At 69.3% G+C, this 54091-nt stretch carries 56 protein-coding genes (1 of these 56 cut by a window edge); 30 read left to right on the top strand and 26 right to left on the bottom strand.

Annotated features, from left to right (window positions below; genetic code table 11):
• The 4 genes from EXE41_RS12410 to EXE41_RS12395 all read right to left on the bottom strand — a co-directional run.
• Positions 1–456 carry the 5' portion of a bacteriorhodopsin gene (locus EXE41_RS12410; protein WP_086216779.1) on the bottom strand. It extends 288 nt beyond the left edge of the window, so the window shows 456 of its 744 coding nt (coding positions 1–456); its start codon is at positions 454–456; its stop codon lies beyond the left edge, outside the window.
• Entirely contained in the window at positions 453–1997 is a 1545-nt protein-coding gene (locus EXE41_RS12405) for a methyl-accepting chemotaxis protein (protein WP_049931314.1), read from the bottom strand. The genes EXE41_RS12410 and EXE41_RS12405 overlap by 4 nt, the downstream gene beginning before the upstream one ends.
• A gap of 105 nt (positions 1998–2102) precedes the next feature.
• A complete protein-coding gene (mutL, locus tag EXE41_RS12400) occupies positions 2103–4484 on the bottom strand; it encodes a DNA mismatch repair endonuclease MutL (RefSeq protein ID WP_137691175.1) in 2382 nt (793 codons plus the stop codon).
• A 455-nt stretch (positions 4485–4939) separates the two neighbouring features.
• Positions 4940–6073: an ABC transporter ATP-binding protein gene (locus tag EXE41_RS12395; protein ID WP_086219653.1), complete on the bottom strand. Its 1134-nt coding sequence runs from the start codon at positions 6071–6073 to the stop codon at positions 4940–4942.
• A 204-nt stretch (positions 6074–6277) separates the two neighbouring features.
• Between EXE41_RS12395 and EXE41_RS12390 the strand changes: the two genes are divergently transcribed.
• From EXE41_RS12390 to EXE41_RS12380, 3 genes are read left to right on the top strand one after another with little or no spacing between them, the layout of a single operon-like run.
• Positions 6278–7555 carry an extracellular solute-binding protein gene (locus EXE41_RS12390; RefSeq protein ID WP_176450630.1) on the top strand — a complete coding sequence of 426 codons (1278 nt, stop codon included), beginning with the start codon at positions 6278–6280 and terminating at the stop codon, positions 7553–7555.
• A 15-nt stretch (positions 7556–7570) separates the two neighbouring features.
• A complete protein-coding gene (locus EXE41_RS12385) occupies positions 7571–8566 on the top strand; it encodes a carbohydrate ABC transporter permease (RefSeq protein WP_086215843.1) in 996 nt (331 codons plus the stop codon).
• Complete coding sequence (locus tag EXE41_RS12380) at positions 8563–9645, top strand: sugar ABC transporter permease (protein WP_049931310.1); 1083 nt, start codon at positions 8563–8565, stop codon at positions 9643–9645. Before EXE41_RS12385 ends, EXE41_RS12380 begins: the two co-directional genes overlap by 4 nt.
• Before the next feature lie 182 nt (positions 9646–9827).
• Here EXE41_RS12380 and EXE41_RS12375 read toward each other — a convergent pair whose 3' ends face one another.
• The gene (locus EXE41_RS12375) at positions 9828–10859 is read right to left on the bottom strand and encodes a glutathione S-transferase family protein (protein ID WP_086215844.1); all 1032 of its coding nucleotides are present in this window, start codon (positions 10857–10859) and stop codon (positions 9828–9830) included.
• Positions 10860–11324: 465 nt separating this feature from the next.
• Between EXE41_RS12375 and EXE41_RS12370 the strand changes: the two genes are divergently transcribed.
• Positions 11325–12623, top strand: coding sequence for an FAD-binding oxidoreductase (locus EXE41_RS12370; protein WP_137691174.1), 1299 nt, complete (start codon positions 11325–11327; stop codon positions 12621–12623).
• Between the two features lie 27 nt (positions 12624–12650).
• Here the strand turns inward: EXE41_RS12370 and EXE41_RS12365 are convergent, their stop codons facing one another.
• The 3 genes from EXE41_RS12365 to EXE41_RS12360 all read right to left on the bottom strand — a co-directional run bounded on the left by EXE41_RS12365 (position 12651) and on the right by EXE41_RS12360 (position 13753).
• Complete coding sequence (locus EXE41_RS12365) at positions 12651–13067, bottom strand: Hsp20/alpha crystallin family protein (protein ID WP_137691173.1); 417 nt, start codon at positions 13065–13067, stop codon at positions 12651–12653.
• Positions 13068–13070: 3 nt separating this feature from the next.
• Complete coding sequence (locus EXE41_RS19330) at positions 13071–13226, bottom strand: hypothetical protein (RefSeq protein WP_199240882.1); 156 nt, start codon at positions 13224–13226, stop codon at positions 13071–13073.
• Positions 13227–13303: 77 nt separating this feature from the next.
• Complete coding sequence (locus tag EXE41_RS12360; RefSeq protein WP_137691172.1) at positions 13304–13753, bottom strand: hypothetical protein; 450 nt, start codon at positions 13751–13753, stop codon at positions 13304–13306.
• 93 nt (positions 13754–13846) lie between these two features.
• On the opposite strand from EXE41_RS12360, the gene EXE41_RS12355 reads away from it, so the two are divergent.
• Both EXE41_RS12355 and EXE41_RS12350 read left to right on the top strand, forming a co-directional pair.
• Positions 13847–15700, top strand: coding sequence for a radical SAM protein (locus tag EXE41_RS12355; RefSeq protein WP_086215847.1), 1854 nt, complete (start codon positions 13847–13849; stop codon positions 15698–15700).
• A 3-nt stretch (positions 15701–15703) separates the two neighbouring features.
• Positions 15704–16567, top strand: coding sequence for an MBL fold metallo-hydrolase (locus EXE41_RS12350; RefSeq protein ID WP_086215848.1), 864 nt, complete (start codon positions 15704–15706; stop codon positions 16565–16567).
• Positions 16568–16598: 31 nt separating this feature from the next.
• Here EXE41_RS12350 and EXE41_RS12345 read toward each other — a convergent pair whose 3' ends face one another.
• Positions 16599–17219, bottom strand: a complete 621-nt coding sequence (locus tag EXE41_RS12345) for an HAD family hydrolase (RefSeq protein WP_049931300.1) — start codon at positions 17217–17219, stop codon at positions 16599–16601.
• Positions 17220–17302: 83 nt separating this feature from the next.
• Positions 17303–17785, bottom strand: a complete 483-nt coding sequence (locus EXE41_RS12340) for a hypothetical protein (protein WP_049931299.1) — start codon at positions 17783–17785, stop codon at positions 17303–17305.
• A 123-nt stretch (positions 17786–17908) separates the two neighbouring features.
• Here EXE41_RS12340 and EXE41_RS12335 point away from each other — a divergent pair, with 123 nt between their 5' ends.
• From EXE41_RS12335 to EXE41_RS12295, 9 genes are all read left to right on the top strand, one after another.
• Complete coding sequence (locus EXE41_RS12335; RefSeq protein WP_086215849.1) at positions 17909–18823, top strand: hypothetical protein; 915 nt, start codon at positions 17909–17911, stop codon at positions 18821–18823.
• A gap of 95 nt (positions 18824–18918) precedes the next feature.
• Complete coding sequence (locus EXE41_RS12330) at positions 18919–19569, top strand: halocyanin domain-containing protein (RefSeq protein WP_049931297.1); 651 nt, start codon at positions 18919–18921, stop codon at positions 19567–19569.
• Positions 19566–19955, top strand: coding sequence for a hypothetical protein (locus EXE41_RS12325; protein ID WP_049931296.1), 390 nt, complete (start codon positions 19566–19568; stop codon positions 19953–19955). Before EXE41_RS12330 ends, EXE41_RS12325 begins: the two co-directional genes overlap by 4 nt.
• Positions 19956–19962: 7 nt before the next feature.
• Positions 19963–20772: a cytochrome bc complex cytochrome b subunit gene (locus EXE41_RS12320; protein WP_049931295.1), complete on the top strand. Its 810-nt coding sequence runs from the start codon at positions 19963–19965 to the stop codon at positions 20770–20772.
• Positions 20773–20776: 4 nt separating this feature from the next.
• Entirely contained in the window at positions 20777–21565 is a 789-nt protein-coding gene (locus tag EXE41_RS12315; protein ID WP_137691171.1) for a cytochrome bc complex cytochrome b subunit, read from the top strand.
• Positions 21566–21648: 83 nt separating this feature from the next.
• Positions 21649–22080: a hypothetical protein gene (locus EXE41_RS12310; protein WP_049931292.1), complete on the top strand. Its 432-nt coding sequence runs from the start codon at positions 21649–21651 to the stop codon at positions 22078–22080.
• Between the two features lie 4 nt (positions 22081–22084).
• A complete protein-coding gene (locus EXE41_RS12305; RefSeq protein WP_049931291.1) occupies positions 22085–22369 on the top strand; it encodes a hypothetical protein in 285 nt (94 codons plus the stop codon).
• Positions 22370–22482: 113 nt separating this feature from the next.
• Positions 22483–23214, top strand: a complete 732-nt coding sequence (locus EXE41_RS12300) for an NAD(+)/NADH kinase (protein WP_137691170.1) — start codon at positions 22483–22485, stop codon at positions 23212–23214.
• A gap of 162 nt (positions 23215–23376) precedes the next feature.
• Positions 23377–23820 (top strand): hypothetical protein, encoded by a 444-nt coding sequence (locus tag EXE41_RS12295; protein ID WP_049931289.1) that lies wholly within the window; start codon positions 23377–23379, stop codon positions 23818–23820.
• A gap of 36 nt (positions 23821–23856) precedes the next feature.
• Here the strand turns inward: EXE41_RS12295 and EXE41_RS12290 are convergent, their stop codons facing one another.
• The 5 genes from EXE41_RS12290 to EXE41_RS12270 form a co-directional block, all read right to left on the bottom strand.
• Complete coding sequence (locus tag EXE41_RS12290) at positions 23857–25179, bottom strand: M28 family peptidase (RefSeq protein WP_137691169.1); 1323 nt, start codon at positions 25177–25179, stop codon at positions 23857–23859.
• Between the two features lie 93 nt (positions 25180–25272).
• Positions 25273–25932: a DUF420 domain-containing protein gene (locus tag EXE41_RS12285; protein WP_137691168.1), complete on the bottom strand. Its 660-nt coding sequence runs from the start codon at positions 25930–25932 to the stop codon at positions 25273–25275.
• Positions 25933–26070: 138 nt separating this feature from the next.
• Positions 26071–27123, bottom strand: a complete 1053-nt coding sequence (locus tag EXE41_RS12280; protein ID WP_049931286.1) for an NAD(P)-dependent glycerol-1-phosphate dehydrogenase — start codon at positions 27121–27123, stop codon at positions 26071–26073.
• A 91-nt stretch (positions 27124–27214) separates the two neighbouring features.
• Positions 27215–27913 (bottom strand): LysE family translocator, encoded by a 699-nt coding sequence (locus tag EXE41_RS12275; protein WP_137691167.1) that lies wholly within the window; start codon positions 27911–27913, stop codon positions 27215–27217.
• Positions 27914–28044: 131 nt separating this feature from the next.
• Positions 28045–28845 (bottom strand): DUF2103 domain-containing protein, encoded by an 801-nt coding sequence (locus EXE41_RS12270; protein WP_049931283.1) that lies wholly within the window; start codon positions 28843–28845, stop codon positions 28045–28047.
• A gap of 137 nt (positions 28846–28982) precedes the next feature.
• Between EXE41_RS12270 and EXE41_RS12265 the strand changes: the two genes are divergently transcribed.
• Both EXE41_RS12265 and EXE41_RS12260 read left to right on the top strand, forming a co-directional pair.
• Complete coding sequence (locus tag EXE41_RS12265) at positions 28983–29672, top strand: hypothetical protein (protein ID WP_086219713.1); 690 nt, start codon at positions 28983–28985, stop codon at positions 29670–29672.
• On the top strand, positions 29669–30304 hold the full coding sequence (locus EXE41_RS12260) for a hypothetical protein (RefSeq protein ID WP_137691166.1): 636 nt from the start codon (positions 29669–29671) through the stop codon (positions 30302–30304). Before EXE41_RS12265 ends, EXE41_RS12260 begins: the two co-directional genes overlap by 4 nt.
• A gap of 28 nt (positions 30305–30332) precedes the next feature.
• Here the strand turns inward: EXE41_RS12260 and EXE41_RS12255 are convergent, their stop codons facing one another.
• From EXE41_RS12255 to aroA, 3 genes are all read right to left on the bottom strand, one after another.
• Entirely contained in the window at positions 30333–31499 is a 1167-nt protein-coding gene (locus EXE41_RS12255) for a TRC40/GET3/ArsA family transport-energizing ATPase (protein ID WP_137691165.1), read from the bottom strand.
• A gap of 98 nt (positions 31500–31597) precedes the next feature.
• Positions 31598–31855 carry a hypothetical protein gene (locus EXE41_RS12250; RefSeq protein WP_049931278.1) on the bottom strand — a complete coding sequence of 86 codons (258 nt, stop codon included), beginning with the start codon at positions 31853–31855 and terminating at the stop codon, positions 31598–31600.
• A 48-nt stretch (positions 31856–31903) separates the two neighbouring features.
• Complete coding sequence (gene aroA, locus EXE41_RS12245; RefSeq protein WP_086215857.1) at positions 31904–33295, bottom strand: 3-phosphoshikimate 1-carboxyvinyltransferase; 1392 nt, start codon at positions 33293–33295, stop codon at positions 31904–31906.
• Positions 33296–33425: 130 nt separating this feature from the next.
• Between aroA and EXE41_RS12240 the strand changes: the two genes are divergently transcribed.
• Positions 33426–33953, top strand: a complete 528-nt coding sequence (locus EXE41_RS12240; RefSeq protein ID WP_049931276.1) for a multiprotein bridging factor aMBF1 — start codon at positions 33426–33428, stop codon at positions 33951–33953.
• Between the two features lie 43 nt (positions 33954–33996).
• On the opposite strand, the gene EXE41_RS12235 is transcribed toward EXE41_RS12240, so the two are convergent.
• Complete coding sequence (locus EXE41_RS12235) at positions 33997–34755, bottom strand: DICT sensory domain-containing protein (RefSeq protein WP_086215858.1); 759 nt, start codon at positions 34753–34755, stop codon at positions 33997–33999.
• A 157-nt stretch (positions 34756–34912) separates the two neighbouring features.
• Between EXE41_RS12235 and tpiA the strand changes: the two genes are divergently transcribed.
• The 5 genes from tpiA to EXE41_RS12210 all read left to right on the top strand — a co-directional run bounded on the left by tpiA (position 34913) and on the right by EXE41_RS12210 (position 40190).
• A complete protein-coding gene (gene tpiA, locus EXE41_RS12230; RefSeq protein WP_049931274.1) occupies positions 34913–35557 on the top strand; it encodes a triose-phosphate isomerase in 645 nt (214 codons plus the stop codon).
• A gap of 190 nt (positions 35558–35747) precedes the next feature.
• On the top strand, positions 35748–37676 hold the full coding sequence (gene dnaK, locus EXE41_RS12225; RefSeq protein ID WP_199240881.1) for a molecular chaperone DnaK: 1929 nt from the start codon (positions 35748–35750) through the stop codon (positions 37674–37676).
• 82 nt (positions 37677–37758) lie between these two features.
• Positions 37759–38934, top strand: a complete 1176-nt coding sequence (gene dnaJ, locus EXE41_RS12220) for a molecular chaperone DnaJ (protein WP_137691163.1) — start codon at positions 37759–37761, stop codon at positions 38932–38934.
• A gap of 97 nt (positions 38935–39031) precedes the next feature.
• Complete coding sequence (locus EXE41_RS12215; protein WP_137691162.1) at positions 39032–39352, top strand: cupin domain-containing protein; 321 nt, start codon at positions 39032–39034, stop codon at positions 39350–39352.
• An 85-nt stretch (positions 39353–39437) separates the two neighbouring features.
• Positions 39438–40190, top strand: coding sequence for a hypothetical protein (locus EXE41_RS12210; RefSeq protein WP_137691161.1), 753 nt, complete (start codon positions 39438–39440; stop codon positions 40188–40190).
• Positions 40191–40217: 27 nt separating this feature from the next.
• Here EXE41_RS12210 and EXE41_RS12205 read toward each other — a convergent pair whose 3' ends face one another.
• From EXE41_RS12205 to aglJ, 6 genes are all read right to left on the bottom strand, one after another.
• The gene (locus tag EXE41_RS12205) at positions 40218–41552 is read right to left on the bottom strand and encodes an ABC transporter ATP-binding protein (protein ID WP_137691160.1); all 1335 of its coding nucleotides are present in this window, start codon (positions 41550–41552) and stop codon (positions 40218–40220) included.
• Complete coding sequence (locus tag EXE41_RS12200) at positions 41545–42603, bottom strand: ABC transporter ATP-binding protein (RefSeq protein ID WP_137691159.1); 1059 nt, start codon at positions 42601–42603, stop codon at positions 41545–41547. The genes EXE41_RS12205 and EXE41_RS12200 overlap by 8 nt, the downstream gene beginning before the upstream one ends.
• On the bottom strand, positions 42603–43787 hold the full coding sequence (locus EXE41_RS12195; protein ID WP_137691158.1) for an ABC transporter permease: 1185 nt from the start codon (positions 43785–43787) through the stop codon (positions 42603–42605). The genes EXE41_RS12200 and EXE41_RS12195 overlap by 1 nt, the downstream gene beginning before the upstream one ends.
• Before the next feature lie 14 nt (positions 43788–43801).
• Positions 43802–44776, bottom strand: a complete 975-nt coding sequence (locus EXE41_RS12190) for an ABC transporter permease (protein WP_049931266.1) — start codon at positions 44774–44776, stop codon at positions 43802–43804.
• Between the two features lie 42 nt (positions 44777–44818).
• Positions 44819–46699, bottom strand: coding sequence for an ABC transporter substrate-binding protein (locus EXE41_RS12185; RefSeq protein WP_137691157.1), 1881 nt, complete (start codon positions 46697–46699; stop codon positions 44819–44821).
• A 340-nt stretch (positions 46700–47039) separates the two neighbouring features.
• A complete protein-coding gene (aglJ, locus tag EXE41_RS12180; protein ID WP_086215863.1) occupies positions 47040–48047 on the bottom strand; it encodes an S-layer glycoprotein N-glycosyltransferase AglJ in 1008 nt (335 codons plus the stop codon).
• Positions 48048–48195: 148 nt separating this feature from the next.
• Between aglJ and EXE41_RS12175 the strand changes: the two genes are divergently transcribed.
• Positions 48196–48576 carry a hypothetical protein gene (locus EXE41_RS12175; RefSeq protein WP_137691156.1) on the top strand — a complete coding sequence of 127 codons (381 nt, stop codon included), beginning with the start codon at positions 48196–48198 and terminating at the stop codon, positions 48574–48576.
• 54 nt (positions 48577–48630) lie between these two features.
• On the opposite strand, the gene EXE41_RS12170 is transcribed toward EXE41_RS12175, so the two are convergent.
• Complete coding sequence (locus EXE41_RS12170) at positions 48631–48990, bottom strand: response regulator (protein WP_137691155.1); 360 nt, start codon at positions 48988–48990, stop codon at positions 48631–48633.
• A 176-nt stretch (positions 48991–49166) separates the two neighbouring features.
• Here EXE41_RS12170 and EXE41_RS12165 point away from each other — a divergent pair, with 176 nt between their 5' ends.
• The 6 genes from EXE41_RS12165 (at position 49167) to EXE41_RS12140 (ending at position 53797) form a co-directional block, all read left to right on the top strand.
• A complete protein-coding gene (locus EXE41_RS12165; RefSeq protein WP_049931258.1) occupies positions 49167–50198 on the top strand; it encodes a phosphate uptake regulator PhoU in 1032 nt (343 codons plus the stop codon).
• Between the two features lie 100 nt (positions 50199–50298).
• Positions 50299–50481: a hypothetical protein gene (locus EXE41_RS12160; protein ID WP_049931257.1), complete on the top strand. Its 183-nt coding sequence runs from the start codon at positions 50299–50301 to the stop codon at positions 50479–50481.
• 80 nt (positions 50482–50561) lie between these two features.
• Complete coding sequence (locus EXE41_RS12155; protein ID WP_004598402.1) at positions 50562–50789, top strand: hypothetical protein; 228 nt, start codon at positions 50562–50564, stop codon at positions 50787–50789.
• Positions 50790–50885: 96 nt separating this feature from the next.
• A complete protein-coding gene (locus EXE41_RS12150) occupies positions 50886–51317 on the top strand; it encodes a CoxG family protein (protein WP_049931256.1) in 432 nt (143 codons plus the stop codon).
• Positions 51314–52120: a carbon-nitrogen family hydrolase gene (locus tag EXE41_RS12145; protein WP_086215865.1), complete on the top strand. Its 807-nt coding sequence runs from the start codon at positions 51314–51316 to the stop codon at positions 52118–52120. The genes EXE41_RS12150 and EXE41_RS12145 overlap by 4 nt, the downstream gene beginning before the upstream one ends.
• A gap of 636 nt (positions 52121–52756) precedes the next feature.
• Positions 52757–53797 (top strand): presenilin family intramembrane aspartyl protease PSH, encoded by a 1041-nt coding sequence (locus EXE41_RS12140; protein WP_086215866.1) that lies wholly within the window; start codon positions 52757–52759, stop codon positions 53795–53797.
• Positions 53798–54091 lie beyond the last annotated feature (294 nt).

Here is a 54091-nt window from a genome sequence, read left to right as displayed (position 1 = left end):
GGGAACGGCCCGCGGGAACACCACGTACAGATACGCGAACAGCGTGACGTGGAAAATCGAGGAGACGCCGAACAGCACCCACTTGAGCGTCCCGCCCGTCACGACCGCCCCGGCGCCGAACGCGATCATCAGCGCGTCGGCGAGCATCACGCCCGCGATCGCGCGGCGGGACGCGCCGGCGACGTAGCCGATGAACCCGACCAGGAGCGGGGTGGTGACGATCCAGTCGACGTAGCGGAGGCCGACCAGCTCGGCCCCGTTGACGGTCACGGTTCCGATACCGAGCGCCATTCCGGCATACGCGAGCCCGGCGAAGCCGGGTATCACCGCCAGCGCGGCCAGGCGACCGCGGTCCTCCGACTCGCCGAGCTTCGCGTACAGCGCCGCGGTGATCCCGAGGCCGACGAGGAAGGCGACCGCCGCGATCCAGTACGCGGCGCTGACCGCGCCCGTCATCGCGCACCTCCGTCGGTCGTCGCTCGCGAGCGCGCCGTTCCGCCCCCGGTGGCCGGCCCGTCGGCGCCGGACGTCTCATCAACGGTGAACGCCGCGACCCGGTCCTGGAGCGTCGTCACGGCGTCGGTCTGGAACTCGCGCAGGGAGTCGGACACGTCCTCGACGACCGACTGGCCCTCCTGTATCTCCGTCGCCGTCTGCTCCGCCGTCTCCGCGGTCTCGGTACTGAGCTCCGTGATCTCGTCGACGGAGCCGGCCGTGTCCTGTACCGTGTCGGCCTGGTCGGCGGTCGTCCGACGGATCTCCCCGAGCGAGCCGCTGATCTCGTCGACGGAGTCGGCGATCGTCTCGATGTCGGAGAGCGTCGACTCGACGGTGTCGGTCCCGGTCTGGACGCGCTCCTGTGTCGACCGGATCGACACCGTCACCTCCTCGGTCTGGTCGGCGATGTCGTCTATCATCGTATCGATCTCGTTCGCGCGCGACTGCGTCTCCTCGGCGAGCTCCTTCACCTCCTCGGCGACGACGCTAAAGCCGTCGCCGGAGCCGTCCGCCCGGGCCGCCTCGATCGAGGCGTTGAGCGCGAGCATGTTGGTCTGTTCCGCTATCTCGCCGATGATGTCGACGATCTCGGTGATCTCGTCCATCCCGTCCTGAAGCTGTTCGACCCGGTCGACGGCCTGCTCCGCCTCCTCCTCGACCTCGGCCATCTCGGCCAGCGCGCTCTGGGAGGAGCTGCGGGCGTCGTCGCTCGTCGCCGCGACCGCCTCGCTTCGGTCCGACAGGTCATCGACGGTCGCCGCGATCTCCTCGGCGGACGCGCTGATGGTCTCGATGTCGGTCGCGATGGACTCGAGCTCCGCGCGCTGGTCGCCCGCCTGTCCCCGGATCGTCGTCGCGCTCTCGGTCGCGCCGGCGACGCGCCGCTCGACCTCGTTGCTCATCTCCGCCATCTCGCCGGCGTCGGCCTCGATCCGGTCGGCCATCTCGCGGACCGTCTCCACCGTCCCCTGGAGGTCGTCCATCATCCGGTTGAACGACTCGCCCACGGTCGCGAGGCTCTCGTCGCTCTCGTCGACATCGACGCGCCGCGTGAGGTCGCCGGTCGCCGCCTCCTCCATCACCTCGGCGTACCGGTCGGCCGTCCGCCGGTAGCGGTCGGCCATCTCGGTCGCTTCCGCCCGCGCGCTCTCCAGTTCGTCTTGGGTCCGTTCCATCTCCGTTAGCCGGTCCTTCAGCGAGACCCGCATCTGCTCGATGGATCCCGCGAGCTCCCCGAACTCGTCGGTCCGGGTGGACTGTACTTCCCTGTCGATGTCCCCGTTGGCGACGCGCCGCGTCTGCGCGCCGATCTCGGTGACGCTGGCGATCGTCTCGGCCGCGTTGATCGACCCGAGCGTCAGGAGACCGGCGACGGCCGCGACGACCGTCGCGTTCGCGTCGTCGGTGGCCAGCCCGACGGCGACGATGAACGCCCCCGTCGCCACGTATCCGACGCCAAGTTTCACCCCGTAGCTGTCTTTCACCGATGCGATCGGCATGTGATCCATCAGGGAAACCGACGTGTTAAACGGCGCCCCAATACTATCAGTTCTGATATCCGGGCGCCTCGCCGAGCCTCGATCCAGGTCCTCGCGCCGCCGGGCTCACTCCGCGCGCCGGCCGCCGTGTCCCGGGTAGTCGCGTTCGAACCGGGACCCGATCTCCTCGCGGTCGATCCGGATCACGACCGGACGCCCGTGCGGGCAGGCGTAGGGGTTCTCGCAGGCGTCGAGCCGGTCGAGGAGGTCGACGACCCGGCCCTCGGTCAGCGAGGTGTTCCCCGTCACCGAGGGGTAACAGGCGAGGTCGGCGAGCAGCTCGTCGACGGCGCCGACGACCGGTTCGTCGCCCTCGGCAGCGTCGTCGACCAGCGCGGACAGGGAATCTCGCAGGAGGTCCGGGTCGAGCGCGGCGTCGAAGACGGCCGGGACCGCCGTCACCGCGACCTCGCGCTCGTCGGCGCGCTCCGCACGGAATCCGATCTCGGTGAGTTCGTCGACGAACTCCTCGAACAGCGCCGCCTCGCGGGCGGTCAACCCGATCCGGACCGGCTCCGCGAGGGCCTGCGCCTCCGCGCCGTCCGCGACGGTCGCCTTCAGCCGCTCGTAGTTCACGCGCTCGTCGGCCGCGTGCTGGTCGATCAGCACGAGCCCGTCCGGCGCCTCGGCGACGACGTACGTCTCATGAAGCTGACCGAGCACCCGCAGCGGAGGCAGCGAGTCGAACTCGCGCTCGGCCTCGGTCGCCTCGCCGTCCAGCGTCCGCTGCCGGGTCCGTGCCCGTGTTCGGGGTGCCGACCGAGCCGCGTCCGCCCGGGCTCCCCTCCGGTCGCCCCCCGCCGCTCCGCTGCCATTCGCTGTCTCGTCGCCAGCCGTCGTTTCGTCTCCGACCGTCGTTCCGTCGCCGACCGTCGTTCCGTCGCCGACTGTCGTTTCGTCCCCGACTTTCGTTTGGTCGCCGACTGCCGTCTCGTCGCTGGTTGCCGCTTCGCCTCGGCTCGGCTCGCACTCCGCGCCGTCGCTCTGCCGGCTCTGCGGACTGGGTCGATCGTCGCCGCTCGCGTTGTGATTCGCGTCGCCGTCCCGGGGCTCGCCCGCGGGCTCTGCCGTTGGTTCGGCCCGGGTCCTCTCCCCCTCGCCGAGGTCGTCGACGGCCCACGCCGCGTCGTCGGACGGGTCCAGTTCGGTCGGCGTCGCGGGGTCGTCGTCGCCCTGACCCGGGTCGGCGTCGGTCACCGAGTCCGGGGTTCGGCCGGGATCTTCAGTGTTCGCCGACGTTCCGGGGTCGCCTGGCGTCCCGGAGTCGGAGACTGCCGCGGACTCGCGCCCCTCGCGGGCGGCGCGCTCGTGGTCGGTGTCCGCGCCGCCCACGGCCTCGGTGTCGGGCGTCTCGGGGGCGACCGCCGTCTCGTCGGGCGCCGACTGGCCCCGGGGCGCCGTCGACCGGATCAGGCCGTGGTCGAGCAGCGCCCCCTCGACGGCCGCCTCGACCGCTTCCCGGACCGCAGGCCCCTCGTCGAAGCGGACCTCCAGCTTGCGGGGGTGGACGTTCACGTCCACGTCGCCGGCCGGGACCTCGACGAAGAGGACCGCGAACGGGTAGCGGTCGGGGGCCAACTGACCGCCGTACGCCTCCAACGTCGCCTCGCGCAGCGCGCTCGCGGTGACGTACCGCCCGTTGACGTACGTCGAGAGGTAGTCGCGCGTCGAGCGCGTCGTCTCCGGGTGCGAGACGAGCCCCGTCACCCGCCGGACCGGTGCGTCGGCGGAGTCGTCGCCCGCGTCGGTTCCCTCCGGCGTCCATTCCACGTCGATCATCGACTCGGCGACCTCGCGGCCGTAGACGGCGAGGACGGCCGAGCGGAGGTCGCCGTTCCCCTCGGTCGCGAACGTCTCGCGGCCGTCGTGTTCGAGCGACACTGCCACGTCGGGGTTCGCCAGCGCGTACCCGGTCACCACGGTGTTGACGTGATCGAACTCGGTCGCGGTCCGCTTGAGGAACTTCTCGCGCGCGGGAGTGTTATAAAACAGGTCGTCGACCTCGACGGTTGTTCCCGCGGGACAGCCCGCCGGGCGGGCCTCGCCCACGTCGCCGCCCGCGACGGTGATCTCCGCGCCGGCCTCGGCCTCCGGGGGGCGCGAACGGACGGTGAGCCGCGAGACCGCGCCGACCGTGTACAGCGCCTCGCCGCGGAAGCCGAGCGTGGCGACGCCGCGGTCGAGGTCCTCGATGTCGCCGATCTTCGAGGTGGCGTGCTCCGCGACGGCCGCCTCCAGTTGGTCCTCGGGGATTCCGACGCCGTCGTCGCGGACGCGGATCCCCTCCGTCCCGCCCGCCTCGACCGAGACGGCGACGCGGCTCGCGCCCGCGTCGAGGCTGTTCTCGACCAGCTCCTTCACGACGCTCGCGGGCCGCTCGACGACCTCGCCCGCCGCGATCCGCTGGACGGTCCGCTCGTCCAACCGCTCGATGTCTGGCGGCTCCATTCGTACGCTCCGTCGGACGAGCGCGCACTTCAAGCCGTTGTCGGCGGTGACGGCGTGAGGGGAGGCGCTCGCGTGGTGCCGCTGTGTATACATGAACTGCGGCGGCGCGTGCCTGCGAGCGGCCGCCCTCGGCGGCCGCGAGACGGCACGCGCGAGGGAGTCGCCGGCTCCCGGAGCGAAGCGGAGGGTGCCAGCGACGAGGTTGGGGAGGGGTGAGGTGCGGTTGCGGTGCGGGGTGAGTCAAAGTGTCAGCCGCGAGGGCGAAGGCGCGCGACGCAAACACCGCAAGGAGCGAGCAGCGCGACCGACTGAGAAGCGCAGCGAGCGTGCGCCCGCCTCGCGACTGGGGCTTTACCGGTGTCTGTCGAGGTTCCACTGGCCTCAAATCACAGCGCGCAGGGAAAGTACGAACGAACGGTTCACAGGTCCGGACTGTCTCCGAAAATCGACCTTATTCAAGCGACCGCGGCCGCGATCTCCTCGTCGGTGAGGAACACATCCTCGCCGGTCTCGGGGTCGAACAGGTGGATGTGCTCCTCCGCGAAGGAGACACCGACCTCGTCGCCGGCCTCCGGCTTCACGTCGGCGGGCGAGCGGGCGAGGAAGTCCTCGGTCACGGTGAGGTGGACGTAGTTGTCGGAGCCGATCGGCTCGACGACCTCGACGGTCGAGCGCAGGTTCTCGTCGCCGCTCGGTGACTCGTCCAAGACGATGTTCTCCGGACGGATGCCCAGCGTGTACCGGCCGTTCCGGAGGTCGTGACCCCGGACGTACTCCGCGGAAAGATCGAGGTCCAGCCCCGCCTCCTCGTTCCGGATCGTCGCGCCGGCGCCGTCCGTCTCCACGTCGACGTCGACGAAGTTCATCGACGGCGAGCCGATGAAGCCGGCGACGAACTCGTTGACCGGGTTCTGGTACACCTCGGTGGGCTCGCCGACCTGCTGGAGTTCGCCGTCGTTCAGGATGGCGAGCCGATCGCCCATCGTCATCGCCTCCTCCTGATCATGAGTGACGTACATCGCGGTGACGCCGAACTCCTTCTGGAGCTTCTGGATCTCCGCGCGCATTTCCGTGCGGAGCTTCGCGTCGAGGTTCGAGAGCGGCTCGTCGAAAAGGAACACCTCGGGCTCGCGCGCGATGGCGCGGCCGAGCGCGACGCGCTGCTTCTGCCCGCCCGAGAGTTCGTCGGGCTTGTCGTCGAGGAGGTCCTCGATGCCCATCATCTCCGCCATGTCGCGGACGCGCTCGTGGCGCTCCTCCGTGGTCATCTCCGTGCTCATCTTGAGCCCGAACGCCATGTTCTCGCGGACCGTCTTGTGGGGGTACAGCGCGTAGTTCTGGAACACCATCGCGACCGGGCGCTCCTTCGCGTGGATGTCGGTCACGTCTTCGTCGTCGAAGTGGACGGTTCCGGACGTCGGCTCTTCGAGGCCCGCCACCATTCGCAGTGTGGTGGTCTTCCCACAGCCCGACGGTCCGACAACGGTCACGAACTCCCCGTCGTCGATCTCCAGATCGAGGTCGTCGACGGCGACGATGGTTCCCCGGTCGAACTCCTTTCGGAGCGTATCGAGCGTGACGCGTGCCATTTCCCTGATGGCGGGTCCGCTGGCATATGAGTTCTTTGCTGTTTTCTTGATATATGGTGAAGGATCTCTTCTCAAATATCGGCTTTTCGCGTCGGTCCAGTCGATCGTCGAGTCCTGAACTCGACGCAGATCGATCCGGATCGATCGGGACGTACCCCAAACACTAAATGTATGAAAATATAATTCATCATTTGTTCTAGTCACATGAACGAGAAACGTAGAACGCTGCTCAAGGCGGTGGGGGGATCGACTGCGCTCGCGGCGCTCGCGGGCTGTATCAGCACCGGCGGCGACGGCGGGGACGGCTCCGACGGCGGAGACGGATCGGACGGCAGCGACGGCTCCGACGGCGGCACCACCGGCTCCGCGCGGCTGTGGGCCGACCTGGCCGACGCGGAGGACGAGGCGCTGACCGACTACATCGACCAGTACGAGTCGGATACGGGTAACACCATCAACAAGGAGGCGCCCGGCGGCGAGCTCGACCAGCAGCTCGAAACCGCGATCCCGGCCGGCGACGGCCCTGACTCGTGGATCTGGGCGCACGACTGGGTCGGCCGCTTCGCGGTCCGCGAGGACCCGCCGTTCCTCTACGACGCGAGCGACGACGTCGACGTCTCGCTCGACAGCTACACGCAGGCGGCGCGGGAGGCGGCGCAGTTCAACGACGGCCTCTACGGGCTCCCGTTCGCCTCCGAGACCGTCGCGCTGTTCTACAACGAGGACATGGTCGACGAGCCGCCAGAGACCATGGAGGAGATGGTCTCGATCATGGAGGAGTACCACGACCCGGAGAACGGGGAGTACGGCCTCTCGTACCCCGTGACGAACCCCTACTTCGTCAGCGGGTTCATCCAGGCGTACGGCGGGAACATCTTCGACGAGGGGAACCTCGAAGTCGGCGTCGACAGCGACGCGTGTAAGCGGGGCATGGACGCCCTCGAAACGCTGTCCGACTACGTGCCGGCCGACCCCGGCTACGAGTCGCAGATCGTCGCGTTCGCCGACGGACTCGCGCCGTTCGCGATCAACGGGCCGTGGGAGCTCGGCAACCTCAGCGGCGAGGTCGAGAACCTCGGCGTCACGACGCTGCCGACCGTCGACGGGAACCACCCGCGCTCGTACTCGGGCATCCAGCTGTTCTACTTCAGCTCGATGCTTGCCGACGCCGACCAGTCCACGGTCGACGCGGCGACCGGACTCGCCGAGTGGTACACCACGAACGAGGATATCATCCAGACCAACGCCGAAGAGCAGGGGTACATCCCCGTGCTGGCCGACGTCGTGGGCAACGACGACCTCTCCAGCGAGGTCCAGGCGTTCGCCCAGCAGGTCGACCACGGCGTCCCCATCCCGACGCACCCGGACATGGACAGCGTCTGGACGCCCGTGACGGAGGCGTTAGAGCGCGTCTTCAACGACGAGCAGGACAGCGACGCCGCGCTCGACCAGGCCGCCTCCGAGATCCGGGAGGCGCTGTAGGCACCCCTCGGAGCGATGGCCTCTTCGCAACCTGGAACCGGCGTGAGCGGGCTGGCGCGTCTCCGATCGGCGCTGCCGTTCTCCAGTCGCGACTGGGGGCTGCTCCTCGTCGCGCCCGGCGTGCTGCTCTTCTCGAGTTTCATGCTGTACCCGATCTTCTACCTCTTCTACATCTCGCTGACCGACGCGACGTTCGCGGGGTCCGTGATCGGCGGGGGCGCCGACCTGATCGGGCTCGCGAACTACGCCCAGCTGATCGGCGACTCGCAGTTCTGGACCTCGATGACGACGACGTGGCTGTTCGTCGCCGTCTCGCTCGTGATCAAGGTGTTCCTCGCCGTGGGGATCGCGCTGCTGCTCAACCACGTGCGCGTCGCCGGGAAGCGCTACATGCGCGCGGCGGTGATCGTCCCGCTGGGGTTCCCCGGCATCTTCACGATCACCGTCTGGCGCGGAATGTTCAGCGACGCGCGATACGGCGTGTTCAACACGATACTGGGGCGATACAACGAGCTCATGTCGTCGCTGTCGGCGCCACAGGCCCTGCTGTTCGACGTGCCAATCGGCTTCCTGAGCGGCCGCTGGGAGGCGTTCTTCGCGTACGTCACCACGGAGGTGTGGCTGGCGTACCCGTTCATGGTGATCATCATCGTGAGCGCCTTACAGGACGTGCCCCGGTCGCTCCACGAGGCCGCGATGGTCGACGGCGCGGGGGCGCTCCAGCGGTTCCGCACCGTGACGCTGCCCGCGATCAAGGGACCGGTGCTGTTCGCGTCGATCCTCACGGCCGCGACCTCGTTCCAGCAGTTCCTGATCCCGTGGGTGTTCAATCAGGGCGGGCCGTCGAGACAGAACGAGCTGATCATCGTGTACGGCTACCGCGAGGCGATCACGTTCAACCAGTTCGGCCTGTCGGCGGCCATCCTGATCGTCGGGATCGCGTTCGTCGGCATGTTCATGTACGTGGCCGTGCGCTACGGCGGCCTCGCCGAGGGGGTGGGTGACGAATGAGCCCCCTCGAGTCCGCGGTCGCGCTTGTCGGTTCCGCGGTCGCGCTGGTCCGCTCGAAGCTGGTCGCGTTTGCGACCGCACCGAAGCGGTTCTCCGTGATGATCCGGCGCGCGATCTACGACGTCCGCACGGGGAAGCGCAGCTCGTGGGACGTGACGAAGAGCGTCCTGATGACGTTGTTCGGGCTCGCGATGGTGCTCGTGCTGCTGTTCCCGCTGTTCTGGATCACGACCGCGTCGCTCGCGGAGGGCTCGCGGCTGTTCAACACGAGCGGCATCTTCCCGGACCCGTCGACGTACAACCTCGGCGCGTACCGGTGGGTGATCTTCGAGTCCGACTTCTTCTTCGTCGACGGCGACTGGGGGTACCCCCAGCTCGTCCTCGGCGGGAGCGGCGGGCTGGTCAGCTTCCGGTGGGCCGGGACCGACACCGGTCCGGGCGCGGTGTTCAACAGCCTCTACATCGTCAGCGTAACGCTCGCGGCCGGGTTCGGCATGATCGTCCCGGCGGCGTACGCGTTCTCGCGCCGACAGTTCGTGGGGCGCAAGCGCATCCTCTACGGCTACGTGCTGTTCACGCAGATCGGCGCCGGGCTGTCGATCGCGACGCTTGTGGCGCTGTACTCGCTGTTCAGCTCCTACGGGCTCACGAACAACCTGTTCATCCTCGGGTTGTTCTACGCGGCGTCCGCGATCCCGTTCAACACGTGGCTGCTGAAGACGTACATGGACAACATCCCCGTCTCCTACGAGGAGGCGGCGATGGTCGACGGCGCGAGCTTCTTGGAGACGATCCGGGAGGTGATCCTCCCGCTGACGAAGCCGGGACTCGCGGTCGTGCTCATCTTCGTCTGGCTCGCCGGGTGGAACGAGTTCATCATCGCGCAGACCCTGCTGCGCCCGGAGAACTACCCGCTCTCGGTCGAACTGTACAACATCGCGACCGAGGGCCGGTTCTCGACGCCGTGGACTCGGTTCGCGGCGTTCGCGAACCTGTTCGCGCTGCCGGTCGCGATCGTCTACTTCGCGGCGCAGCGCTCCGTCGAAGACGGCCTGTCGTTCGGCGGCATGGAAGGGTAGCCCGGCCTCCACGCGGACCGTTCTCGGTTCTCCCTTTGTTCTCGTCGTCTCCTCACTCTCGGCCGCCCCGCTGACCGACGGCGTCGCTCCGGGGCGAGTCGTCTGGTAACGGGGCCGGATTCACCCGGTCAAAGAACCAGATGTATCCGGTAACAGGCGGAGCCGCCCGGAACCGCCCTCGCTCAGTCGTCCGCCGCCGGCGCCGGCGGCGCGCCCGTGAGCCGGTCGCGGTCGTGGTCGGCCTCGAAGTCGAGGTCAGGGCCGCGCGCGATGATGCGCGTCGGGGTCACGTCGGGGTGGGTGGTGTAGTAGTGCTCCTTGATGTGGTCCATGTTCACCGTCTCGGCGACGCCCGGCGTCTGGTAGAGGTCGCGCAGGTACGGCCAGAGGTTGTCGTACTGGTGGATGAACTGCTGGTTACACATGAAGTGGGTGTGGTACACCTGATCGAAGCGGACCAACGTGGTGAACATACAGATGTCCGCCTCGGTGAGCGAATCGCCGACGAGGTAGCGCCGGTCCGCGAGCCGGTCGTCGTAGCGGTCGAGCGCGCCGAACAGGTCGTCGATCGCGTCGTCGTAGGCCGCCTGCGAGGTGGCGAAGCCCGCGCGGTAGACGCCGTTGTTGATCGGCTCGTAGATGTCCGTGATCACCTCGTCGACCTCGGCGACGGTCGCGTCGTCGTCTTCGTCGGGGAGCAGCGAAACGTCGTTTCCGAGGTCCGCGAACGCGGTCGAGAGCATCCGGAGGATCTCCCGCGACTCGTTGTTGACGACGGTCTCCTCCTCGGTGTCCCACAGCACGGGCACGGTCACCCGACACGTGGCGTCCGGGTCGGCCGCGACGTACAGCTCGCGCAGGTAGTCGCTGTCGTGGAGACGGTCGGGCGTACAGCCGTCCTTCTCGGGGGTGAACTGCCAGCCGTCCTCGTCGCGGTACGGGTCGACGACCGAGACGCCGATCGCGTCTTCGAGCCCCAACAGCGACCGCGCGAGTAGCGTGCGGTGCGCCCACGGGCACGCGTACGACACGTACAGGTGATAGCGACCGGCCTCCGGCTGGAAGCGCTCGTCCGGCTCCGCGTCGACGTGGTCCGGCACGTCGCTGCCCGCGATCCAGTTCCGGAACGTCGTCTCGCCGCGCTGGAACGCGCCCTCCTCGTCGGTCGTCTCGTAGGTGTCTGTGCGCCACTCGCCGTTCACGAGCTGGTTCATACTACATGCGTGGGCTTCGACGCGTATAACCTGGCCGGGGACACGCGTGTCACCCGCTGTATGTGGTGTGTAGATTCATATCACGATCTTCCCATTCACGACCGAGAGGCGGTGGATCGACGGCGAACTCCTCCGAAGCCCCAGCCGCGAGGCGAACGCACGCCCGCTGCGCTCCTCGCTCGGTCGCTCACTTCGTTCGCTCTCTCGTTGCGGTGCTTACGTCGCCCGCGTTCGCCTCGCGACTGCCCCTTCGAGTCCCACCTACCGCAACCGCACCGCAACCGCATCGCAGCCTCACCCCTCCCCAGCCTCGCGGTTCGCGCTCTCCGAGCGCTCACCGCCCCCTCGCGCGTGCCCCTCGCGGCCGCCGCTTCGCTCCGGCCGCTCGCAGGCACGCGCCGCCGCAGTCGATCTGCCCTCTCGCCGTCCCGGTGGCTTTTCCTCGTCGCTCGCGTGTCCTGACGCATGACCGACCCAGACGAGGCAGCGCCGACGGTCGCCGTCGTCGGCGGCGGCGCGGTCGGTGTCACGACCGCGCACGACCTCGCGGCGCGCGGCGCCGACGTGACCCTCTACGAGCGCGGGGAGCTCGCGGCCGAGAGCTCCGGGCGCGCGGCTGGCCTCCTCTACGACGCCTACGCCGAGGACGTCGACGCCGCGGTCGGCGCCCGGTCGATCGAGCGCTTCCGAGTACTCGACCGGTCGCTGCCCGGCTTCTCGTTTTCGCCCTGCCCGTACGTGATCGCGGTGCGCGAGGGCGACCCCGACGCCGACGCCGTTCCCGGGATGGTCGATCGCATGCGCGGCCACGGCCGCGACGTCTCGCTCGTCGGCCCCGACGCGCTCGGCGAACGGTTCCCGCCGCTCCGCACCGACGACCTCGCCGTCGCGGCGGTCGCCGAGGGGGCCGGCTGGACCGACCCGTCGAGCTACGTCCGCGCGCTCGGCGACCGGGCCGGTCGCGAGGGGGTCGCGATCGAGACGAACACCGCCGTCGCGCTCGGGCCGCGGCCCGGCGCGAAACGACACATCCGAGTCGGTGACGACGGAGCCGACGGCGATCCGGCGGCCGAGACGCGCGCCTTCGATGCCGTCGTCGTCGCCGCCGGGGCACACGCTCGGTCGCTCCTCGCGGACGCGGGCGTCTCCGTCCCGGTCGTCCCCTACCGGGTCCAGGCGCTCGTGACCCAAACTGACTACGACGGGCCGATGGTCTACGACGCCACCGCGGACGCGTACCTCCGCCCGCACCCCGACGGCCTGCTCGCGGGCGACGGGACTGAGCCGGTCCCGGCCGACCCCGACGACTACCGCCGCGAGGCCGACGACTGGTTCCGCGAGGACCTCGCCGGCGCCCTCGACGAGCGCCTCGCCCGCGGGGACCGCCTCGACGGGGGCGAGGGACCCGACCGCGGCGAACGGGTCGACCGCGGGATCGACGACGCCCGGGCATGGGCCGGACTCTGTACCGCGACGCCGGACGGCGACCCGCTCGTCGGCCCGGTCGACTCGGAGGCGGGCGATCCGACGCTCTTCGTCGCCGCCGGCTGGCAGGGCCACGGGTTCATGCGCGCGCCGGCCGTCGGCGAAGTGGTGGCCGAGGGCGTGCTCGCGTCGCTCGCGGGCGCCGCCTTCGACGGGCCGGAATCGCCGTGGATCGGCGCGTTCGACCCGACGCGGTTCGGTTCGGATCGGTTCGACGGCGACGAGGCGTTCGAGATCGTCGAGGGCATGTCGCTGTCGAACCGGACGGAGGAGGAATAGCAGCGGCCGCAGAGCCGAAGCCGGGGGTCAGTCGTCTTCTTCGACGACGTCGACGTCGCTCGATCCGCCGCGTTTGGGGATCTCGACGTGGAGCGTCCCGTTGCGCGTGAGCGTCGCGTTCGCGCCCTCGGGCGTCACGTTGGCGTCGCGGGGGAGGTCGACGCTGCCGGTCAGCGAGACGCCGCGGCCCGGAAACACGAGGTCGTAGCCGTCGTAGAAGTCGCGGAAGCGTTCGAGCGAGACCTCGACGGTGCGGTCGAGGAAGGTGACGTCGACGTCCTCGCCGCGCACGCCGGGGGCATCGAAGACCACGAGGTACGCGTCGTCGCTCTCGAGGAGGTCGTGCGAGAGCGGGCGGCGCTCCTGGACGCGACCCCAGCCGCGGCCGACGCGTTCGAGGGCGTTACGGAGCGCGGAGCGACCGCTTTCGACGAGTCCGTCCACCGCTCACACCTCGATTTCGACGAGGTCGTTCCCGCCGCAGTACGGACACGAGAGGTCCTCGACCGCGTGGTCGTCGGGCACGTCGTACGTGTAGTGGTTCTCGAACATGTCGAGCTCGCAGTCGTCGCTGACGCACTTGACCTCCATCGTCGATGGCATACGCGGACGTAGTATCGGCGGCGGCTTAAACGGCGTGGCGGCGGCGAGCCGGGGGTGCGAACCGCGCGATGCGGCGCTCAGACCCCCGCACCGCGCATCCGGTCCGGCACGACGGTTCGCTCGGCGACAGCGACGAGTGCGATACCCAACGCCGTGCCGGCGAGGAAGCCGGGACCGTACGGGCGAGACGGGATTTCGAACGCAAGCGCGACTCCCAGCCCGACGGAGATCGCGAGGATCGCGGCGCCGAAGGCGACGTAGGTCAGCGTCTCGTAGCGATCCGGCGAGAGGCGGTCGCGGGCGAGCCACGCGATCGGGCCGACGGCGACTGCGGTCGCCGCGGCCCAGCCGGCGGCGAGTCCCCACGGTCTGGGATTGGTGCCGAGAAACTGTATCGCGGCGAGCGCGCAGAGCGCGGCGAACGAGACGTAGTTTCCGACTCGCTGCCAGCGAGCGGACTCGTCGGCGCGCGCTGGCGCGCCGTCGCCGGAGGTCGTCTCACCGTTCGGGGGCGTTTCGGAGGGCATGGTCGGGGTTTCCGCGCGTTCCGGCATAAGTAATCCGGCGCGGCTCGGGCGTTCCGCACGCTTTTCCCGTCTCGGTCGAGTACGGACGGTAACATGACCGATTCGCCCGCGTCGGCTCGGGGGTCGCTCCCGGCCGACCCGAACGACCTCTCCGTCACCATCGTCGACGGGTACGTCGACGAGCCGGCCCACTTCGGCGTCCCGCCGTACCTCTCGACGTACCCCCGATACACCGCCGGGGCGCTCGTCGACGCCGGCGTCCCCGAGTCGGCGATCACCTATCACACGATCGACGAGCTCCGCGAGGACCGGAGCAAGCACGCCGACGTCGCCGACGCCGACCTCATGATCTACGTCGGCGGGATGACGGTGCCCGGGAAGTACGTCGGCGGCACCCCCGCGGAGCCGGACGAGGTGCGAGAGCTCGGCTGGACCGCCGACGGCGTGACGCTGCTCGGCGGCCCGGTGCGCTTCGGCGTCGGCGAGGAGAACGCCGGCGCGCAGGAGACCCGACGCGACGACCTCGACTACGACTTCGTCGCGATGGGCGACGTGGAGGCCGCGGCCCACGACCTCGTCCGCGAGGGGCTGGAAGGGTACGGCAACCGGATGCGCACGAACGAGGAGGTCGACCGCTGGGCCCGGCAGGGGGCGTTCGTCGTCGAGCAGCACCCGAACCACCCCGACTACCTCATCTGCGAGATGGAGACCTCCCGCGGGTGCGCCTACCGCTGCTCGTTCTGTACGGAGCCGCTGTACGGCGACCCGGCGTTCCGCGCGGCGCGGTCGGTCGTCGACGAGGTCGACGCGCTCTCGGACCGCGGCGTGCGACACTTCCGGCTCGGACGGCAGGCCGACATCCTCGCGTTCGGCGGCGACGGCGAGGCGCCGAACCCCGACGCGCTCCGGGAGCTGTACGGCGGGATCCGCGAGGTCGCGCCCGACCTCCGGACGCTCCACCTCGACAACATGAACCCCGTGACGATCACGGACTACCCGGAGGCGTCCCGCGAGGCGATCCGCGTCATCGCCGAGCACAACACGCCCGGCGACACGGCCGCGTTCGGGCTCGAATCGGCCGACCCGGTCGTTCAGGAGGAGAACAACCTCCTCGTCACCGCCGAGGAGTGCTTGGAGGCCGTCCGCGTCGTCAACGAGGAGGGCGGCTGGCGCCCGGGCGACGCCCCCGAGACGACGCCCGGCGACCCGGCCCGCGTCACCGGTCCCTCAACCGGACCGGACGCCTCGCCGCGGCTGCCGAAGCTCCTCCCCGGGATCAACCTCGTCCACGGGCTGACCGGCGAGCGCCCGGAGACGTACGAGCACAACAAGCGCTTCCTCCAGACGGTGTACGACGAGGGGCTGATGCTCCGCCGGATCAACATCCGGCAGGTGATGGCGTTCGCGGGCACAGAGATGGCCGAGACGGGGGCCGAGGTCGCACAGGAGCACAAAGACCAGTTCCAGGCGTACAAGCGCGAGGTGCGCGAGACCATCGACAACCCGATGCTCGACCGCGTTGTGCCGCCGGGAACCGTCCTCCCGGACGTGTACCTGGAGTACCACCAGGACGGCAAGACGTTCGGGCGCCAGCTCGGCACGTACGCGCTCCTCGTCGCGGTGCCGGGCGAGCGCGAGCTCGGAACGAGCATCGACGTGGCGATCACGGACCACGGCTACCGCTCCGTCACCGGCGTCCCGTACCCGCTCGATGTCAACGTGGCCTCGATGGACGAGCTCACCGCGATCCCCGGGATCAACCGGAGCACGGCTGGTGACATCGTCGTCGGCCGCCACTACGACTCGGTCGAAGCGGTCGACGCCGGGGTCGCCGACCTCGGGGCGTACGCGGTCGCCGGCGACACCGACGTGCCGATCCCCGGTCGCGAGCGTCCCGGCTCCGGCCCCGGTCCGGCCGCGCGGTCGTCGCTCGGTCGCGGGGACTGAGCGATGCCGGTCGACGATCCCGAAGACCCCGACCGCCTCGAAGGTCCCGCGGTTACCCGGGTCGAAGTCCCCGTCGACACGCGCGCGCCGGGCGGGACCACGAACGCGCACCTGTTGGACGGCCTCCTCGCCGACCCCGCCGCCCGGACCGACGCGCTCGACGCGGCGCTCGCGGAGCGCGGATCGGAAGACGCGGACGCCCCGTCCGTCGAAGCGATCGCCGTCACCCACGCCCACCCGGACCACGTCGGCGCGGTCGCTGACTACGCCGCCCTGACGGACGCGACGGTCGTCGCCCGCGATGACCACGCGGACCGGTTCGCCGCGGCCGCCGGGGTCGAGCCGGACGAGACGGTCGCGCCGGGCGAGACGGTCGCCGACACCGCGGTCCGCGCGGTCGACACGCCGGGACACGCGCCGGACCACCTCGCGTTCGCGGCCGGCGGTCCGGGGACCGAGTCGGGGCGGTCGGTGCTGTGTTGCGGCGACCTCGCCGTCGCCGAGGGGAGCGTCGCGGTCGCCGCGCCCGAGGGCGACCTCGCCGCCTACCTCGCGAGCCTCGAACGCGTGCGCGACGCCGGCTACGACCGACTCCTCCCTGGACACGGCCCGCCGATAGACGACCCGCCGGCGGCCTGCGAGCGGCTGATAGATCACAGGCTGGACCGCGAGCGAGACGTGATCGCCGCGCTCGACGGCGGCGCGTCGGACCTCGACGCGGTCGTCGACGGCGCCTACGAGAAGGACCTCTCCGGCGTGCGGGACCTCGCGCTGGCGACGGTCGCCGCGCACGTCGAGAAGCTGGTCGCCGAGGGACGGGCCGACGAGGCGTGGCGCGCGCGGCTCGCGGACCGCGGGTTCGACTGACTCCGCGGCTCCCGCCGTCCACCGAACGCCCCTACGGCTCCGCCTCTAACTCCGCGACGACCTCGGAGAGCGGCGTCTCGGTCACGTCGACGAAGCGGCCGCCGGCGGCGACGATCCCGCCGTCGGTCTCCGGGTCGTCGCCGACGTGGACGAGGCCGGTGGTGGCCGTTCCGAGCGCCTCCGCCGCGGCCTCGAATGCGGAGGGGTGCGGCTTCCGCCAGCCGCAGCCGACGCTCGTCGTGACCGCGTCGAACTCGCCCCGGAGCCCGGCCCGGATCAGCGTCCGCGGGACGAGCTCGGGGACGGCGCAGTTCGAGAGCAGCCCCACCGGGCCCCGGTCGGCCGCGCCCCGGACCGCGTCGAGCGCGCCGTCGCGCCGGGTCACGTCCGGGTCGAACGCCGCGATCACGGCGTGCCTGGCGACGTTCTGCTCCGCGTCGACGCCGCGGGAGTCCAGCGCCCGAGCGACGTGTGCGGGGAGAGGGACCTCCGCGCCGGCCGGCGCCTCGACGTGCTGCTCGCCGTACGCGACGTGCCAGTCGTCGGGGACCGTTACGCCGCGGGACTCCAGTTCGCGCGCGACCGTTTCCGCCGGGTCGGACGGGTATTCGACGTCGACGAGGGTCCCGAAGAGATCGAAGGTGACTGCCACGATACCACCGTTAGGGACAAACCCGGATTGAAGCTGTCGGTCGGGGGAACGCCTCTCGACGCCGACCGTTCGCGCCGCCGCCGTCAGAACAGCGAGCCGAAGTGGAGCGTGACGAGCCGGTAGAGTCCGGTCACCCACGCGCACAACCACAGGAGCATGAAGCCGGCGACGCCGGCGCGGAGCCGCTTCCGCCAGTGGCTCATGTCCTCGTGGAGCTCGTCGATGTCCACGCTGGGGTCCTCGTAGGCGTCGGCGTTCCGCTTCGCCTGGAAGATCCGCACGATCCCGGTGAGCGCGAACGCCAACAGGGCGTACGCCTGAACGCCGAAGAACGCGTGGAGGATTGCCATGCCGCTCACTTGGTCGAGGACGCGCGGGACCATCCACCCGGCTATCGGGACCGTCGTGAGCACCAGTCCGACGACGATGTACCGCAGGTGGCGCATCAGCACGTTCCACGACACCGTCTCTGCGTCGATCATGATCCAGGCGCCGTACAGGAGGAACGGGAGACTCGTCGTCACGGACATCCCGGCGAGGGCCGCGATGACCGACTCGTCGACCATACCGTCGATACGTGCTCCGGCGCGTAAAGCCCCCCGATCCGCGTCGGGCGCCCGCGGTCCCGCCCTCTCGCCGTCGGGGCGCGGACGAAAACAGTTAGCGTCAGGAGCACGTACCCCGGGGCGATGGAGGACACCTCGACGCGGTCGGAGCCGGAGTCGCCGCCGGAGGAGTCGGCCGACCCGCCCGACAACCCGGAAGCCCCCGACACGGAGCCCGCGGAAGACGGATCCCGGGCGACCGACGGGACTCCGGAAGGGGAGCCCGCGTCGACCGACGCCGACGGCGCTCCCGGAGACGAGGACGACATCGAGGCCCTCCGCGAGCGCGTCGAGTCCGAGTACGACTTCGACGACTTCGGCCCGTCGGACATGGCCCAGATGAGCGCCGAGGAGTGGGACGCCGCCTTCGACCCCGACACGTGGATCACCGGCGACCGGCTCCTCGACCGGGTCGACGCCGAGCTGAAGTCCCGGATCGCGACCCGCGACGTGTTCGGCGTCTTGGAGCGCGTCCGCGAGGACGGCGAGGAGCGCATCCTCGTCTACTCCGACGAGGGATACGCGATCATCCGCCCCACGGGCGAGGTACGCGGCGAGGGAACCGTGCTTCGGGACATCGAACCGGTCGTCGCCTTGGCGGCGATGGACTCGTACGAGGTGCCCGAGCCGCCGGAGGACTGGTCGCTCCCGCACCCCGACAGCGTTCCGGAGGGTTCGGGCGAGTTCGGCAATCTCGTGATACAGGCGGTCGCCGGGATTCAGGTGCTCGCCGGCGTGGCCCTCCTCGTCGCGACCGCCGCAACGGACCTCGACACGATCGTCGCGCCGGCGATGGGCATCGTGTTCCTGCTCGTCGGGGTGTTCCTGTTCGCGATGGTGGCGAACGCGCGGCTCTCGGACCGGTTCCGATCGGAGGAGTACCGCGACCGTCTGCGAGCGCTCCGCGAGGCGAAGGAGCGGCCCGAGTTCGTCCCGGTTGAGGACGGCGTCGTGACCGGCGAGGACGGCGCTACGACCGACCCCGACCGAGACGAGTAATCCGCCGATTTCGACGGTCTCAGGCCCTACAGACACCTCCGCGTCGGCGGTATCAGTCGGTGGGTTTAAGCGCACCCCGTCCTGAGTGAAACTGTATGAAAAGGCGGGACTTCGTGCGGACGGCCGGCGGCGCGACCGCCGCCGTCGCGGCCTCCGCCGGGGCGACCGGAACGGCGGCTGCACAGGAGGTACAGCCCGATTGGCCGAGCGGGGCGGCCAGCGGAAACGTGGGCTCGTACACCGACGCCCGCGGCCAGGACTCGGTGACCATCTCGGTCGGGGCCGGCAGCAACGGCCTCGCGTTCGACCCGACCCTCGTGTGGGTCGACGAGGGAACGACGATCACCTGGGAGTGGACGGGCAACGGCGGCGACCACAACGTCCAGGCGGTCGATGGCGGCGGCCCGGCCAGCTTCGACAGCGGTGACCCCGTCGGCGAGGAGGGGTACACCTACGAGTACGAGACGTCGAGCGAGGACGCCGGGATCACCCACTACCACTGCGTGCCCCACACCGCGGTCGGCATGCACGGCGGCATCGCCGTCGGCGAGGACGTCGCGACCGTCGAGGTCGGCGGCGGCGCGAACACCGGGTGGCCCGAGGACATCGCCAAGGTCGGCGTTCCGCTCCACGCCCACTGGGTCGGTATCTCCGCGATCCTCGGCATCGGGCTGACGTTCGTGTTCACGTTCTACATGCTCAAGTACGGCGAGTCCGCCCACACGGGTCACGGGGGTGCGAGATGAGCTCCGGCAACTCCTCGTACGGCGACATTCACCGGTACGAACCGGCCCGTGAGAGCACCGCCGCCGCGATCGCGATCGTCCTCCTCACCGTCATCGAGGTCGTGTTCGTCGCGCTTTTCACCTACGGGCTGATGTCCGCGTGGGCGTCGACGGAGGCCGGCAACATGTTCGTCGGGGCGCTTCTCGCCCTCATCTTTATTGATCTCGCGTTCATCCTACTCCTGTACCGGAAAGAGTTCCTTCCGGACGTGATGATCGTGAAGAAACGCCGTCGCAAGTGGGAGGACCTGTACGTCCGCGAGGAGGACAAGGACGGCAAAAGCATCGACACCGGCGGGCTGGCGGACACGCTGAAACGGGCTGTGTACCCGTACTACAAGAAGTGATTCGACAATGAGTCTGAAAAAACAAGACGACATGGACCACAACGCGTGGCTCAAGAGTCAGGACCTCACGGCCATCGAGACGGCGTTCCTGACCACGCTTATCTGGCTGGACAAGCGGCTTCGCATCGTCGACTACCTCGAACTGCTGGAGACGATGTACTACCGCGCGAACCTCCAGATGCCGAAGAGCCACACCGAGCAGTACGACCTCGACAACAAGTTCTGGTACTGGTACCCGCTGTACTCGCTCGGGTCCCTCTCTATCATCGCATACCTGCTCGCGGCGGTCTCCGGCGCGCTGCTCGGGTTCTATTACGCACCGTCGACCGCCGGTGCGGCGGCGCAGGGCGACCCGACGGCGGCGTACGACTCGATGGTGATGATCATGACGGACGTCCAGTTCGGGTTCATGCTCCGGGCGATCCACCGCTGGGCGGCGCAGTTCATGGTGGCGGCGGTGTTCCTCCACATGCTGCGCGTCTACTTCACCGGCGCGTACAAGGAGCCGCGCGAGGTCAACTGGATCCTCGGCGTCGTGCTCATCGCCCTGACGCTGCTGTTCGGCTTCTCCGGGTACGTCCTCCCGTGGAAGCAGCTGTCCTTCTGGGCGGCGCAGATCGGCGTCGAACTGGCGCTCGCGACCCCGATCGTGGGCGAGTGGGCGGCCCAGTTGCTGTTCGGCGGCTTCACCCTCGGACAGGCGACGCTCGTGAGAATGTACATCCTGCACGTGTTCGTGCTGCCGTTCGTGGTCACCGCGCTCATCGCGGTCCACGTGGGCATCGTCTGGGTGCAGGGCATCGCGGAACCGCACTAATCCAATGACCGACGACACCACTCCCATGACGGACGGAGGCACCGACGACGAGGCGCGGACCGACGGCGGCCCCCCGGCGACCGTCCCGCCGGACGACGAGACGCCGACCTGGTCGGAGCGCAAGGAGCGCAGCCAGGGGCTCGCACAGCTCACCTACCAGTACTTCGAGCGGTCCCGCCGCGAGGACGAGAACCTCCGCGCGGAGTCCACGTACGTCGAGCGCGACGTGCTCGGCTTCCCGACGTGGCCCCACGAGACGATCCGGAACCTCGCTATCACGTCGTTCTTCCTCGGGATCATGCTGCTCGTGGCGTCGATCCTTCCGGGGCACTTCGGGGACCCAGCGAACCCCGGATCGACGCCGGCGATCATCCTGCCCGACTGGTACCTCTACTGGTCGTTCGGACTGCTGAAACTCAGCCCGATCAACCCCGAACTCGCGGTGTTGGGCGGCAACATCGTCATGTCCAACGAGCTGTACGGGCTCGTGGCCCACGGCGCCATCTTCGGCGTCATCACGCTCGTCCCCTTCCTCAACAAGGGGAACGCGCGGCGTCCCGTCGAGGAGCCGGGCTGGGCGGCGCTCGGGATGACCGGCGTCGTGCTGGCGATCACGCTGGCGGTGCTCGCCATCCAGAACTTCTTCCCCGTCCCGCTCGAGCTGCTGTTCTCGCTCGTGTTCATGCTCCCCGTCGTCGCCGGCATCATCACCTACGCGGTGTTGAAGACGATGCGCGAGGGGTACATGTACGACCTCAACCGCCGGTACTTCATGCTCCGCCCGCCGAAGTAACCGGTCGAGCCCCGCCCGCTTCGCCCCCGTGACCGACGCGCGGTCGCGGTCCGGTCCAGCCGTTCAGACGCTCCGTATCACTCATGTCATCCTCAACAGACGGCGACTCCTCGCAGGCGTTCGACGAGACCGGCGATCCGATCGCGGCCGACGACGACGCCGAGCCCCGCACCGAGCCGACGGGCCCGCGAGAGGGCCCGAGCGGCCGAGAGATCGTCGTCCCGTTCCGGCTGTACAAGGCCGTCACCGTCTTCTCGACGCTCGCCGCGGTCGTCACCTACTTCGTCGGGTTCACCCTCATCGACGCCGCGACGCTCCAGATCAGCTTCGTCCGGACGACCATCGTCTATCTGCTCGACAACGCCGGACTCCTGCCCCCGGAAGACGTGCTGGTGGCGATACTGGCGATCACGGGCGTGGGATTCATTATCCTCGGAACCGCCGTGTACGTGCTCGGGACCCGGTTCCGCGGACAGGGGATGGGAAAGTCTCAAGACGACCCCAGCGAAACATGAGATAATGGCAGACGAGTTCATGAAGGGCTTCGCCCTGTTCGCGATCGGCGGTCTCGGGTGGATCACCTTCGGCGGCTGGTACCGGACGCCGTCGTACTACCAGGTGTCGCAGCTCGTGAACCCGGCGGAGGGCGTGAACACGGCGTACGGCGAGATCGGCGTGTTCGCGGGCGACATGTTCTTCTGGCTGATGGTGCTCGGCGCGGCGACGTTCTGGGTGCTCATCCCGGCCAGCCGCCAGCTCCGCGACGCTCTCAACGGCGGCGACGAAGACGCCGCCGCGAACTGAACGCGAAACGCTCGTCTCGTTTCTCCGCTCTTCCTCGCGCCGTTCACCGGCGACGCGACGGCGACCGCCGGCGAACCGAGGGATTTTCACCGCCGCTCGTCCCACCCACGGCCATGAGTGAGCCGACGCGCCCCTTCGCGGTTCTCGGCGAGGGCGACCCGGCGGCGGCGATCCGATCGGCGGCGACCGACGCGGGCGCCCCGCTCGTCGACCGCGCCGAGGCAGACGTGGTCGTCGCCGTCGGCGAGGCCGCGCTCCGCGAGGCGATGCGCGCGGCCGCGAGTACGGACACGCGCGGCCACCCGATCCTCCCGGTCGGAACGGGCCGTCACGCGGTCGACCCGAGTCTCGTGACCGACCTCGTCGTCGACGGGCCGGCTCCCGAGTTCGACGCGTTCTCCCGCGTCGCTCATCCGGTCGTCGCGGTCGAACGGCCGGATAGTCGCCGCCGGTTCGCGGCCGCCGACGTCGCGTTCGTGACGGCGGCGCCGGCCCGGATATCCGAGTACGAGATCGCGTTCTCCGACGGCGAGTCGGCGTCGGTGCGCGCGGACGGCGCCGTGGTCGCGACGCCGCTCGGGAGTGAGGGGTATGCGGCGGCGGCCGGCGGGCCGCTGGTATCGCCCGGGGCGGGCCTCGCGGTCGTCCCCGTCTCGCCGTTCACGACCGCTCCCGACACGTGGGTCGCGAGCGGCCGCCTCGGGGTCACCGTCGAGCGCGAGGAGGAGTCGGTCGCGCTGGTCGTCGACGGGGACCGCTGGGGGACTGTCGAGCCACATCGCGCGGTCAGGATCGAGGCCGCGACGACGGTCGATCTCCTCGCTCCGACGGCGGAGCGGGGGTGATCCCTCCCCCGGTGGCGGCGACGGCTCGTTCCGATCGCAGCGACGGACGGCTCGTTCCGATCGCAGCGACGGACGGCTCGTTCCGATCGCAGCGACGCCGCCCCTCCCCGCGGGCGCGCCGATCGGAAACACTCTAATACGTCGTGAACGGAAGTGGTGGATATGGACCCACTGCAGTTCCTCGTTCCCCTCGGCTGGCTGTCGGCCGTCGGGCCGGCGCTGCCGTACGCGATCTTCGTGATGACAGTCGCGAACCTCGCCACGCGGCACCTCGCGCACAGGCGGCACGTCGAACAGGGACAGGAGGCGGACAGCGTGGAGGCGTACACGCCGCACGTGTTCACTAACGTCGGGCTCGTCCTCCTCTCGTTCGTCTACATCCTCGGTTCGCCGGTGAGAGGGACGATCCTCTCCGTGCTCGTCCTCGCGATGTTCGTCGCCGACTTCTTCGAGCTGGAGGCCCGCAACGTCGAGGCCCGGAACGACATGACGATCGAGGCGCCGAAGAGCTCGATCGCCGCCTCGCTCGTCGTGTTGGTGTGGTCGTCGTACTTCGCGCTGTTCTTCCTCGTCGAAGGGATCTGGAACCAGTTCGTCGTCGCCTGACGAACCGCGGACCGCCGCTTTCTCGCTCGCCTCGCGTCAGAACGGCCAGTCGCCGGTGAGCTTCATCCCCGTCGCCTTCCCCTCGGCTTCGAGCGCCGCCGCGATCTCGTCGGTGTCGCGGCGGGGAACCGACGCGTCCGCCTCGGCGAGCTCGACGACCAGCTCGGTCAGGAGGATCGCCTGCTCGCGGAGGTTTCGCGACTCCAGCTTATCCAGCGTGTCGGCGTGGGTGTGGCCCCAGCCGCGGCCGCGCCCCTCGGTCTCGCCCGAGACCATGTACCCGGGGATCCCCCGCTTCACGAACGGCCAGTGGTCGCTGTGCGGGACCAGCTCGCTCCCCGTCGCGATCGGGTGGTCGAAGCGGTCGCTCACACGGTCGGCGGCCGCCGCCAGCGCGTCGAAGTCGTGGTGGTCGAGCCGCAGCGTCCGACCGAACACGTTGCTGTCGACGTTGACGACCGCGCGGACCGCCTCCCTGTCGGCCGCCTCGGCGGCCACGGACGAGCCGACGAGCCCGACCTCCTCGGCGCCGAACGCGGCGAACCGGACCCGCACGTCGAGCTCGCCCTCGCGCGCAGCGAGCGCCCGCGCGACCTCGACGATCGTCGCCGTCCCCGCCCCGTTGTCCATCGCGCCCTCCGCGATGTCGTGGGCGTCGACGTGCGAGGAGACGAGCAGGTGTTCGTCGGTGTCGGGGCCGAGTTCGGCGACCGCGTTGCCGCTCGTCGCCGTCGGCGTCTCGCAGTCGACCGCGACGGTCAGGTCGTCGCCCTCGCGTCGCCGCGCCAGCCGGGCGCCGGCCTCCTTCGAGACGCCGACCGCCGGGATCGCCCCCACGGGCGCCTCCGCGGTCCCGACACTCCCGGTCGGCGGGAGGGTCCCCTCGACGTGGTTGGCGAAGACGAAGGCGGCGGCGCCGGCGTCGACCGCGCGGTAGTACTTCTCCCGGCGATGGATGAATCGGTCGACGGCGTCGGGGGTGTCCGACGACACCATCACGACCTTCCCCTCGAGGTCGGCCTCGAAGTCCGCTGGAACGCCGTGACCGAGGTCGACGAACTCCCCGGTCACCTCGGCGCTCGGGCTGCGCGGTAGCGCGATACAGGCGTTCGGGCCGACTGCGACCGGCTCGTCCGTCGCGGCCTCGCGGATCGCGCTGTCGCCGCGCTCCCAGCCCTGTATCTCGAACTCCTCGACCGCGGCGTTCCGCGCGCCGGCCGCGGCGAACGCGTCGCGGGTCAGCTCAAGCGCCTCGCGTTCGCCCGCCGAGCCGGCCATGCGGTCGCCGACGTCGACGAGGTCGAGGAGGTGGTTCCAGCCTGCGTCGCTCGTGAACGTCTCGCCGATCCAGTCGGTCATGGGTGTGGGTGCCGCGGCCGCCGGTCAAGCGTTTCGGTGGCGGCGCGGGCGGCCGGGATCCCCCGGCGAGACGCCGGGGCCGAGAGGGAGGAGTTAGACCGGGACGGCCGGCAGGAGGACCGTCGCGGCCTCGGCGGCCGCGAACGTCGAGTCGTACAGGTGGTTCAAGAGGAGGTAGGTGACGACCCCGAGCGCGAGCGAGAGGATCCACGCGCTCGCGGCGATCCGACCGACGCGCCGGTGTGGCGTCTCCGTCCGGAGCTCCTGTTCGGTGTGGGTGAGCCCGAGGACGATCGCGTAGAGGACGACGGGGACCGAGACCACGGAGAGAACGATGTGGATCGCGAGCATGATCAGGTACGCGGGGTACACCCAGTCCCACAGCGGGACCCACGCGTACGACGAGTCGAGGACGAACTCCTTGGTGCCGCCCCCGGCGACCTTCGGGAGGTACATCCCGAGGAACAGGAGGATGAGGACGAACGACGTCGTCATCGCCGCCGCGTGCTTTTTCACCTCGTCGTTCCGGATCCAGTACCAGCCGAGCGAGAGGGAGATCACGGTGACCGTGTTGACGGCCGCGATGGCGTGCGCGAGCAGATTGACCGTTTCCTGCGTGAGCGTCGGGAACAGCGCTTGGAACTCCGGAACGAGGAACACGCCCCCCACGGCGCCGTAGCCGACGACGGTGAGGAGGACGGTTATCGCGGTGGCCCGCTCTTTGGCCCGGTCGCGAACGCTGGCGGTGGACATATCAGGTGTACTCCCGGGAGCGTTATTGGCCTTTCGAGGTCGGAATCGAGAGCCGGCGATCGGGGACGACGCGGGGCTGTTCCGCGGGGGTGACGCGGGGCCGTCCGGCGGCGTCGCTCGCCGCGCGCCGAACCGGGATCACTCCTCGATGACGCCGGTCGCGGTCGCGACCCCTATCGCCGCCTCCTCGTTGATCCCGCCTTGGAGGATGGTGTAGCGGTCGCGGATCTCGTGGGCGCTCGTGAGCGCGGCGATGAGCTCCGCGTCGTCGATCCCCAGCTCGCCCGCGGTCGTCGGGGCGTCGAGCTCGGCGAGCGCGTCGCGGATCGCCGCCCACCGCCCGTTCTCGCCGCTGTGGAGGAACTCCGTCATGATCGACGCCACGCCGACCTGGTGGCCGTGGAGCGCCTTACCGGGCGCGATGCGGTCGAGCTGGTGTGAGATGAGGTGTTCCGCGCCCGAGGCGGGCCGCGAGGAGCCGGCGATCGACATCGCGACCCCGGAGGAGACGAGCGCCTTCACCACGACCCACGCCGACTCCTCTAGGCCCGGCCGGATCATGTCGGCGTTCTCGACGAGCAGCTCCGCGGTCATCTCCGAGAGCGCGCCCGCGTACTCGCTGTACTCGACGTTCCGCAGGCGGCGGGCGAGCCGCCAGTCCTTCACCGCGGTGTAGTTGGAGATGATGTCCGCACAACCCGCGGTGGTGAGCCGCCACGGGGCGTCCGCGAGCAGCGTCGTGTCCGCCACGACGGCGAGCGGCGGGTCGGCGGCGACCGAGTGGCGCGTGTCGCCCTCTGGGATCGACGAGCGCCCCGAGACGATACCGTCGTGGGAGGCGACCGTCGGGACGGAGACGAAGCCGACGTCGAGGTGGTCGGCTGCCATCTTCGCGATGTCGATCGGCTTGCCGCCGCCGAGCGCGATGAGGTAGCCCGGGTCGACCGCCTCCGCGGTCTCCTTCAGGTCCTCGACGGCCGCGAAGGAGGCGTTCTCCACGACCGCGGTCGCGGGGTCGTCGAACTGGGCTCTGACGCGGTCGCCGGCGATCTCGTTCGGCGTCGGGCTCGTCACGATCAGCGGCCGCCCGGTGAGATAGAGCTCGCCGACCGCCTCCCCGAGGTCGTCGAGGACGTCGTGTCCCACGAGGACGTTCCGCGGGAGCTTGATCCACGTCGTCTTCTCGAACATACGGGACGGTCGCGCCGACGGGTCAAAGCCGTTGTCCATGTACGGCGGACGCGGCCGCCGCGGAGCGGCCGACGGGCGACGGCCGCCCCGGTTACGCCCCAAGCGCGGCCAGCGTCGTCGCCGCGTCGTAGAGGAAGTAGACGCCGAAGCCGGCGAGCACGAACGCCGACGCGACGGCGACGATCGGGGCGAACGCCTCGATCCTGCGCTCCGCGACGACGAGTCCCGTGGGGAAGCCGAGGACCCAGACCAGCACGCCGAGGAAGAACCCGCCGATGAGCGCGGGCGAGCCGGTGGCGACCACGAGCGTCCCGGCGAGGTCGGCTCCGACCACCGGGAGCCGGGACAACACGTCGAGTTCGCCCGGCTGAAGCAGGCCGACGCCGATCGTCAGCCAGAACAGCACCTGGTACGGGTTCGTCAGGGCGAGCACCAGCGCCTTGCGGAACCCCTTCCCCTCGGCCGCGATCGGCTCCTCGCCGGAGGTCGGACGGAACGACGCCCGCGCGCCTTGGGCCGCGCCGACGGCGAAGTACAGCATGAGGACGCCGCCGACCGCGACCATGACGCCCTGTAACAGCGGGAACGACTCCACGACCGCGACGACGCCGACGTACGCGAGGACGAAGAAAATCGCGTCGGCGGTCGCCGCGCCGAGGCCGGCCCGGAAGCCGGCGAAGCGACCGCGGAGGACGGCCTCCTCGGCGATCACCGCGTTCATCGGACCGGGCGGCGCCGCGAGCGCCAGCCCGAAGACGACGCCCGCGCCGAGCGTGACGAGGGAACTCACACCGCTCGCAACGACCGGTCTCGTGAAAAACCCCGCGACAGCGACGCGGTCGGTAGTGGCCGCTTCCGGGCGCTGCGACCGAGATACGGACATCGGACGCCAGATCCGCACACGGCGGGCGGGGCCGGAAGCTACACGTCTTGGAGCTCCGCGTCCCGGAGCGCCTCGTTGAGGTCCTCGCGGACGCGCTCGCCGGTCTCGCGGTCCATCGCCGTGGTGACGATCCGGTTCTCCTGGACGCTGGAGCCGTCTCGCAGGAGTAGCCGGACGTTGCCGTTGGTCCCCGCGCGCGTCGCCTTCGCGCGGAGGCCGGTCCGCGACCCCGTCCCGCCGGCGTCGATGGGACCGGGAACGATCTTCTTCACGTGCGGGTGTTCCGCGACGGTCTGGACGGCCTTCCGCCCCTTGCGGTCGCCGATGAGCGTCGAGTGCGACCCGCCGATCTTCTCGCGCGGCGGGGTCTCGACCACCGCCAGCGACCGGTCGCCGCGACGGTCGAGCACCCACTCTACGAGGGGGCTCACGTCCGGCTTCCCGCCGTCGTCTGCGGGGTCGCTCGCCGTCGTCCCGTCTCGGTCGCTCCCGCCGGCGCCGCCGTCGGGCACCCGGTAGAACTCGTGGTGGAGCTGCGCGCGCGTCTCGCGGAGCGGCTCGCGCTCGCCGGCGGCGTAGACGGTCTCCGGTCGCTTGCGTCGGATCTCGTCGGCGACGCGCCCCGCGAAGTTCCGCAGTTGGACCTCCGTCAGGCGCTCGGTGTCCTCCGGGCGCGTGGTGATCGTCGTCTCGCCGACGACGGCGTCCTCGTCCAACATCGTCAGGTGCGCGCGGTCGGCGTCGAACTCGGCGACGACCGCGTCGGCGTTGGCGGTGTTACAGGTCAAACAGTAGTCCCCCGGCTTCTCTAACGGGGTCCCACACCGCCGACAGTTCATACCGACAACACGGCCGTGGAAGATAAAAGCGCGTCCGTTCGCCGCCGGTCTCGGGACCCGTTCGCCGCCGTACACCGTCGCGCCCACCGCTGATCCGGAGCGACAGCTTATAATCCTCCCCGGCCTCGGTACCGGACATGGACGGAGACCGACGCCGCGACGCCGAGACCGGCTCCGACGCGAGCGTCGGCGACGGGGAGTCCGGCGAAGAACTCGCCGGCACGCTGGGATCCGTCGAGGACAGACTCACGCAGCTGATCCGCGACGGCCGGCTCAACGCCCTCGTCGCGTGGGCGATGATCGCCGTCCTGGGCGGAGTCCTCGTCGAGAGCGCGCTCGACTACGACCTGCTGTCGGCGGCGATCGCGGTCGGACTCGGCGGCGTCTTGCTCGCGCCCACGGTCGCGGCTCGCGACTGGCGGACGATGCTCCCGGCCGAGCTGGTGGGCCTCGCGCTGCTCCCGGTCCTCGTGGGCGCGCTCCTCGGCGGCGAGTTAGGGACGTTCGCGGCGTACGTCGCCATCGCGGCGCTGGCGCTCGTGATCGCCGTCGACCTCCACATGTTCACGTCGCTGCGGCTCACCCACTGGTTCGCGGTCGCCTTCGTCGTGATGACGACGCTGGCGACGGCGGCGGTGTGGACGGTGCTGCGCTGGAACCTCGACCAGCGCGTCGGCACCGCGTACCTGACGACGAACGACGCGCTGATGACCGAGTACATGTACGTCACGCTGGCCGGGATCGCGGCCGGACTCCTCTTCGACGGCTACTTCCGCCGCCGGGGACGCCTCCTCCGTCGCGTCATCCGCCGGGTGGTGCGGCGATGAGGCTGCTCCCTCGGCTCTCGCTCGCGTCGCAGCGTCGACTCACGGGCGCGATGCAGGTCCTGCTCGTCGGTATCGTCGCGTACGGCTTCCTCGCGGGCGAGCAGAAGGCAGTAAGCAACGGGGTCATTGCGCTCCTCGTCACGCTGGTCCCCGCGGCGCTCGAGCGCCGGTACGACCTCCCGCTCGACCCGTGGCTCGCCCTGTGGATCACGACGGCCGTGTTCCTCCACACGGTCGGCTCGGCCGGGTTCTACGCCCGCGTCGAGTGGTGGGACCACATGACGCACGCGCTGTCGGCCTCCCTGGTCGCCGCAGTCGGCTACACGACGCTCCGGGCGGTCGACCTCCACAGCGACGGGATCCGGATCCCGTCGCGGTTCGCGTTCGTCTTCATCGTCCTCATCGTCCTCGCGTTCGGCGTGCTCTGGGAGCTGTTCGAGTTCGGCTTAGACATCGTCGCGACCGAGACCGGCATCGACATGCCGCTCGCGCAGCACGGGCTCGACGACACCGTGCTCGATCTCATGTACAACACCGCGGGCGCGGTGCTGGTCGGGCTGTTCGGACAGGCGCACCTCGCGGGCGTCGCGGAGCTGGTCCGGGACCGGATCTTCGGGAGCGCGACCGAGTAGCGCCGGACGCGAGCCGTAGTCGGACCGCTCAGTCCAGACAGGCCGCGACGACCCGCAGCGCGGCCTCACCCCGGACCTCGTTCGCGAGCAGCGGCACCCGCTTCACGTCCCGGGCGCGGAACAGGTCCGTCGCCTGGCGGAGCGCGCTCTGCTGGACCTCCCACCGGCGGGCGCAGAACTCGCAGGTGTCGGGGTTGGGCTCGACCACCCAGTCGGGGTCGATCCCGGCCCCGTCCCCGCCGGTCACGTCGCCGACGCCCTCCATCACACGGTTGACGACGAGCGTGTTCACCGGGATTCCGAACTCGTCGAGCCGCGCGACGAGCCGCTCGGACTCGACGACGCTCATCTCCTCGGGGATCATCACGACGCGGAAGTCCGTCTTCGCGGGGTCGCGCAGGACCGCTCGGAGTCGCTCGATGCGTTCGCGGAGCTCCTCGAGGTCCGCCGAGGGGTCGGGGTCGTCGTCGCCGCCGCCGAACATCCCCTTGATCCCGTCCATCATCCCGGAGAAGCGCTGCCGGAGCTTCATCACGCGCCCGAGCATCGAGTCCATGATCTCCGGCAGCTGGAGCAGGCGGAGCGTGTGACCGGTCGGCGCGGTGTCGACGACGACGCGGTCGAACCGCGGGTCGTCGAGGTACTCCAGCAGCTGGCGCATCGCCGCCGCCTCGTCGGCGCCGGGCATCGTGCCGCCGAGGAGTCCGCCGAGCCCCTCGCCGTCCTCGCCCTCGGCGCCGCCCGTCGGCCCCTCGCCGCCCATGCCGCCCATCGCGTCGCCCATCTCGCCGAGCCCGCCGAGCGGGTCGCCGTCCGCCCCGAACATCTCCTCGTCGACCGCGGCGTCGGGGTCGATCTCGGCGGCGTACAGGGGCACATCCTCGCGGATGCGCGCCGGCTCGGCGGGGATCTCGGTCTCGTAGGTGTCCGACAGCGAGTGCGCGGGGTCGGTCGAGACGACGAGCGTCCGGACGCCGCCCGCGGCCGAGGCGAGCCCCGTCGCGGCCGCCATCGTCGTCTTTCCGACGCCGCCCTTCCCGCCGTACAGCACGTAGTCGGGCGCGTCGACGCCCGCGGGCAGGTCGGCGAACTCCTCGTCGACGGTCAGCTCCTCGTCCGTCTCCGCGGGCTCGACCGCGGTGTCGTCGTCGGCCTCGTCGACCCGGTCGACGGGCTCGACGTCGATGTCGTCCATACGCGTGCGTCGGTCCGGTGGGCTTGTGTAGCCGTCGGTCCGGATTCGGCGGCGACCGTCGCGCTTCGAGCGGTGACCGGATGACGCCGCGACCGCGGTCAGCCGAGTCGCTTCATCGAGATCAGCGCGGTCGGAATCATTATCGGGATCGTGAGAATGGCCCCAGTGATCACGACGAACGGCGCGACCCCGCCGACCGGGTACGCGAGCAGGTCGACGGCAAGCAGGTTGACCGTGGTCACAGTCACCGTGTACGCGATCACGGTGAGCACCACGATCGCCGAGAACACGACGCCGACGACGACCGCCGCGTTCGGTCCGTCCGCCGCTCCGTTCGACGCCGGATCACCGCTCATCTGCTGTCTGCCACCATATACTATTGTGTGGATTGCGAACGGCTATAACTATTCCCTTCCCCGTGCGTCCCCGCGCTCGACGGTCGCCCCGAGGTCGGCCATCGCGTCGAAGAAGCCGGGGAAGGAGACATCGACGTGTTCGGCGCCGCGGACGGTCGTCGTCCCCTCGGCCGCCAGCGCGGCGACGGACAGCGCCATCACGATCCGGTGGTCGGCTCGGCCGTCGACGGTCGCCCCGACGAGATCGCTTTCGCCTCCGTGAATCGTGAGTACGTCCCGCCCTTCGGTCGTCTCGGCGCCGAGCTTTTCGAGTTCCTCGGCCATCGCGGACACCCGGTCGGTCTCCTTGTAGCGGACGTGCTCGCAGTTCTCGATCCGCGTCTCCCCGTCCGCGACCGCGCCGAGCGCGGCGATCGTCGGGAGCAGGTCGGGCGTTCCCCCCACGTCGACGGTGACGCCGGAGAGATCGCCGCGCTCGACCGCGATCGCGCCGGCCTCGCGGTCCCAGTCGACGGGCGCGCCCATGCGCTCGACGATCTCGACGATCGCGGCGTCGCCCTGCGCGCTCGGCCGGGCGCCCTCGATCCGGAGCGGCTCGCCGGGCGCGGCCGCGACCGCGCCCGCGCCGAGGAGGTAGGAGATAGAGGAGAAGTCGCCGGGGACCGCGTACGTCTCGTCGCTCGGCGCGTACGTCTGTCCGCCCGGGACCGAGAACCCCGCGGCGCCCGCGGCACCGTCGAGCGGATCGCCGTCCTCGTCGACCGGGGTCGCCTCGACGCCGAAGTCGGCGAGCAGTTCGAGCGTGATGTCGACGTACGGCGCCGACTTGAGGTCGGTCGTGAGCTCTACCTCGATCCCCTCCTCGGTGACGGCGCCCGCCATCAGCAGTGCGGTGACGTACTGCGAGGAGACGTCGCCGGGGATGGCGACCTCGCCGCCGGCGAGCGGGCCGGTCACGACGAGCGGGGCCCGCCCGTTCGACCGCGTCGACTCCGCGCGGACGTCGAGGTCGGCGAGCGCGTCGAGGAGCGGACCCTGCGGGCGCGAGCGGAGCGACTCGTCCCCGGTGAGGACGGTGGTGCCGTCCGCGAGCGCGGCCGCGGCGGTGACCAGCCGCATCGTCGTCCCCGAGTTCGCGCAGTCGATCACGTCGTCGGGGACGGCGGTGCGGCCGCCGAACCCCTCGACCGAGAGCGCGTCGGCGCCCGTCAGGCCGGGCTCGCCTTCGGCGGTCGAACTCCCGTCTCCGGCGCGCGCGACCGAACCGCCGAACGCCGCGACGGCGCGGGCGGTCGCTCGCGTGTCCGCGGACACCAGCGGCGACTCGACGGTCGCGCCGTCGCTGTAGCCGGCGGCGAGCAGCGCGCGGTGGGTGTAGCTCTTCGACGGCGGCGCGCGGGCGGTCCCTCGCAGGGTCGAGCGCGTGACGTGGACGTCCATACCAGTCCTGCCGGCCGCGGCGACAAGTCGGTACCGACAGCGGCACGATTGCGGTCGGGACCTCGCCGGCGTGACCCGCGCCCGGCGCCGCGGCACACCCTTTATACCATCGGGAGCGCTAGCGTCGCGTATGCCCCAGTGTGAGATGTGCGGCGCCGAGGAGGCCTCGCTGACGACGACGAAGGTCGAAGGCGCCGAGCTGGAGCTCTGTAGCTCGTGTACGGACTTCGGCACCGAGGTCCGCGACGAGTCGACGAGCTCCGGCGGCGGCAAGTACTCCACCAGCTCCAGCACCGGGAAGTCGTCTTCGTCGTCCGGATCGTCCGGCTCCGGCGGCTCGTCGGGGAGCTCGACTCGCCCCCGCGACATGTTCGACGACATGGACGAGATCGCCACCGACTACGACGAGCTGATCCGCGATGCGCGGGAGTCGCGCGGGCTGAGCCAGGAGGAGCTGGCCGACCAGCTCAACGAGAAGGCGAGCCTCATCCGCAAGCTCGAACGCGCCGACACGCTCCCGACCGACGAGGTCCAGCGCAAGCTCGAGCGCGCGCTCGACATCTCGCTGGTCGAGGGGCAGTCGACCGACGACGCCGACTGGGAGACGGACGACGCCGGCACGATGACGCTCGGCGACGTCGTCAAGCGGAAGGACTGAGCCGCGACGACGCTCCGGCCCCGCCGTACTCGTTATCCCCGGCTCAGACGGTCGCACCGCCGCCGTCCGTCTGCTCCGATCCGCCGTACCGCTCGGTCAGGTAGTCGATGATGTAGTCGACCGTCTCGGGGTCGTAGCTCCAGAACCCGTAGAACTCGCCGGGCGCGCGCTCCTCGGCGAGCAGCGCGCACTTGGCGTCCTCGTAGCCGCCCCCGTCGTACGCGACGAACCACGTCTCGCGGATCTCGGCGGTCTCGCCGACGTGGACCGTGTAGGTGCCGACGTCGGGTGCGTCGCCCTCGGCGGCGGCGTACGCGTGGACGTCGAGCCGGTCCTTCTCGCCGAGCAGGTCGTAGGTGTCCGCCTCCCCGGTGAGGACGTCGAGGGTCTGGAACCCCGCGTGGAGCTCTCCGTCGCCGACCCGCCAGGCGCGGTCCTCGATCTCCCGCGACGCGGCGACCATGTCCTCGCGGGAGTAGGAGGTAAACATCGTCTCGTCGAGGTGATCCAACACCGGCTTCCCGACGTTGCCGGGCGTCTCACCTCGCTCCGCGGGTGTCTCCCCCTCGTCTCCGCCCCGCCCCGGCAGCAGCTCGTCCACGGTGACGCCCGTGACGAACTCGCCGTCCCGCGCCAGCACGGCGAACGCCTCCGGTCCGGAGGCGGTCTGATCGTCGACGATCCGGACGTTGCGGTCGGCGAAATACTCCCGGAGCTCCTCCGTAACCGCCGGTTCTGCGTTGAACACGGTCAGCGTGGCCTCGTGGGCTTCCACGCCGGCGATGAGCTCGATGAGGGACATCTCTTGTCGGACCCACAGCATCGGGGTATAAGGTCGTTTCTGCTCTCCGCCCCCCGGGTCGCCCGGTTCCCGGGGTTGTGAGGGGTCGAAACGACGGGACCCCGAGCGAGCGTCGCGAAGCACGAACCTATTTGCGCCGCGCTCCCCGAGTAGAGGTATGTTCATCCTGGTGAACCTCAAGGCGTACCCGTGCGATCCGATCGAGGTAGCGACCGCGGCCCGCGACGTCGCCGAGGCGTCCGGCGCGCGGATCGCCGTCTCGCCGCAGGCGGCCGACCTCGCCCGCGTCGCCGAGACGGGCGTCGAGACGTGGGCGCAGCACGTCTCGCCGAACGAGCACGGTTCGCACACGGGTTCGACGCTCGCCGAAGCCACCGCCGACAACGGCGCCGAGGGGACCCTGATCAACCACTCGGAGAAGCGACTGAAGCTCGCCGACATCGACGGTTCGGTCCGCGCGGCCGAGCGCGCTGACCTGGAGACGATCGTCTGCGCGAACAACCCCGCGCAGGTCGGCGCCGCCGCCGCGCTCGGCCCTGACGCCGTCGCGGTCGAGCCCCCGGAGCTCATCGGCGGCGATGTCTCCGTCGCCACCGCGGACCCGGGTATCGTCGAGGACGCGGTCGCGGCCGCCGAGGCCGTCGACCCCGCGGTTGACGTGTTCTGCGGCGCCGGCGTCTCCACCGGCGAGGACGTGTCGACCGCCGGCGACCTCGGGGCCGCCGGCGTCCTGCTGGCCTCCGGCGTCGCGAAGGCCGACGACCCCGAGGCGGTCCTCGAAGACCTCGTGAGCGGGATCTGAGCCGGCGAGTCCGGGCCGGTTCGCGTCCGCGAGCCCGAGACCGGCGCTGCGTTTGCGGATCGGTATAAAAACATCGATGTGAGCGACTCACACGATCGAGAAAACGCACGACGGCGGCGGCTTTCTTCTCCCGGGGAGATCGCGGCGTCTAGTAACCTTTAACCGAAACAAGCCGCTATCTGTGACCAAGATGGCGAGCAACAAAATTCTCGGTATCGACCTCGGTACCACCAACTCCGCGTTCGCGGTGATGGAGGGCGACGAGCCCGAGATCATCGCCAACGCCGAGGGCGACCGGACGACGCCCTCGGTCGTCGCATTCGCCGACGACGACGAGCGCCTCGTCGGCAAGCCGGCGAAGAACCAGGCCGTCCAGAACCCCGACCGCACGATCCAGTCGATCAAGCGGCACATGGGCGACGGCGACTACACCGTCGAGATCGGCGACGAGGAGTACACGCCGGAGCAGGTCTCGGCGATGATCCTCCAGAAGATCAAACGCGACGCCGAGGAGTACCTCGGCGACGACGTCGAGAAGGCGGTCATCACCGTCCCCGCGTACTTCAACGACAAGCAGCGGCAGGCGACGAAGGACGCCGGCGAGATCGCCGGCTTCGACGTCGAGCGCATCGTCAACGAGCCGACGGCCGCCTCCATGGCGTACGGGCTCGACGACGAGTCCGACCAGACCGTCCTCGTGTACGACCTCGGCGGCGGCACGTTCGACGTGTCGGTCCTCGACCTCGGCGGCGGCGTCTACGAGGTCGTCGCCACGAACGGGGACAACGACCTCGGCGGCGACGACTGGGACGAGGCGCTCATCGACCACCTCGCCGACGAGTTCCAGAACAACCACGGGATCGACCTCCGCGACGACCGGCAGGCGCTCCAGCGCCTGAAGGACGCCGCCGAGGAGGCGAAGATCGAGCTGTCGAACAAGAAGGAGACCACGGTCAACCTCCCGTTCATCACCGCGACCGACAGCGGGCCGGTCCACCTCGAACAGTCCGTCACCCGCGCGACGTTCGAGAGCCTCACCGCGGACCTCATCGACCGTACCGTCGAGCCGACCGAGCAGGCGCTCGCCGACGCCGACTACTCGAAGTCGGACATCGACGAGGTCATCCTCGTCGGCGGCTCGACACGGATGCCGCAGGTCCAGGAGAAGGTCGAAGAGCTCGTCGGCCAGGAGCCGAAAAAGAACGTCAACCCCGACGAGGCGGTCGCGCTCGGTGCGGCGGTCCAGGGCGGCGTGCTCTCCGGCGACGTCGACGACATCGTCCTCCTCGACGTGACTCCGCTCTCGCTCGGTATCGAGGTGAAGGGCGGCCTCTTCGAGCGGCTCATCGAGAAGAACACCACGATCCCGACCGAGGAGTCGAAGGTGTTCACCACGGCCGCGGACAACCAGACCTCCGTCAACGTCCGCGTCTTCCAGGGCGAACGCGAGATCGCCGAGGAGAACGAGCTGCTCGGCGCGTTCCAGCTCTCCGGCATCCCGCCGGCGCCGGCCGGAACCCCGCAGATCGAGGTCTCGTTCAACATCGACGAGAACGGGATCGTCAACGTGGAAGCAGAGGATCAGGGCTCCGGTAACGCCGAGTCGATCACCATCGAGGGCGGCGTCGGCCTCTCTGACGAGGAGATCGAGGAGATGCAAGAGGAGGCCGAGAAGCACGCCGAGGAGGACGAGGCTCGCCGCGAGCGGATCGAGGCCCGCAACGAGGCCGAGACGACGATCCAGCGCGCCGAGACCCTCCTCGAAGAGAACGAGGAGGAGCTCGACGACGACGAGCTCGTCGCCGACATCGAGGCGGCCATCGAGGACGTCGAGGACGTGCTCGAAGACGAGGACGCCGAGACCGACGAGATCGAGTCCGTGACCGAGGCGCTCACCGAGGAGCTCCAGGAGATCGGCAAGCAGATGTACGAGGGACAGGCCGCGCAGACCGGTCCGGGCGGCGCGGGCGGCGCCGGTCCCGGCGGGATGGGCGGCGCTGGCGGTCCGGGCGGTCCGGGCGGTGCGGCGGGCCCCGGCGGTGCCGGTCCCGGCGGCGACGCGGACGACGAGGAGTACGTCGACGCCGACTTCGAGGACGTAGACGACGACGAGGAGTAACGCCCTCTCACCCGACGCTCGACGCCTCGACCCCGCCGCTTAAATCGACCCGTCGATCAACACCAATTAACAAACGCAACGCATGACCGAAGATTTCTACGACGTCCTCGGCGTGTCGCGGGACGCCAGCGAGGAGGAGATCAAGAAGGCGTACCGCAAGCAGGCCGCCGAACACCACCCCGACGTCAGCGACGACGAGAACGCCGAGGAGCGGTTCAAGAAGATCCAGAAGGCCAAGGAGGTGCTCACCGACGAGCAGAAGCGCCAGCAGTACGACCAGATGGGCCACGATCGGTTCACCCAAGCCGACAAGCGCGGCGCGACCGGCGGCGGTGCCGGTCCGGGCGGCGCCGGCGATCCCTTCGGCGGGGCCGGCGGCGCTGGCGGCGCCGGCGGGTTCGAGGACATCTTCAACCAGTTCTTCGGTGGCGGCGGTCGCGGCCGCGGCGGCGGCGGCGGTGGCGGCGGCAACCGCCCGCGGCAGGGGCGCGACCTCAAGACCGGACTGACGATCGACCTCGAAGAGGCGTTCAACGGGGCGACCAAGGAGGTCACGCTCACGCGACCGACCGAGTGCGACACCTGCGGCGGCGCGGGGCATCCCCCGGACGCCGACGTGGAGACCTGCCCGCAGTGTAACGGCCGCGGGCAGGTCCAGCAGGTCCAGCAGACGCCGCTCGGGCGCGTCCAGCAGACGTCGACGTGTCCCCGCTGCGAGGGCGAGGGCGAGCTGTACAGTGAGGACTGCGCCGACTGCGGCGGCGACGGCGTCGTCCGCGAGGAGGCGACGCTGTCGGTCGAGATCCCGGCCGGGATTCGCTCCGGGCAGAGCCTCCGGATGGAGCGCGAGGGCGCGCCCGGGGAGAACGGTGGCCCGAGAGGCGACTTGCTCATCGAGGTCGATGTCGACGTCGGCGACCGGTTCGAGCGCGACGGCGACGACCTCCGCGTCAACGAGGCGATATCCTTCCCGCAGGCCGTCTTCGGCGACACCGTCGAGGTGGAGACGGTCGACGGAACGGTCGAGATGGATGTCCCCGCGGGGACCCAGAGCGGCGAGACCTTCCGGCTTCAGGGCAAAGGGATGCCCCGCCTCCGTCGTCGCGGTCGCGGCGACCTCTACGTCCAGGTCGCCGTCGTCGTGCCCGAGTCGCTCAACGACGAGCAGCGCGAGGCGCTGGAGGCGTTCGCGGAGGCCGGCGGCGAGGACATCGACGTCGGCGGCGGCTTCTTCGAGAAGCTGAAAAGCTCCTTCTGAGTGGCGTTCGCGGCGCCGCGCCTCTTCCCTCGCGGCCCGTAGCTTTTCGTCCCTCGCGGCCCGTAGCTTTTCCGTCCCTCGCGGCGACGGTCAGCGCATGGGCTACGACACGACGACCTACGACGACGTGGAACCGCGCGCGCCCGGGATGTTCTTCCTACGAGAGGCGCTCGACTGCGAGCGGCTCGGCGTGACCGTCGTCGAGGCCGACGACGGCTGGGAGGGGGTGGAACACGACCACGGCGACGCCGACCACGAGGAGGTGTACCTGCTGCTCCACGGCGAGGCGACGCTCACCGTCGACGGGGACGCCGTCGCCCTCGCGCCCGGCGACGCGGTCCGGGTCGACCCGGAGTCCACCCGCGACCTCGCCTTCTCGGCCGACGGCTCGAAGATGGTGATCGCCGGCGCGCCCTGACGCCGCCCCGACGCAGTCCGGTCGGGCCGCGGGGTCGCCTCCGGGACGCCGCAGCGTTAAGACGCGCGCGTTCCGAGAACCGAGTATGGAACTCGTCGGCGAACTCCTCGCGCGCGACCGACGCAGTCGCGACGTGGCGCTCGTGACGCCGGACGGCCGGGAACGGACCTCCCACGACCTGATCACGAACGGCTACAAGGCGGCGAACGTGCTCCGGTACCTCGGCGTCCGGACGGGCGCGACCGTGGCCGTCGAGCCGATTCCGGGATTCCACACGACGCTCGCGTTCCTCGGCGCGGCCGCCGTCGGGGCGCCGGTCCGGTTCGACCCGGCGGCGGGGATCGACGCCGGCGACCGCGTCGTCCTCGCACCGGTCGCGACCGCGGCCGCGCTCGATCCGGCGCCAGGAACGAACCTCGCCGCCTTCGGCGGCTCGCCCGAGCGTCCCGACACCACGCACTGGGAGCAGGAGCTGTGGAGCGAGAACCCCGGGATGCCGCCGAGCGACATCGCCCCCGACGACGCCGTCGTCCGCGGGGCGGACCTGTCGGTCAGCCACCGCGACCTCTGTTCGCGCGCCGCGGCCGCGGTCGAGGCCGCCGGGATCGGAGACGAGACGCGAGTCGTCCTCAGAGCACCCTTCTCCGGCCCCTCGGCGCTCGCCGCCGGCCTCGTCGCCCCGCTCTCCGCCGGCGGAACGGCGGTGCTCGCGGCGACGGGCGGCGGAGACGCGTCTGGCGACGAGTCTCGCGGCGACGTGGCGGTCGCTCCGGCGGGAAAACCAGTACCGGAGCCGCGGCGGATCGACCCGGCGTCGCTCGCGTCGACGACCGAGTGAGCGGTCCCGGCTCGGTCGCGGCCGGGATCAGTCGTCCGCGGGGCTCGGCTCCGCGGCCGCCTGACCCTCGTGTCGGAGACAGGCGGACTCGTGGTCCGGCGTGTGGACCGTCCGTTCCGGCTCGGTCTCGGCGCACGGCGTCGTGATCGCGTTTCGCAAGACCTCTCCCGCCCGCTCGTCGTTCCCGTCGATCAGGAGATCCAGTGCCTCCGAGAGGGTCCGTTCGAGGTCGGGGTCGTCGACGGTCTCCCCGATGTCGAACTCCCGGCGGATCTCCGCCTGGACCTCCGCGTCGGTCGGGTCGGAGCCGCCGGCGGCGATGTTCTCGCGGACCTGTTCAACGTCGACCTCGCCCGCGCTGACCTTGTCGCGGAAGTTCAACAGCCCGCGCCAGTCGGCCTGATCGACGTCGACGCCGTCCGGTTGGATCACCTTGTGACACCGGGTGTGGAACCGACACCCGCTCGGCGGGTTCGTCGGACTCGGCACGGTGCCCTTCAGCTCGATGCCGCCGACGCTCGCGCGCGGGTCCGGCGTCGGGATCGAGGACAGCAGCGCCTCGGTGTATGGGTGTTGCGGGTCGGTGAAGATCTCCTCCACCGGCCCGATCTCGACTATCTCGCCGAGGTACATCACGGCCACGCGGTCACAGATCTGGCGGATGACGGACATGTCGTGGCTGATGAACAGAAGCGACAGCCCGAACTCGTCTTGGAGGTCGTTGATCAGCGAGAGTATCTCCGCCTGGATGGAGACGTCGAGCGCGCTCACCGGCTCGTCGGCGATGATGAGGTCCGGGTTCAACACGAGCGCCCGGGCGAGCGCGATCCGCTGTTTCTGCCCGCCGGAGAACTCGTGCGGGTACCGGTCGAAGTCGCTCGCCGAGAGCCCGACGCGTTCGAGCAGGTCCTCGACGATGGCGCGACGCCGGTGGCGGTCGCTCATCCCGTGGACCTTGAGCAGCTCGCCGACGGCGTTCCCCACGGACACCCGCGGGTCGAAGCTCGACGACGGGTCTTGGAAGATCATCTGGGCGCCCCGCCGGAACGCCATCATCTCGTCGTCGTCGAACTGCGTCACGTCGTTGGGGTGGGTTCCGTCGGGGTCGCGCGTCGCGCCCCCGCGTCCGTTCCCGTTGAAGATGACCTCGCCCGAGGTCGGCTCCTCCAAGTGGATCACCGAACTCGCCGCGGTCGACTTCCCGCACCCGGACTCGCCGACGAGTCCGAGCGTTTCGCCCTCTTCGATGTCGAAGCTGATCCCGTCGACGGCGCGGGCGGCGCCGACCTTCCGGTTGAACAGCCCCTTCCGGATCGGGTAGTGTTTCTTCAGGTCGCGGACCGAGAGCAGCGGCTCAGTCATCGGCGGGACCCACCTCGCTGTCGCCGTCGGCCGCTCCGTCGCCCGGTCCGAGCCCGTCGCTCCTGACTACCGACGGGTTGCCGCCCGGCCCGTAGTGGACGCAGGAGACCTCCTGGCCCGGCGCCACCTCGACCTCGTCCGGCTGGTCGCCGGTGCGACACGCCTCCTCGGCGTACTCGCACCGTGGAGCGAACCGGCAGCCGTCCGGCGGGTCGTGCGGGTCCGGGAGCGTCCCCGGAATGCCGCCGCCGGATCCCCCGAACTCCGGCAAACACTCCAGCAGTTGCTGTGTGTACGGATGCCCGGGGTGATCGAAGATGTCGAGGACGCCGCCCCGCTCCATCACCTTCCCGGCGTACATCACGACGATCCGGTCGGCGATCTCCGCGACGACGCCGAGGTCGTGCGTGACGAACAGGATTCCCATCTCGAACTCCTTTTGGAGGTCGTCGAGGAGCCGCAGGATCTGCGCTTGGACGGTCACGTCGAGCGCGGTCGTGGGCTCGTCGGCGATGAGCAGGTCGGGGTCCCCGACGAGCGCCATCGCGATCATCACGCGCTGCTTCTGTCCGCCGGAGAACTCGTGCGGGTAGTCGTCGAACCGCGAGCTCGCGTTCGCGATCCCGACGCGGTCCATGAGGTCGACCGCCTTCGCGCGGGCCTCGTCGTCGGAGACGTCCTGGTGGATCTGGAGCGCCTCGGTGATCTGCCACCCGACCGTGTAGCAGTGGTTCATCGCCTCCTGCGGGTTCTGGAAGATGTGTGCGATCTCGTTGCCCCGGATGTTCTGAAGCTCCGATTCGGGGAGCGACAGCAGGTCGCGCCCGTCGTACCGGACGGTCCCCTCGATCTCTCCCGGCGGGGTGTTGATAATCCGCGTGATCGACTCCGTCGCGACCGTCTTTCCGGACCCCGACTCGCCGACGATACACACCGTTTCGCCGGTGTCGACGCTGAAGTCGATCCCGTCGACCGCGGTGAGCGTTCCGTTGTCGGTGCTGAACGTCGTCGTGAGGTTTTCGACCTTGAGTAGTGGCTGATCGTCGGCCATTATTCGTTCTCCGCCTCCGCTTCGGGGTTCAGCGCGTCCAACAGCGCGTCACCGAGGAAGTTGAACGCGAGGATGGTCAGGAACAGCACGATACCCGGCGCTAACACGATCCACGGGGCGAACGAGAGGTCGCTCCGCCCGGCGGAGATGAGCTGCCCCCACGAGGGCACCGTCGAGTCGCCGATCCCGAGGAACGCGAGCTGGGCCTCCGCGAGCAGGAAGCCGGGAATGAGCAGCGTGAGCTGGGTGATGATGCTGCTCGCCGCGTTCGGCACGACGTGTCCGCGGATCACCTGATACGTGCTCGCGCCGCTGATCCGGCTCGCCTTGATGAACTCCTCCTCGGAGATCGACAGCGACTTGCTCCGGATGTAGCGGGCGGTCCCGCCCCAGGCGAACAGCGAGAACACCACGATGAACATCCCCAGTCCGGCCCCGTAGATGTACAGGATGAGCAGGAACATCAGGAACGTCGGGAACGAGAGGATGATGTCGACGAACCGCATCATGATCTCGTCGACCCACCCGCCGGCGTACGCGCTGAGCGTCCCGAACGAGATCCCGATCGTGGCGACGATGGTCGTCGTGATGAAGGCGATCTGCATGCTGATCGTCATCCCGTAGACGATCATCGTGAACACGTCCTTCCCGCCCTGCGTGGTCCCGAGCGGGTGTTGCCAGGTGCCGTAGCACCGTCCGTTCATCACCTCGCCGACGCACGTCGCCGGTGTCGTGTCGACGACGGAGGTGAACACCGGCGGCTGGTAGGCGATGAACAGGTCCTGTTGCGGCGCGTTCATGACGAGCGGGCCGACGAGCCCGCCGACGAACACGATGCTGAGCCAGCCGAGGCTCACGACCGCGGGGCGGTTGCGCTTGAACTCCTTCCAGTAGTACCGCGTCATCCGCGGGTTCTGGTACAGCGGCAAGACGAGGTACCAGAACGCCAGGAACAGCGTGAAGATGAAGAAGAAGTCGAGGCTCTCCAAGTTCCGTTCGAGGCCGATGAACTCGAAGGTCGGGGTGCGCTGGCCGGTGAACCGCCAGTCGTACACGCCGAGCAGCGCGAGCGGCAGGGTCGTCAGCAGCATCCCGATCGAGTTGGTCGACAGATCGAACCGCCCCGACCGCGAGAGGTCGTTCCAGTCGACTTGATCGAACCGTTCGGAGTCTTCAGTTGCCATTGTTTTCGGTTATGTTACCTGTCATCGTAGCTGATCCGCGGGTCGAGCACGGTGAACACGATGTCCTCGAGGAGGTTCCCGATGACGGCGACGAAGGTGAAGAACAGCGTCGTCCCCAACACGAGGTTCGTGTCCTGCGCGAGCAGCGCTTCGTAAGTCAACCGTCCCAGTCCGGGGATACCGAACACGACCTCGACGAGGAGTGACGACCCGAGGAACAGCGCGAGGAGCTGTCCCACGAGCGTCGTCGAGAGCGGGACGAGGGTCGGTCGCATGACGTGATACGCGTACGCACGAAGCGGGGAGACCCCCTTCGCCTTTGCCGTCTTCATGAAGTCGGCGTTCTGGAACTCCGCGGACTCGTTCCGGGAGACGCGCATGACGGCGCCGATCGACCCGGTGACCAACACGAACACCGGGACCGACAGCTGGATCGCGTTCTCCACGCTGAACACCGGTGCGCTCGTGTTGTAGATCACCGGTATCACCTCCAGCCACACGCCGAAGATCAACAGGAGGATGATCCCGAAAAAGAAGTTCGGGATGGCGTAGCCGAAGAAGGCGAACCCGGTCGCCGCGTGGTCCTTCCAACTGTACATGTTCGCGGCGGAGTAGACGCCGACGAGCGGCCCCAAGGTGATCGTGAGGATGGTCCACGGAATCGAGTACTGCGCGGTGTAGTACAGCGCCTGCGTGACCGCCTCCATCACGGGCTGGCTCCGGCTCACGGACCAGCCCCAGTCGAGCGTGTACACGCTCCGGATGAAGTCGAAATACCGGACGTGAAGCGGCTGGTCGAGCCCGCGCAGCTCGCGTACCCGCTCGGCCGCCTCCGCCGGATCGCCGCCTTGAAGCGCCGCCTGCGTCGCTGCCCGCTGGACGGCCGGGTTCGGCGCGGCCGAGAGCAGCAGGAACGTGATCGTGACGATAATGAGCGATACGACTGCTGCCCAGAGAACCCGAGCGGTGACGTACCTTCCAAATCCCATGTGATGTGTAAGTCGGTAGGGTGAGAACGGGGTGGCTCGCTCTTACTCGTCCGTCGACGGGTAGAACTCGGACCAGCGGGGCTGCCAGGTGAAGTGGGAGGAGGCGAGTCCGCGGTAGACCCCTTGGATCAGCTCCTCTTTGCCGATCGCCGCCGCCATCGCCTGGCGGAACGGAACGAGCTGGAACATGTTGCCCGGACCGGTGTTCCACCCGTTCGCGCGCTGGTTCACGGAGATGATCGTGTTGTACGGCGTGGGGACCTGCCGGACGGTCACGTTATCGTCTTCGCTGTACGACTCGTACTGCTCCGGCGGAATCGCCGCCGCGTCCGCCTCGCCCGTCTCGAGCGCACCGAGACGCGACGCCTGCTCTTGAACGACGCTGATCGACGCCTCCTCGAAGAGCGGCCCTTCGGAGAACAGGTCCGGCCCCTCGTCGATGTCCCGGAGGTAGTACTCGTCGTTCCGGACGTACTCGGTACCCGAGCCGCGGTTCCACTCTTCGAGCTCGAACGGCCCGAGGTTCCCCGAGAACTGGAGTTCGAGGAGCTCCTCGTCCTGCTGGAGCCCCTCCACGTCCTCCTCCTCGACGTACGGTTCGAGGAGGGCACGCGGAATCGGGTAGAGGTACGGGTCGTACGTCTGGGGCCACAGCACGTTCGACGTTTCCAGCGTCGCCTCGAACTCGAGTTCCCCGGTCTGCTCGACTTCGACGCCCTCCCAGCTGTCCGAGTCGGCGGTGTTCGCCCAATCGGCCTGTTGGACCTCCTGGATCTGATAGACGAAGTCCTCGGCGGTGACCTGCCCGTACGGCTCGCTGAACTGGAGGTTATCACGGAGTTCGAACGTCCACACCTCGCCGTCCTCCGTGGACATGTCGTACAAAAGCGGGAAGTACTCCTGGTTCTCGTCGAACGTGTAGCCGGGATCGATCGCGCGCTCGATGGCCGTTCCGGCCCCGGACTCGTTATTGTACAGCGGGTTCAGCGTGTTGAAACTGGCTCCCGTGACCGTGTCGTACGAGCCCGACACGCTGGGGTCGTCGATGTGCCACGCCGGGAGGTCCCAGCCGTTCGAGAAGTTCTCGATCGGACCGGTGAGGTCGGGGTTGTACCCGATGATATCGTCGCCCAGAGTGAGCATGATGTAGGGCTGTTCGCGCGCGAGGTTCGCGAAGATGTCAACGAACGCCTGCCGGATCTCGTCCCGACTCGTCGCCTGCCTCGCCTGCTCGAACAGGGACTCGACGTCGAACTGCGGGTAGTAGCCGACCGGGTTGAAGTTCGCGTTCGCCCCGTCGAAGAACGTCTGGTTCGTGAGGGGGTTGAGCGGGTACGTGTTCAGCCCGAAGTTGACCGACATATCCCACGCCTCGTTGCTCGTGACGGAGCGCGGCCCCGGGTTCCGCGGTCCGGGGTTCGACCACTCCACCTCTTCGCCGTTAACCGTATCCGTCCCGCCTTCGGGGTCCCCCGAGTAGTACTCGTTACTGAACCGAGTCCCGTCGATCGCTTCGGGAGTGACGCTGATACCGAGGTTGTTCTCGAGTTCCTGTGCGATGAACTCCGCGAGGAGCTGGTTGGTCTCGGAGGCGGCGCTGTGATAGATGTCGATCTCGACCTGGTCTCCTTCGGGGTTGACCATGACGTCCCCGTCGAAGCCGTAGTCGTATTCCGACTCCTCGAACGCCTCCCGTGCCAGGTTGCGAGTGACCTCCGATCCGTAGAGGTCACCGACCCCGAACCGGGGGAAATCAGGAACCTCGACTTCGCCGCCCCCGCCGCCAGAGCCGTCCGACCCGTCACCGCCGTTTCCGGAACAGCCGGCGAGCGTTACGGCGCCGGCGAGGCCGAGCGCGGAGAGCCATTGTCGCCGGCCGATATGCCGGGAATCATCACGATTCTCAATGTTTCGCCGTGGCATACCAAGTAGTAAGATTGTGTGTATAAAAAACTTCAGACTTATGGATAGTTGTTAGGGACGATCATCTTACATCCGTGTTAGTGATCGCCGGTCTTAGGGACGTATTCATGATTAGAACGCACATTTTACCGGAAATATAGTTTTCTGTCCCTCTCCGAAACGAAACGTAGACAGCGTCTCTCCCGTCATCGCGGCGTGCGAGTCGGCTTCGGTCGTCTGCCCTCGCGAGGCGGATCGTCGTCCGCCGCTCTCCGGTTCGGTGTTCGTCGGTCGTCCTCGCCTTCCCCGGCTTAACCGTCGCGTCGGTCTCGCTCGCCGACCGCGTCAGGCTCCCGCCGGGTCACCGCTCCGGTTCTCTCGCTTCGGGAGTTTCGTCCGGTCTGGAGGCCTCCCCGCCGTCGCCGGCCGCCGCAGAGCCCCCTGTCGCTCCGCCGCCGACGGCCTGATCGTAGCGTGCGATCTGCTCGCGGTGGAGGGTGTGGATCATGTCGGCGAGGAAGCCGAACACGAGCAGCTGGATCCCGAGGATCGTCGCGCCGACCGCGCCGACGGCGACCACCTCGTGACTGATCCCGAACGCGAGGTACCGGTACAGCACGAACGACGCCATCGCGATTCCCGCTGCGGTCGACGCCACGCCGACGCTCCCGAAGTAGAACAGCGGGTTGTTCGTCTTCGCCTTCCGGTACAGCTCTAGGAAGATCACCCCACCGTCCCGGACAGGGTGGAGGTTCGTCGCGGAGCCGCCGGGCCGCTCTCGGTACGTGATCGGGACCACGGCGACCGGGACGCGGTTCTTCACGCACTCGACGGCCATCTCGGTCTCGATACCGAACCCGTCCGCGGTGAGGTGGAGCCGCAGGAACGACTCGCGGGTGAACGCGCGGTACCCCGAGAGGATATCGCCGTAGTCCTCGCGGTGGATCGCCCGGAACGCGAGGTTGATTAGGCGGTTGCCGACCCGGTTCAGGCGCGTCATCGCACCCGGGCGCATGTCCGCGAAGCGATCCCCGACGACGTGTTCGGCCTCGCCGTCGAAGAGCGGGTCGAGCATCGCCGCCGCGTCGTCCGCGTCGTACGTGGCGTCGGCGTCCGCCATCAGCACGTACGGGGCCTCGACGTGGTCGCGGACCGCCTCCCTGACCGCCTGCCCCTTCCCGCGGCCGGACTGTTCGACGACGCGCGCGCCGGAATCGCAGGCGATCGACTGCGTGTCGTCCGTCGAGCCGCCGTCGATAACCAAGACGTTCTCGAATCCGGCGTCCCGGAAGTCCGCGACGACGCGTGCGACCGTCTCGGCCTCGTTCATCGTCGGCAACAGGACGCAGACGCCGTCGTGATCGGTCATCAGACGAGCGATCACGGGGGAGTCGCTAAACTCTGTCCCTCCTCGCCGCCGCGACGGTCCCCTCCGGGCGTCGTCGCCTTCGCCGGCGCCGCGTCCGTGGGTGCCGCGACCACCCACACTCATGTATGTGAACACTGATCATGTGTGTATGTCTCAGCCCTCGGACGCACGCGTCGACGAACTGCTCAGCGCCGCTCGCACGGCGACGGGCGACGAACTGCGGAGCCTCACTTACTTCACGCACGACGACATCGACCAGCTGTACCTCCGCAGCGACCTGAGCCAGACCGCCGATCTCGTCGGCTTCGCCGAGAACGAGCGACAGGGGTTCCACGCGCAGTCGATGTACGCGGACACCCAACTCGGCGACTACCGGTTCACGGTTCGCGTGTTCGTGAACGGCTACCTAACGCGCGTGATCGCGAACGACCACGGCGTCTGGGCGACCACCGACTCGATGGAGATAGACCGGTTCGAGGAACTCGCGAGCGCGCTCGCAGCGATCCTCCGCTCGTTCGACCCCGTCTGACCGTCCCCGCGGGAGCACACTTCTCCTCGTCGAGACTCGACTCCGAAAGGGCGTTTACCCGAGGTGGCTCTCGAACTCGCCGACCAGTTCCACAGCGTCGACCGGCTTCGTCACGTAGCCGTCGGCGCCCGCCTTCACCGCCTCCATCATCTTCTCCTGTTGGTCGACGCTCGTACACATCACGATCACCGCGTCGGGCCACCGGTCTTTGATCGCCGCGGTCGCCTCGATCCCGGTCATCTCCGGCATCACGACGTCCATGGACACCGCGTCCGGCTCGTACGCCTCGAACAGCTCGACCGCCTCAGCGCCGTTTTCCGCCTCGTCGACGACCTCGAACCGGTCTTCCAGCGCGTCGCGGACGACGGTCCGCTGGAAGGAGGAGTCGTCGACGACGAGTACCCGCTCGGTCATACCATCTCTCCCTTCCTGACCGACATAAACGCGCGGATCGAACGCGCTGTTGCGCGGCCGACGGACGCGGTCGACATCCGTCGGCCTTCGGCCCGGCTCGATCACCTTGTATATTCGATGCTGCGTATAATGAACATGGGAACAAGGTTAAGGTCTATCCCGCGATACGGTGGCGTATGGAAACGCGGAAGGTCCAACGGTTGGGGCCGTCGACGCTGGCGATGACCCTTCCGGCCGAGTGGGCGCAGGAACACGGCGTGAACAAAGGCGACGAGGTGTCGCTCCGAATGGGTGGGAAGGGGACCCTCACGGTGCTTCCCGAGTCTGTGAGCTCCGAGGAGTCCGAGGCGGTGATCAACGCCGACGCGCTCGACGCGCGCTCGCTCGAACGCGCGATCGTCGCGCAGTACGTACTGGGGCGGCGCGTGATCCACGTCCGCAGCGAGGGCGCGCTCGACAGCGAACACATCAACGCCGTCTACAAGGCGGAGACCCAGCTGATGGGGCTCGGCGTCATCGAGGAGACGCCCGAGGACATCTCGATCCGCTGCTCCGTCGACCCCGAGGACTTCACCCTCGACAACCTCCTCGAACGGCTGGAGAACACCGGCTCCACCATGCGCGGCGAGGGCGTGAAGGCGCTCGCGCACGGCAACCCCGACCTCGCGCAGCGCGCGCTCAACCGCGAGCGGCAGGCGAACAAGATCTTCGTCCTCCTGTTGCGGCTCATCTTCACCGCCTACCAGAACCCGAACCTCGCGCGCGCCGTGGGCTTGGAAGAGGGGTTCCCGCTCATCGGCTACCGCTCCGTCGCGAAGAACCTCGAACTCACCGCCGACAACGCGGAGGACATCGCCGAGATCGTGATGGAGGCCGACGGGCACACCCTCGACGTCGACAGCGCGACGATGCGGCAGATCCGCGAGTTCACCGATCAGGTGGACGAGCTGACCGCGCTCGCGGTCCGCGCCGTCGTCGAGCGCGACTACGACCTCACCGTCGAGTGCCGCGACCTGTTCTCGCGGCTGGAGGACCGCGAACAAGAGATCCTCGACGAGCTGCCGAACGACCTGGACAACGAGACGCTGCTCATGACCCGCGAGGTGCTCGTCAGTCTCCAGCACACCGCCGAGTACGCCATGCGGAACGCCGAGATCGCCGCGAATCTCGCCCTCAACGAGGCGTCCGAACACGTCGAGATCATCTGAGGCGGGCGTGGCGCCCGCGTCACGGCTGCCTCCGGTGACTACCAGCCGTCGGCGTCACGCGGTTCGTATGAACTAAGTGGCCCCCCGCGAAGCGGTTCGTATGAGCGAGGCTTCCATCGAATCGGACAAAGAGGTCGGCGTCGCGCTCGCGCTCGGCGCCGTCGCGGCCGTCAGCGCCGTGGTGATGCTAGCGTACCCGGGGCAGCTCGGGAAAGCGTGGGGGTTCGCGGGCGCGTTCGTCTTCGCGACGCTCGCCGTCGGCGCGGTTCAGTTGTTCAGCTGACCGGGCGCTCCCCGCCGTCGACCGGCCGTCCGGTTCCAGAACGAGAAACCGTTAATAGCGTCAGACGCGTAGACGGGACAATGAGCGAGTACACTGAGGAGGAACAGCGGATCCTCGCGTACCTCACGGACAGCGTCACCCGTGGTGAGCGGTACGTTCGCTCGAAGACGATCGCCGACGCGATCGGACTCACCGCGAAACAGGTCGGTTCGCGGCTTCCCCGCCTCGCCGAGAAGTCGGACGACGTCGATATCGAGAAGTGGGGTCGCGCCAAGTCGACGACCTGGCGCGTGACGCCCGACGGGTGAGGCTCGCGCCGGCGATCCCCCGGCGCCCCGCCCCGTCCTTCGCGGTCGACTCCGTCGACGCGCAATTTTAACACCCGTAGCCCTAAACGGAGACGTATGACCGTTCGAGTCTCCCGGACGTTCGAGTTCGACGCGCCGCCAGCCGACGTGTGGGCGTTCATCTCGGACGCGGAGCAGCGCGCGGGCGCCATCAGCGTGGTCGACTCCTTCGAAGTTCACGACGACCGAACCGCGACCTGGCACGTCGCGCTCCCGATACCGATGATCCGCTCGACGATCGACGTCGAGACGGAGGAGGTCGCGCGCGACCCGCCGAACCGAGTGAAGTTCGTCGGGAAGTCGCGGGCGTTCCGCGTGACCGGAGAACACGAGATCACCGAGACCGACGACGGCGGCTGTCGGCTCGCCAACGAGTTCGTCGTCGACGGGAGCCTCCCGGGCGTCGAGTCCTTCTTCAAGCGCAACTTCGACGCCGAACTGGACAACTTGGAGGACGCGCTCCGGGCCTCGCTCGCCTCGCCGGCATGAGGCTCGCCGGCGTCCAGCTGGCGGTCGAGGGCGGCGACGTCGAGGCGAACGTCGCGCGGGCGCTCGACCGCATCCGGGGGGCCGCCGCCGAGGGCGCGGACCTCGTTGTCCTCCCCGAGCTGTTCGACGTCGGGTACTTCGCGTTCGACTCGTACGGCCGCGCCGCGGAGAGCCTCGCCGGCGACCGCCTCGCCCGGTTCGCGGCCGCGGCCGACGCGAACGACGTGGCCGTGCTCGCCGGCACGGTCGTCGAGGACCTGTCGGCGTCGGCCGCGGACGGGTTGGCGGTCCCGGCCGAGTCCGGGCTCGCGAACGCCGCGGTGCTTTTCGACGCCGACGGCGAGCGCCGGCTCGTCTACCGGAAGCGGCATCTGTTCGGCTACGGCTCCGAGGAGACGGACCGGATGGTGCCCGGCGAGCGGACGCCGGTGGTCGACCTCGCGGGCGTCACGGTCGGGGTGACGACCTGCTACGACCTCCGATTCCCGGAGCAGTTCCGCGCGATGGCCGATCGGGGCGTCGAGTGCGTGCTGGTCCCGAGCGCGTGGCCGTATCCGCGGATCGAGCACTGGCGGACGCTCGGACGGGCGCGGGCCATCGAGAACCTGACGTACGTCGCCGCGGTCAACGGGAGCGGTCGGTTCGGCGACGACGAACTCTGCGGGCGGAGCGCGGTGTACGACCCGTGGGGGACCGCGCTCGCGTCGGTCGGCGACGAACCGGGCGTCGTCACCGCCGCCGTGGACCCCGAGCGGGTCGCGACGGTCCGCGAGGAGTTCCCCGCGCTCCGCGACCGTCGCTGAGCCGGCTCGCGGCGCGTCGTCTCCCGCGACGAACGCCCCCTCGACCGGATCCGGATCTCACACATTTATACGCGTGAGGCACATACCCTATTTTGCCGAAGACCGACGCTTTTCTCGTTGGAATTCGGCGTTAATCGATCCGCGCGCCCGTCCCGACCGCTCGGGCGGCGACGCCGACGACAGCCCGGGGGTCCGCTGTCCGGCCGCCGCCCGCCGCCTCTCGCCGCCGCCTCGCCTTTCGCCCATCACTCCTCGACTCCTCCCCTTTCGCCCACCGCTCCTCGACTCATCTCCTTCCGTCATCTCCAAGCCGTGAGCCTCCGCCACGGCTCATGGTCCGGTCCGCCAATGAAAATATCCGTGCTGATAACTCGGGCGATACGTTCTTACGTCGCTCGGCTGAGTAGGTAAATGCCGCGGACGAATCCGGCCGGCCCCATCCCGTTTCGGGCGGGCCGGCCGGCCACTCGCTTCCACCGTCCGTCGTCCGTCGGCTTGGGTTCGGGTCCACCCGCTCCCACACCGAGCCCGAACCCGTTTCTGTGCGCCGCCGATTCCTCGATAGCGGTCGGTACCGTCGGCGCCCGCGGCCCGAAGCGCAAGGACGAAACCCTCGGCCGACGAACCGACGGTCGAATGTTCCCCCGCGAGTACCGCGGCGTCGCCTTCGTGGTCGGGCTGTTCCTGGTCGTTCAGGTGGGCGCGCTGGCGCTGGTCCCGGAGTTCGCCGCGAGCGGTTATCAGGCGGTCGAGAACCCCGACAACCCCGCGAACAGCGTGCTGTACGTCGTCGCCATCGTCGCGATGACCGGAGTGATGCTGGCGGCGTTCCGGTACGACTTCGACGGGGCGATCCGGCTGCTGATCGTCGGCGTCTCGGCGTGGCTCTCGTGGTACGTGTTCTCCGCGCTCGTTCCGCCGCTCGCGGCGGCCGTCCCCGCGGTCGCGGTCGCAGTCGGCCTGCTCGTCCACCCCGAGTGGTACGTGATCGACACCGCGGGGGTGTTGATGGGCGCGGGCGCCGCCGGGCTGTTCGGTATCTCCTTCGGCCTGTTGCCCGCGCTGATCCTCCTCGCCGTCCTCGCTGTCTACGACGCGGTCTCCGTCTACGGCACCGAACACATGCTGTCGCTCGCGGAGGGCGTGATGGACCTGAACATCCCGGTCGTGCTGGTGATCCCGCTGTCGGTGTCGTACTCCCTGCTCGACGGAGAGGCGGCCAGCGACGAGGCCGCGGAGGTCGGCGCGGACGAGGAGGTCGATGCGGACAGCGAAACCGACGCGGAAGCGGAAGGCGATGTAGACGCGGCGGCTGACACGAGCCCGGACGCCGACGCGGCAGGCGAGGTTCCGGACTCGCCCGAGCCGGGCGACCGCGACGCCTTCTTCATCGGTCTCGGCGACGCCGTCATCCCGACGGTGCTGATCGCCAGCGCGGCGACGTTCTCGCCGGCCGCGAACCTCGCCGTCCCCCTCCTCGGCGTCAACCTCCCCGCGCTGCTCGCGATGGTCGGGACCCTCGGCGGGCTGCTCGTCCTCATGCGGTGGGTGATTCGGGGGCGAGCGCACGCGGGGCTCCCGCTGTTGAACGGCGGCGCGATCGGTGGGTATCTGATCGGTTCGATCGCCGCCGGGGTCCCGCTCCTCGAGGCGCTGGGGCTCGCGACGTTCTTTTAAGTCGGCTCGGGTGTAGCGGTTCGTCCGTCCGCGTGAACGCCCGAAGCCTCGACTTCTCGGCCGTCTGTTGGCCTCGTCTATTAGCGCCTATCTGGGGTGACCACCGCCGGAGCCCCAGCCGCGGGGCGGGCAGACGCTCGCTGTCGTTCGAGACGCCGAAGGCGTCTCGTGACGACGAGAGAGCTTCGCTCTCTCGAACCACGCTCCTCGTCGCTCGCTTCACTCGCCCCTGCGGCGCTTGCGTCGCCTCTGCCCGCCCCACGGCTGGGGCTCCGGCGGTGGTCACCCCAGATA

It is taken from the genome of Halorubrum sp. SD690R (assembly GCF_005435035.1).
GTDB classification, from domain to species: domain Archaea; phylum Halobacteriota; class Halobacteria; order Halobacteriales; family Haloferacaceae; genus Halorubrum; species Halorubrum ezzemoulense.
This window is presented reverse-complemented; position numbering and strand designations above follow the sequence as displayed.

What these genes read in the sequence shown, in the direction of transcription:
- dnaJ (WP_137691163.1), top strand. Translation starts at nt 37,759, where the DNA reads ATGACCGAAGATTTCTACGACGTCCTCGGCGTGTCGCGGGACGCCAGC.
- EXE41_RS12340 (WP_049931299.1), bottom strand. Translation starts at nt 17,785, where the DNA reads ATGGTCGACGAGTCGGTCATCGCGGCCCTCGCCGGGATGTCCGTGACG.
- EXE41_RS12160 (WP_049931257.1), top strand. Translation starts at nt 50,299, where the DNA reads ATGAGCGAGGCTTCCATCGAATCGGACAAAGAGGTCGGCGTCGCGCTC.
- EXE41_RS12300 (WP_137691170.1), top strand. Translation starts at nt 22,483, where the DNA reads ATGAGTGAGCCGACGCGCCCCTTCGCGGTTCTCGGCGAGGGCGACCCG.
- EXE41_RS12330 (WP_049931297.1), top strand. Translation starts at nt 18,919, where the DNA reads ATGAAAAGGCGGGACTTCGTGCGGACGGCCGGCGGCGCGACCGCCGCC.
- mutL (WP_137691175.1), bottom strand. Translation starts at nt 4,484, where the DNA reads ATGGAGCCGCCAGACATCGAGCGGTTGGACGAGCGGACCGTCCAGCGG.
- EXE41_RS12405 (WP_049931314.1), bottom strand. Translation starts at nt 1,997, where the DNA reads ATGCCGATCGCATCGGTGAAAGACAGCTACGGGGTGAAACTTGGCGTC.
- EXE41_RS12170 (WP_137691155.1), bottom strand. Translation starts at nt 48,990, where the DNA reads ATGACCGAGCGGGTACTCGTCGTCGACGACTCCTCCTTCCAGCGGACC.
- EXE41_RS12305 (WP_049931291.1), top strand. Translation starts at nt 22,085, where the DNA reads ATGGCAGACGAGTTCATGAAGGGCTTCGCCCTGTTCGCGATCGGCGGT.
- EXE41_RS12335 (WP_086215849.1), top strand. Translation starts at nt 17,909, where the DNA reads ATGGAGGACACCTCGACGCGGTCGGAGCCGGAGTCGCCGCCGGAGGAG.
- EXE41_RS12375 (WP_086215844.1), bottom strand. Translation starts at nt 10,859, where the DNA reads ATGAACCAGCTCGTGAACGGCGAGTGGCGCACAGACACCTACGAGACG.
- EXE41_RS12165 (WP_049931258.1), top strand. Translation starts at nt 49,167, where the DNA reads ATGGAAACGCGGAAGGTCCAACGGTTGGGGCCGTCGACGCTGGCGATG.
- EXE41_RS12260 (WP_137691166.1), top strand. Translation starts at nt 29,669, where the DNA reads ATGAGGCTGCTCCCTCGGCTCTCGCTCGCGTCGCAGCGTCGACTCACG.
- EXE41_RS12270 (WP_049931283.1), bottom strand. Translation starts at nt 28,845, where the DNA reads ATGAACTGTCGGCGGTGTGGGACCCCGTTAGAGAAGCCGGGGGACTAC.
- EXE41_RS12185 (WP_137691157.1), bottom strand. Translation starts at nt 46,699, where the DNA reads ATGCCACGGCGAAACATTGAGAATCGTGATGATTCCCGGCATATCGGC.
- EXE41_RS12310 (WP_049931292.1), top strand. Translation starts at nt 21,649, where the DNA reads ATGTCATCCTCAACAGACGGCGACTCCTCGCAGGCGTTCGACGAGACC.
- aglJ (WP_086215863.1), bottom strand. Translation starts at nt 48,047, where the DNA reads ATGACCGATCACGACGGCGTCTGCGTCCTGTTGCCGACGATGAACGAG.
- EXE41_RS12150 (WP_049931256.1), top strand. Translation starts at nt 50,886, where the DNA reads ATGACCGTTCGAGTCTCCCGGACGTTCGAGTTCGACGCGCCGCCAGCC.
- EXE41_RS12395 (WP_086219653.1), bottom strand. Translation starts at nt 6,073, where the DNA reads ATGGCACGCGTCACGCTCGATACGCTCCGAAAGGAGTTCGACCGGGGA.
- EXE41_RS12325 (WP_049931296.1), top strand. Translation starts at nt 19,566, where the DNA reads ATGAGCTCCGGCAACTCCTCGTACGGCGACATTCACCGGTACGAACCG.
- EXE41_RS12215 (WP_137691162.1), top strand. Translation starts at nt 39,032, where the DNA reads ATGGGCTACGACACGACGACCTACGACGACGTGGAACCGCGCGCGCCC.
- EXE41_RS12360 (WP_137691172.1), bottom strand. Translation starts at nt 13,753, where the DNA reads ATGCCCTCCGAAACGCCCCCGAACGGTGAGACGACCTCCGGCGACGGC.
- EXE41_RS12380 (WP_049931310.1), top strand. Translation starts at nt 8,563, where the DNA reads ATGAGCCCCCTCGAGTCCGCGGTCGCGCTTGTCGGTTCCGCGGTCGCG.
- EXE41_RS12235 (WP_086215858.1), bottom strand. Translation starts at nt 34,755, where the DNA reads ATGTCCCTCATCGAGCTCATCGCCGGCGTGGAAGCCCACGAGGCCACG.
- EXE41_RS12140 (WP_086215866.1), top strand. Translation starts at nt 52,757, where the DNA reads ATGTTCCCCCGCGAGTACCGCGGCGTCGCCTTCGTGGTCGGGCTGTTC.
- aroA (WP_086215857.1), bottom strand. Translation starts at nt 33,295, where the DNA reads ATGGACGTCCACGTCACGCGCTCGACCCTGCGAGGGACCGCCCGCGCG.
- EXE41_RS19330 (WP_199240882.1), bottom strand. Translation starts at nt 13,226, where the DNA reads ATGCCATCGACGATGGAGGTCAAGTGCGTCAGCGACGACTGCGAGCTC.
- EXE41_RS12315 (WP_137691171.1), top strand. Translation starts at nt 20,777, where the DNA reads ATGACCGACGACACCACTCCCATGACGGACGGAGGCACCGACGACGAG.
- EXE41_RS12190 (WP_049931266.1), bottom strand. Translation starts at nt 44,776, where the DNA reads ATGGGATTTGGAAGGTACGTCACCGCTCGGGTTCTCTGGGCAGCAGTC.
- dnaK (WP_199240881.1), top strand. Translation starts at nt 35,748, where the DNA reads ATGGCGAGCAACAAAATTCTCGGTATCGACCTCGGTACCACCAACTCC.
- EXE41_RS12370 (WP_137691174.1), top strand. Translation starts at nt 11,325, where the DNA reads ATGACCGACCCAGACGAGGCAGCGCCGACGGTCGCCGTCGTCGGCGGC.
- EXE41_RS12200 (WP_137691159.1), bottom strand. Translation starts at nt 42,603, where the DNA reads ATGGCCGACGATCAGCCACTACTCAAGGTCGAAAACCTCACGACGACG.
- EXE41_RS12155 (WP_004598402.1), top strand. Translation starts at nt 50,562, where the DNA reads ATGAGCGAGTACACTGAGGAGGAACAGCGGATCCTCGCGTACCTCACG.
- EXE41_RS12390 (WP_176450630.1), top strand. Translation starts at nt 6,278, where the DNA reads ATGAACGAGAAACGTAGAACGCTGCTCAAGGCGGTGGGGGGATCGACT.
- EXE41_RS12385 (WP_086215843.1), top strand. Translation starts at nt 7,571, where the DNA reads ATGGCCTCTTCGCAACCTGGAACCGGCGTGAGCGGGCTGGCGCGTCTC.
- EXE41_RS12320 (WP_049931295.1), top strand. Translation starts at nt 19,963, where the DNA reads ATGAGTCTGAAAAAACAAGACGACATGGACCACAACGCGTGGCTCAAG.
- EXE41_RS12195 (WP_137691158.1), bottom strand. Translation starts at nt 43,787, where the DNA reads ATGGCAACTGAAGACTCCGAACGGTTCGATCAAGTCGACTGGAACGAC.
- EXE41_RS12145 (WP_086215865.1), top strand. Translation starts at nt 51,314, where the DNA reads ATGAGGCTCGCCGGCGTCCAGCTGGCGGTCGAGGGCGGCGACGTCGAG.
- EXE41_RS12265 (WP_086219713.1), top strand. Translation starts at nt 28,983, where the DNA reads ATGGACGGAGACCGACGCCGCGACGCCGAGACCGGCTCCGACGCGAGC.
- EXE41_RS12350 (WP_086215848.1), top strand. Translation starts at nt 15,704, where the DNA reads ATGCCGGTCGACGATCCCGAAGACCCCGACCGCCTCGAAGGTCCCGCG.
- EXE41_RS12280 (WP_049931286.1), bottom strand. Translation starts at nt 27,123, where the DNA reads ATGTTCGAGAAGACGACGTGGATCAAGCTCCCGCGGAACGTCCTCGTG.
- EXE41_RS12210 (WP_137691161.1), top strand. Translation starts at nt 39,438, where the DNA reads ATGGAACTCGTCGGCGAACTCCTCGCGCGCGACCGACGCAGTCGCGAC.
- EXE41_RS12295 (WP_049931289.1), top strand. Translation starts at nt 23,377, where the DNA reads ATGGACCCACTGCAGTTCCTCGTTCCCCTCGGCTGGCTGTCGGCCGTC.
- EXE41_RS12355 (WP_086215847.1), top strand. Translation starts at nt 13,847, where the DNA reads ATGACCGATTCGCCCGCGTCGGCTCGGGGGTCGCTCCCGGCCGACCCG.
- EXE41_RS12240 (WP_049931276.1), top strand. Translation starts at nt 33,426, where the DNA reads ATGCCCCAGTGTGAGATGTGCGGCGCCGAGGAGGCCTCGCTGACGACG.
- EXE41_RS12250 (WP_049931278.1), bottom strand. Translation starts at nt 31,855, where the DNA reads ATGAGCGGTGATCCGGCGTCGAACGGAGCGGCGGACGGACCGAACGCG.
- EXE41_RS12255 (WP_137691165.1), bottom strand. Translation starts at nt 31,499, where the DNA reads ATGGACGACATCGACGTCGAGCCCGTCGACCGGGTCGACGAGGCCGAC.
- tpiA (WP_049931274.1), top strand. Translation starts at nt 34,913, where the DNA reads ATGTTCATCCTGGTGAACCTCAAGGCGTACCCGTGCGATCCGATCGAG.
- EXE41_RS12205 (WP_137691160.1), bottom strand. Translation starts at nt 41,552, where the DNA reads ATGACTGAGCCGCTGCTCTCGGTCCGCGACCTGAAGAAACACTACCCG.
- EXE41_RS12290 (WP_137691169.1), bottom strand. Translation starts at nt 25,179, where the DNA reads ATGACCGACTGGATCGGCGAGACGTTCACGAGCGACGCAGGCTGGAAC.
- EXE41_RS12175 (WP_137691156.1), top strand. Translation starts at nt 48,196, where the DNA reads ATGTCTCAGCCCTCGGACGCACGCGTCGACGAACTGCTCAGCGCCGCT.
- EXE41_RS12285 (WP_137691168.1), bottom strand. Translation starts at nt 25,932, where the DNA reads ATGTCCACCGCCAGCGTTCGCGACCGGGCCAAAGAGCGGGCCACCGCG.